The organism is Nocardia carnea (assembly GCF_029868325.1).
Lineage (GTDB): Bacteria > Actinomycetota > Actinomycetes > Mycobacteriales > Mycobacteriaceae > Nocardia > Nocardia carnea_C.
On sequence record NZ_JARWNW010000312.1, the window covers coordinates 1 to 56,770 of the forward strand.

Annotated in this window: 53 protein-coding genes (1 of these 53 cut by a window edge); 23 read left to right on the forward strand and 30 right to left on the reverse strand. The window is 68.8% G+C overall.

The features are described from left to right. Positions 1–870 (forward strand): metallophosphoesterase (locus QH196_RS30620; RefSeq protein ID WP_280419334.1); only part of this gene is annotated, 870 nt, incomplete at its 5' end. A 28-nt stretch (positions 871–898) separates the two neighbouring features. Here the strand turns inward: QH196_RS30620 and QH196_RS30625 are convergent. After that, on the reverse strand, positions 899–2,140 hold the full coding sequence (locus QH196_RS30625) for a phthiocerol/phthiodiolone dimycocerosyl transferase family protein (RefSeq protein ID WP_280419335.1): 1,242 nt from the start codon (positions 2,138–2,140) through the stop codon (positions 899–901). 148 nt (positions 2,141–2,288) lie between these two features. Here QH196_RS30625 and QH196_RS30630 point away from each other — a divergent pair, with 148 nt between their 5' ends. Next, the gene (locus QH196_RS30630) at positions 2,289–3,065 is read left to right on the forward strand and encodes a siderophore-interacting protein (protein ID WP_280419336.1); all 777 of its coding nucleotides are present in this window, start codon (positions 2,289–2,291) and stop codon (positions 3,063–3,065) included. Positions 3,066–3,077: 12 nt separating this feature from the next. Here the strand turns inward: QH196_RS30630 and QH196_RS30635 are convergent, their stop codons facing one another. Then, positions 3,078–3,854 carry a M50 family metallopeptidase gene (locus tag QH196_RS30635; protein ID WP_280419337.1) on the reverse strand — a complete coding sequence of 259 codons (777 nt, stop codon included), beginning with the start codon at positions 3,852–3,854 and terminating at the stop codon, positions 3,078–3,080. Between the two features lie 239 nt (positions 3,855–4,093). On the opposite strand from QH196_RS30635, the gene QH196_RS30640 reads away from it, so the two are divergent. Next, positions 4,094–4,558 (forward strand): hypothetical protein, encoded by a 465-nt coding sequence (locus QH196_RS30640; RefSeq protein ID WP_280419338.1) that lies wholly within the window; start codon positions 4,094–4,096, stop codon positions 4,556–4,558. Between the two features lie 5 nt (positions 4,559–4,563). On the opposite strand, the gene QH196_RS30645 is transcribed toward QH196_RS30640, so the two are convergent. Both QH196_RS30645 and QH196_RS30650 read right to left on the reverse strand, forming a co-directional pair. Beyond that, positions 4,564–5,781, reverse strand: a complete 1,218-nt coding sequence (locus QH196_RS30645) for a PucR family transcriptional regulator (RefSeq protein WP_280419339.1) — start codon at positions 5,779–5,781, stop codon at positions 4,564–4,566. A 163-nt stretch (positions 5,782–5,944) separates the two neighbouring features. Next, the gene (locus tag QH196_RS30650) at positions 5,945–6,466 is read right to left on the reverse strand and encodes a DUF3558 family protein (RefSeq protein WP_280419340.1); all 522 of its coding nucleotides are present in this window, start codon (positions 6,464–6,466) and stop codon (positions 5,945–5,947) included. Positions 6,467–6,693: 227 nt separating this feature from the next. Here QH196_RS30650 and QH196_RS30655 point away from each other — a divergent pair, with 227 nt between their 5' ends. Then, positions 6,694–8,106, forward strand: a complete 1,413-nt coding sequence (locus QH196_RS30655) for an MDR family MFS transporter (RefSeq protein WP_280419341.1) — start codon at positions 6,694–6,696, stop codon at positions 8,104–8,106. Positions 8,107–8,125: 19 nt separating this feature from the next. On the opposite strand, the gene QH196_RS30660 is transcribed toward QH196_RS30655, so the two are convergent. The 3 genes from QH196_RS30660 to QH196_RS30670 all read right to left on the reverse strand — a co-directional run bounded on the left by QH196_RS30660 (position 8,126) and on the right by QH196_RS30670 (position 12,558). Next, positions 8,126–9,109, reverse strand: coding sequence for a hypothetical protein (locus QH196_RS30660; RefSeq protein WP_280419342.1), 984 nt, complete (start codon positions 9,107–9,109; stop codon positions 8,126–8,128). A gap of 271 nt (positions 9,110–9,380) precedes the next feature. Then, positions 9,381–11,174 carry a hydroxysqualene dehydroxylase gene (locus QH196_RS30665; protein ID WP_280419343.1) on the reverse strand — a complete coding sequence of 598 codons (1,794 nt, stop codon included), beginning with the start codon at positions 11,172–11,174 and terminating at the stop codon, positions 9,381–9,383. Between the two features lie 13 nt (positions 11,175–11,187). Then, on the reverse strand, positions 11,188–12,558 hold the full coding sequence (locus QH196_RS30670; RefSeq protein WP_280419344.1) for an NAD(P)/FAD-dependent oxidoreductase: 1,371 nt from the start codon (positions 12,556–12,558) through the stop codon (positions 11,188–11,190). A gap of 246 nt (positions 12,559–12,804) precedes the next feature. Here QH196_RS30670 and QH196_RS30675 point away from each other — a divergent pair, with 246 nt between their 5' ends. Further along, on the forward strand, positions 12,805–13,455 hold the full coding sequence (locus QH196_RS30675) for a TetR/AcrR family transcriptional regulator (protein WP_280419345.1): 651 nt from the start codon (positions 12,805–12,807) through the stop codon (positions 13,453–13,455). Positions 13,456–13,468: 13 nt separating this feature from the next. On the opposite strand, the gene QH196_RS30680 is transcribed toward QH196_RS30675, so the two are convergent. Then, complete coding sequence (locus tag QH196_RS30680; RefSeq protein WP_280419346.1) at positions 13,469–14,026, reverse strand: TetR/AcrR family transcriptional regulator; 558 nt, start codon at positions 14,024–14,026, stop codon at positions 13,469–13,471. 90 nt (positions 14,027–14,116) lie between these two features. On the opposite strand from QH196_RS30680, the gene QH196_RS30685 reads away from it, so the two are divergent. The 6 genes from QH196_RS30685 to QH196_RS30710 all read left to right on the forward strand — a co-directional run bounded on the left by QH196_RS30685 (position 14,117) and on the right by QH196_RS30710 (position 17,932). Beyond that, positions 14,117–14,584, forward strand: coding sequence for a DUF4334 domain-containing protein (locus QH196_RS30685; protein WP_280419347.1), 468 nt, complete (start codon positions 14,117–14,119; stop codon positions 14,582–14,584). Positions 14,585–14,586: 2 nt separating this feature from the next. Next, complete coding sequence (locus QH196_RS30690; RefSeq protein ID WP_280419348.1) at positions 14,587–15,675, forward strand: NAD(P)-dependent alcohol dehydrogenase; 1,089 nt, start codon at positions 14,587–14,589, stop codon at positions 15,673–15,675. 177 nt (positions 15,676–15,852) lie between these two features. Beyond that, positions 15,853–16,101, forward strand: coding sequence for an acyl carrier protein (locus tag QH196_RS30695; RefSeq protein ID WP_280419385.1), 249 nt, complete (start codon positions 15,853–15,855; stop codon positions 16,099–16,101). A gap of 250 nt (positions 16,102–16,351) precedes the next feature. Then, positions 16,352–16,666 carry a hypothetical protein gene (locus QH196_RS30700; protein ID WP_062979654.1) on the forward strand — a complete coding sequence of 105 codons (315 nt, stop codon included), beginning with the start codon at positions 16,352–16,354 and terminating at the stop codon, positions 16,664–16,666. A 100-nt stretch (positions 16,667–16,766) separates the two neighbouring features. Further along, positions 16,767–17,222 carry a hypothetical protein gene (locus QH196_RS30705; RefSeq protein ID WP_280419349.1) on the forward strand — a complete coding sequence of 152 codons (456 nt, stop codon included), beginning with the start codon at positions 16,767–16,769 and terminating at the stop codon, positions 17,220–17,222. An 83-nt stretch (positions 17,223–17,305) separates the two neighbouring features. Next, positions 17,306–17,932: a DUF305 domain-containing protein gene (locus tag QH196_RS30710; RefSeq protein ID WP_280419350.1), complete on the forward strand. Its 627-nt coding sequence runs from the start codon at positions 17,306–17,308 to the stop codon at positions 17,930–17,932. Positions 17,933–18,186: 254 nt separating this feature from the next. On the opposite strand, the gene QH196_RS30715 is transcribed toward QH196_RS30710, so the two are convergent. From QH196_RS30715 to QH196_RS30740, 6 genes are all read right to left on the reverse strand, one after another. Beyond that, positions 18,187–18,741: a TetR/AcrR family transcriptional regulator gene (locus QH196_RS30715; RefSeq protein WP_280419351.1), complete on the reverse strand. Its 555-nt coding sequence runs from the start codon at positions 18,739–18,741 to the stop codon at positions 18,187–18,189. Next, positions 18,738–19,061, reverse strand: coding sequence for a DMT family transporter (locus tag QH196_RS30720; protein WP_195054032.1), 324 nt, complete (start codon positions 19,059–19,061; stop codon positions 18,738–18,740). The genes QH196_RS30715 and QH196_RS30720 overlap by 4 nt, the downstream gene beginning before the upstream one ends. Positions 19,062–19,599: 538 nt before the next feature. Continuing rightward, a complete protein-coding gene (locus QH196_RS30725) occupies positions 19,600–20,403 on the reverse strand; it encodes an SRPBCC family protein (RefSeq protein ID WP_280419352.1) in 804 nt (267 codons plus the stop codon). Positions 20,404–20,431: 28 nt separating this feature from the next. Beyond that, positions 20,432–20,932, reverse strand: coding sequence for a (2Fe-2S)-binding protein (locus tag QH196_RS30730; protein ID WP_280419353.1), 501 nt, complete (start codon positions 20,930–20,932; stop codon positions 20,432–20,434). Continuing rightward, the gene (locus QH196_RS30735) at positions 20,925–21,800 is read right to left on the reverse strand and encodes an FAD binding domain-containing protein (protein WP_280419354.1); all 876 of its coding nucleotides are present in this window, start codon (positions 21,798–21,800) and stop codon (positions 20,925–20,927) included. Before QH196_RS30735 ends, QH196_RS30730 begins: the two co-directional genes overlap by 8 nt. Then, on the reverse strand, positions 21,797–24,142 hold the full coding sequence (locus QH196_RS30740) for a xanthine dehydrogenase family protein molybdopterin-binding subunit (protein ID WP_280419355.1): 2,346 nt from the start codon (positions 24,140–24,142) through the stop codon (positions 21,797–21,799). Before QH196_RS30740 ends, QH196_RS30735 begins: the two co-directional genes overlap by 4 nt. Positions 24,143–24,449: 307 nt before the next feature. Between QH196_RS30740 and QH196_RS30745 the strand changes: the two genes are divergently transcribed. Next, positions 24,450–25,598, forward strand: a complete 1,149-nt coding sequence (locus QH196_RS30745; RefSeq protein WP_280419356.1) for an XdhC family protein — start codon at positions 24,450–24,452, stop codon at positions 25,596–25,598. Here the strand turns inward: QH196_RS30745 and QH196_RS30750 are convergent. The 4 genes from QH196_RS30750 to QH196_RS30765 form a co-directional block, all read right to left on the reverse strand. Continuing rightward, complete coding sequence (locus QH196_RS30750; RefSeq protein WP_280419357.1) at positions 25,529–26,095, reverse strand: nucleotidyltransferase family protein; 567 nt, start codon at positions 26,093–26,095, stop codon at positions 25,529–25,531. The genes QH196_RS30745 and QH196_RS30750 overlap by 70 nt on opposite strands. Before the next feature lie 12 nt (positions 26,096–26,107). Beyond that, on the reverse strand, positions 26,108–26,713 hold the full coding sequence (locus QH196_RS30755) for a QsdR family transcriptional regulator (RefSeq protein ID WP_280419358.1): 606 nt from the start codon (positions 26,711–26,713) through the stop codon (positions 26,108–26,110). A gap of 77 nt (positions 26,714–26,790) precedes the next feature. Beyond that, on the reverse strand, positions 26,791–27,591 hold the full coding sequence (locus tag QH196_RS30760) for an ABC transporter ATP-binding protein (RefSeq protein WP_280419359.1): 801 nt from the start codon (positions 27,589–27,591) through the stop codon (positions 26,791–26,793). Next, positions 27,588–28,259 (reverse strand): FadR/GntR family transcriptional regulator, encoded by a 672-nt coding sequence (locus QH196_RS30765; RefSeq protein ID WP_280419360.1) that lies wholly within the window; start codon positions 28,257–28,259, stop codon positions 27,588–27,590. The genes QH196_RS30760 and QH196_RS30765 overlap by 4 nt, the downstream gene beginning before the upstream one ends. A 175-nt stretch (positions 28,260–28,434) precedes the next feature. Here QH196_RS30765 and QH196_RS30770 point away from each other — a divergent pair, with 175 nt between their 5' ends. Beyond that, the gene (locus QH196_RS30770) at positions 28,435–30,198 is read left to right on the forward strand and encodes a 2-isopropylmalate synthase (protein ID WP_280419361.1); all 1,764 of its coding nucleotides are present in this window, start codon (positions 28,435–28,437) and stop codon (positions 30,196–30,198) included. A 53-nt stretch (positions 30,199–30,251) separates the two neighbouring features. Here QH196_RS30770 and QH196_RS30775 read toward each other — a convergent pair whose 3' ends face one another. The 5 genes from QH196_RS30775 to QH196_RS30795 all read right to left on the reverse strand — a co-directional run bounded on the left by QH196_RS30775 (position 30,252) and on the right by QH196_RS30795 (position 36,464). Beyond that, entirely contained in the window at positions 30,252–30,770 is a 519-nt protein-coding gene (locus QH196_RS30775; RefSeq protein ID WP_280419362.1) for a DinB family protein, read from the reverse strand. Between the two features lie 46 nt (positions 30,771–30,816). Beyond that, positions 30,817–32,613: an acyl-CoA dehydrogenase gene (locus QH196_RS30780; protein ID WP_280419363.1), complete on the reverse strand. Its 1,797-nt coding sequence runs from the start codon at positions 32,611–32,613 to the stop codon at positions 30,817–30,819. A gap of 136 nt (positions 32,614–32,749) precedes the next feature. Beyond that, positions 32,750–34,588 (reverse strand): adenylyl-sulfate kinase, encoded by a 1,839-nt coding sequence (gene cysC, locus QH196_RS30785; RefSeq protein WP_280419364.1) that lies wholly within the window; start codon positions 34,586–34,588, stop codon positions 32,750–32,752. Beyond that, on the reverse strand, positions 34,588–35,520 hold the full coding sequence (gene cysD, locus QH196_RS30790) for a sulfate adenylyltransferase subunit CysD (protein ID WP_280419365.1): 933 nt from the start codon (positions 35,518–35,520) through the stop codon (positions 34,588–34,590). The genes cysC and cysD overlap by 1 nt, the downstream gene beginning before the upstream one ends. Positions 35,521–35,552: 32 nt before the next feature. Next, entirely contained in the window at positions 35,553–36,464 is a 912-nt protein-coding gene (locus QH196_RS30795) for a helix-turn-helix domain-containing protein (protein WP_280419366.1), read from the reverse strand. Positions 36,465–36,545: 81 nt separating this feature from the next. On the opposite strand from QH196_RS30795, the gene QH196_RS30800 reads away from it, so the two are divergent. The 3 genes from QH196_RS30800 to QH196_RS30810 are packed head-to-tail and all read left to right on the forward strand — an operon-like array spanning position 36,546 to position 39,671. Next, positions 36,546–37,709, forward strand: a complete 1,164-nt coding sequence (locus QH196_RS30800) for a hypothetical protein (protein ID WP_280419386.1) — start codon at positions 36,546–36,548, stop codon at positions 37,707–37,709. After that, positions 37,709–38,485 (forward strand): SDR family oxidoreductase, encoded by a 777-nt coding sequence (locus tag QH196_RS30805; protein WP_280419367.1) that lies wholly within the window; start codon positions 37,709–37,711, stop codon positions 38,483–38,485. The genes QH196_RS30800 and QH196_RS30805 overlap by 1 nt, the downstream gene beginning before the upstream one ends. Before the next feature lie 13 nt (positions 38,486–38,498). Then, positions 38,499–39,671, forward strand: coding sequence for a sulfotransferase family protein (locus QH196_RS30810; protein WP_280419368.1), 1,173 nt, complete (start codon positions 38,499–38,501; stop codon positions 39,669–39,671). 520 nt (positions 39,672–40,191) lie between these two features. Here QH196_RS30810 and QH196_RS30815 read toward each other — a convergent pair. Continuing rightward, positions 40,192–40,860, reverse strand: a complete 669-nt coding sequence (locus tag QH196_RS30815) for a PaaI family thioesterase (RefSeq protein ID WP_280419369.1) — start codon at positions 40,858–40,860, stop codon at positions 40,192–40,194. Positions 40,861–41,082: 222 nt separating this feature from the next. On the opposite strand from QH196_RS30815, the gene QH196_RS30820 reads away from it, so the two are divergent. The 3 genes from QH196_RS30820 (at position 41,083) to QH196_RS30830 (ending at position 43,882) form a co-directional block, all read left to right on the forward strand. Further along, positions 41,083–41,535: a thioredoxin family protein gene (locus tag QH196_RS30820; protein ID WP_348538123.1), complete on the forward strand. Its 453-nt coding sequence runs from the start codon at positions 41,083–41,085 to the stop codon at positions 41,533–41,535. Next, the gene (locus tag QH196_RS30825; protein ID WP_280419370.1) at positions 41,532–42,962 is read left to right on the forward strand and encodes a serine/threonine-protein kinase; all 1,431 of its coding nucleotides are present in this window, start codon (positions 41,532–41,534) and stop codon (positions 42,960–42,962) included. Before QH196_RS30820 ends, QH196_RS30825 begins: the two co-directional genes overlap by 4 nt. Before the next feature lie 98 nt (positions 42,963–43,060). Continuing rightward, positions 43,061–43,882 carry an IclR family transcriptional regulator gene (locus QH196_RS30830; protein WP_280419371.1) on the forward strand — a complete coding sequence of 274 codons (822 nt, stop codon included), beginning with the start codon at positions 43,061–43,063 and terminating at the stop codon, positions 43,880–43,882. A gap of 220 nt (positions 43,883–44,102) precedes the next feature. Here the strand turns inward: QH196_RS30830 and QH196_RS30835 are convergent, their stop codons facing one another. The 3 genes from QH196_RS30835 to QH196_RS30845 all read right to left on the reverse strand — a co-directional run bounded on the left by QH196_RS30835 (position 44,103) and on the right by QH196_RS30845 (position 48,807). Then, entirely contained in the window at positions 44,103–45,800 is a 1,698-nt protein-coding gene (locus tag QH196_RS30835) for an FAD-binding dehydrogenase (RefSeq protein WP_280419372.1), read from the reverse strand. 69 nt (positions 45,801–45,869) lie between these two features. Beyond that, positions 45,870–46,553: a heme oxygenase (biliverdin-producing) gene (locus tag QH196_RS30840; RefSeq protein WP_280419373.1), complete on the reverse strand. Its 684-nt coding sequence runs from the start codon at positions 46,551–46,553 to the stop codon at positions 45,870–45,872. 139 nt (positions 46,554–46,692) lie between these two features. After that, a complete protein-coding gene (locus QH196_RS30845) occupies positions 46,693–48,807 on the reverse strand; it encodes a threonine/serine ThrE exporter family protein (protein ID WP_280419374.1) in 2,115 nt (704 codons plus the stop codon). Between the two features lie 348 nt (positions 48,808–49,155). Between QH196_RS30845 and QH196_RS30850 the strand changes: the two genes are divergently transcribed. Next, complete coding sequence (locus tag QH196_RS30850) at positions 49,156–51,087, forward strand: acyl-CoA dehydrogenase (RefSeq protein ID WP_280419375.1); 1,932 nt, start codon at positions 49,156–49,158, stop codon at positions 51,085–51,087. A 425-nt stretch (positions 51,088–51,512) separates the two neighbouring features. Here QH196_RS30850 and QH196_RS30855 read toward each other — a convergent pair whose 3' ends face one another. The 3 genes from QH196_RS30855 to QH196_RS30865 all read right to left on the reverse strand — a co-directional run bounded on the left by QH196_RS30855 (position 51,513) and on the right by QH196_RS30865 (position 54,830). Further along, positions 51,513–52,070, reverse strand: coding sequence for a phosphatase PAP2 family protein (locus QH196_RS30855; RefSeq protein ID WP_280419376.1), 558 nt, complete (start codon positions 52,068–52,070; stop codon positions 51,513–51,515). A 446-nt stretch (positions 52,071–52,516) separates the two neighbouring features. Then, positions 52,517–53,407, reverse strand: coding sequence for an NERD domain-containing protein (locus QH196_RS30860; protein ID WP_280419377.1), 891 nt, complete (start codon positions 53,405–53,407; stop codon positions 52,517–52,519). A gap of 64 nt (positions 53,408–53,471) precedes the next feature. Next, positions 53,472–54,830, reverse strand: a complete 1,359-nt coding sequence (locus QH196_RS30865; protein ID WP_432279579.1) for a DUF2252 domain-containing protein — start codon at positions 54,828–54,830, stop codon at positions 53,472–53,474. Between the two features lie 644 nt (positions 54,831–55,474). Between QH196_RS30865 and QH196_RS30870 the strand changes: the two genes are divergently transcribed. The 3 genes from QH196_RS30870 to odhI all read left to right on the forward strand — a co-directional run. After that, positions 55,475–56,095 (forward strand): CDP-alcohol phosphatidyltransferase family protein, encoded by a 621-nt coding sequence (locus QH196_RS30870; protein WP_280419387.1) that lies wholly within the window; start codon positions 55,475–55,477, stop codon positions 56,093–56,095. 42 nt (positions 56,096–56,137) lie between these two features. Continuing rightward, complete coding sequence (gcvH, locus tag QH196_RS30875; RefSeq protein ID WP_280419379.1) at positions 56,138–56,536, forward strand: glycine cleavage system protein GcvH; 399 nt, start codon at positions 56,138–56,140, stop codon at positions 56,534–56,536. Positions 56,537–56,686: 150 nt separating this feature from the next. Continuing rightward, positions 56,687–56,770: the beginning of an oxoglutarate dehydrogenase inhibitor Odhl gene (odhI, locus tag QH196_RS30880; RefSeq protein WP_030520553.1), read on the forward strand. The gene runs 402 nt beyond the window's last position; the window shows 84 of its 486 coding nt (coding positions 1–84); it begins with the start codon at positions 56,687–56,689; its stop codon lies beyond the right edge, outside the window.

Here is a 56,770-nt window from a genome sequence, read left to right on the forward strand (position 1 = left end):
CCGGGCGTCCCCCCGGCGCCGCCGGCGCCGGCGCGGGAGCCGCTGTCGCGGCGGATGCTGATCTCTCGGATGGCGGCGGGCGCGACGGTTCTGGCGGCGGGTGCCGTGGTGGCAACCGGCACCTACGGGGTGCTCGACGGGCCGATGGTGCGGCGGGTCACCGTACCGCTGGCCAAACTTCCCGCACAGGCGCACGGCCTGCGGATCGCGCTGGTCAGCGATCTGCATCTGGGTCCGGCGCTCGCCCGTGGCTTCTGCGAGCGGGTTGTCCGTACGGTGAACGACACCCGCCCCGACCTCATCGCCCTGGTGGGCGACCTGACGGACGGCAGCGTCGCCGATCTGCGCGCCGAAACCGAACCGCTGGCCGGATTCAGCGCCCGGTTCGGCACCTACTTCGTCCCGGGTAACCACGAGTACTACTCCGATGCCGACGCCTGGCTGGAACGGGTCCGGGAACTCGGGATGCGGGTCCTGCTCAACGAGCGGGTGAGCCTGCCCGATTTCGACCTCGCCGGCGTCGACGACCCCGCGGGCAGCACCGTCGGCCGCGGCCCCGATTTCGCGGCGGCGCTGGACGGGCGGGACAGCGAACGCGCCTGCGTCCTGCTCGCCCACCAGCCGGTGGTGGTGCACGATTCGGTGCGGTACGGCGTGGATCTGCAACTGTCCGGCCATACCCACGGCGGGCAGTTGTGGCCGGGTAACCTGATCGCGCGATTGGCCAACCCGACCGTGGCGGGGCTGGAGCTGTACGGTGCGACGGCGCTGTACGTCACCCGCGGCGCGGGAGCCTGGGGACCACCGGTCCGGGTCGCGGCACCGTCGGATATCACCGTGCTGGAGCTGGCGTCGCTGCAGGGAGTCTGAGCGCGTCGCGGAGGGGCGGATACCCGGGTCAGAGCCGGGTGAGCAGCGTACGCAGGCGTTCGATGCGTGGGCGCTGGACCGGGGCGAATTCCGGCGGATGGTGGATCTCGATACTGAGCCGGTCGTCGTAGGTGGTGACGATGCTGGTTCCGCCGCCGGGTTGCGGGGGCCGGCGGCCGGTGGGGTCGGGTTTGGCGATCATGGTGGTGCGGAAATCGTCGATCCGGACCGCGTGCCCGGACAGCCCGGGTAATCGGCCCCAGTTCGTGGTCATCACCGTGTCGAGCGGATTCGCCGACGGTGCCGCCAGGGTGTCGGGTAGCTGTAGCGGCGTCTGCTGGACGTAACCGGTGGCGAGACCCTCCCGTAATGCGCCGAAGACCCCGTGCGCGAGCGAGGTGAGCGTCTGCGGCCCGCCGGGCGCGGGGCGGTACGTCGCGAAACCCAGCACATTGGTGCCCTCGGCCGGCCCGATCGCCGGCCGGACCCGGCGCCGCAGATCCACCGAATACGAACACTGCAGGCCGGTCACCGGCAGCCGGCGGGCCTCGGCTTCGGTGAGCATTAGCGCCGCGGCCACCAGGCTGTGCACGGTCAGCCCGGTGCGGTGCCCGTAGGACACCAGCGCGCCGGTGTGCTCCCGGCTCAGCCGGCACCGAGTGGTGACCAGGGGCGGATAGTCGTGGTCGTTCGCGGCGAGCGCGTCCGCCGGCGGGAGCGGCGGTTCGCTACGGGGTGGCCCCGCCCGGCCGGGGACGGGGCGGCGGACGATCCCGCGGGACGCGAGCAGATCTTCGACCGGCTGCGGTTGCCGGACCGGCGGGAGGACCGGGGCCCGGCCGGTGGCGGCGGTGGAATAGCACTGCCACAGTCGTTCGTAGAGGTACAGCGCATGTGTTGCGTCGGCGATACTGTGGTGCACGAGCAGGGTGACGCTCGCGCCGGTCGCCGACCGCACCACGTGGACCGAGCCGAGTGCGCGCCGCTGGTCGGGCTCGGCCCCGGTGAGCAGGAGTTCCGGATCGCCGTCCGCCACGGTGAGCACGATCTCGGGCGGGCCGGAGGTGACCAGCGTATGCCCGAACGGTTCACTGGGCACCAGCTGCGCACCGAGCATGGGGTGGGCGGTGACCAGCGCCTCGTACGCGGCGGCCAGGGCGGAGGTGTCCACTCGGCCGGATACGCGCGCGCAGTATCCGACGAAAACCTCGCTGAACGCGAAGATCTGCTCACTGGGAGCCAGCGGTCGGATGACGGTAGCCGCGGTCATGGTGGTGCCTCTGTCCGGATGTTGGTGAGAGATTAACCCAAAAGGGCTTCCTTGCCTCATATTTCGGTCCGGACGAGACGGATGCTACACAGTGGCTGCGGCGAGGCTGGTACGTTGCTTAGGTATACCTAATTAGTGAGGAGGCCGGATGGCCAGGAAACGCACAACCATGACCGTGGCCCGGACCGAGCAGCTCAGCGCACATCTGGTCCGCGTATATCTGGGCGATCCCGGGTTCGACGATTTCACCGCGAACGAATTCACCGACGCCTATGTGAAGCTGCTGTTCGACCGGCCCGACGGCGAGGTGATGCGCACCTACACCGTCCGCTCGGTGGATACCGCGGCGCGTGAGATCGCCATCGATTTCGTGGTGCACGGGGACGAGGGGATCGCCGGACCGTGGGCGGCGACCGTCCGGCCCGGCGAGCAGATCACCTTCTTCGGACCGTCGGGGGCCTACGCGCCGCGTGCGGATGCCGATTGGCATCTGCTGGCCGGTGACGAGGCCGCGTTGCCCGCGATCTCCGCCGCGGTGGAAGCCCTGCCCGAGGACGCCCCCGCGAAGGTTTTCGTCGAGGTCGCCGACGCGTCCGACGAGATCGCGCTACCGTCCAAGGCGCTGGTCGATATCACCTGGGTGCATCGGGGCGGGGCGGCCCACGAGGTCGGCGACGACCGGGCCGGGGATAATTCCCCGCTGATCGCCGCGGTCCGCGGCGCACCGTGGCTGCCGGGGCAGGCGCAGGTGTTCATCCACGGTGAGGCGCAGGCAGTGATGCACAATCTGCGCCCCTATATCCGCCGGGTACGCGGGGTCTCCGCCGAGTTCGCCTCGATCTCCGGATATTGGCGGCGCGGCCGCACCGAGGAGGGCTTCCGGGTCTGGAAGAAGGAACTCGCCGAGACCGAGACCGCCGGATAACCCGGATCGCGGTCAGCCGGCCGGGCAGTCGGCGCCGCCGGGAATCGGCAGGCAGATCCCGGCCGTGGCCGAGAGCAGCAGCCCCGCGCCGGCAACCAGGGCGCCGAGGGCGATGGCGAGGAATACCGCCACCCATAGCAGGCCCGGTAGCCGGGTCAGCCGGGCCAGCTGGTCGGCATCGGTGGTGCCGTCGCGCATCCGGGAGCGGGTGCGCTGCAATTCCAGTACCGGACGGCTGCCGGCGAGCAGCAGCAGCCAGGTCGCGAGGTAGGCGAAACCGGCTTGCAGCGCATCGGAACCGAACCAGGACACCGCGAAAACCAATGCTCCCGTGGTCAGGACGGATACGACGCCGTACACGTTGCGGATCATCACCAGCATCACGGCCAGGGCGGCGATCGCGATCCACAGCATCAAGGTGATCCGCCCGGCACCGAGCAGGGCGGCGAAACCCAGCCCGACCAGCGGTGGCGCCGGATAACCGGCGAGCGCGGTCAGGATCATGCCGAACCCGTAGGGTTTTCCGCTGGAGACGGTGAGCCCGGAGGTATCGGAATGCAGCGTGATCGCATTGAGCCGCCGGCCGCTCAGCAGCGCGACCAATGCGTGCCCGCCCTCGTGCGCAATGGTGACGACATTGCGGGTCACCCGCCACAGCGGTCCGTAGCCGACGAGAATCAGGGCCGCCACCGCGGTCGCCAGTACCAGCCAGGACGGCGGGGCCGCCTGGGTCGTCGTGAGTCGCTCCGCGATGGAACTGCTGCGGTCTATCAGATCACCGGTATCCACCGCCGCACCATAACCGGGGAGGGCGCCGCGGCGCGCGGCGCCGGGAGTGCGGCCACCGCGGCCGGCGCGGGGGTGGGCGTTACCACGATCCCCGGATATCTGTTGATGGGACGTTTCACTATCTTTGGCCGACCGAGTTCCGAGGTGGACCGAAGTCGGGGCGTTGGGTCGTACCCGGAACCATGAATAACTATACGTTTGTCCATATCGGTAGTCGGTCGCCGGCGGAGGGAGCACGGATGTGCACGAGTGGACAGTACGACCCCGAACCGGAGGACTCCGCCGAAGTTTTCGACGTACCGGAACTCACCGAGCTGCTGCGGATCTGGTCCGTGCGTAGCGCGGGCGGCACGAACGCGCCGCGGCCAGTGGCGGATTTCGGGACGGCGTTCCGGGTGGGATTGGGCCTGGCGCTGGCGCTGCTCGACGATTCCGATCCCTCGGGCCGGCAGGTGCTGGCCCGGCTCGAGGTGGCGGCCGCACGCTGGGCCCGCGAGGAGGTTCCGCTCGAGGTGATTCAGCATGCCTTGCACGAAGGGGTCAAAAGCGGACTGGGACTGCGTGGTTCGCGGCTACCGTGCCGTTCGGACCCGGCCTCCGGCGGTGTCGACGGATCGTTCGTGGTGGATGTGCTCGATACGCTGACCGCCGCGGTATCGCGGGCCTATGTGGCGCAGGTGCGCAACGGTCAGGCCCCGGCCTGATGCGCTCACCTCGCCCGGTAGCTGCGCGCGACGAGCGCGGAGCGCAGATACCACAGGCCCGACGGCTGGGTCGGGTCGAAACCGGTCAGCTGCGCCACACGCTTGAGCCGGTAATCGATGGTGTTGGTGTGAATATGCATGAGCCGGGCCGTGCGCTGGCGATTGAGGTTGTTGGAGATATGGCGCTGCAGCGTCTCCAGCAACTCCGGATGATCGTCGAGCGGCTCGAGCAGCGAACCCAGATACTCCCGGCCCGGGCCGGGGCGGGTGAGCTGATATTCCAGGGCCATATCGTCGAACCGGTAGAGCCCGGGAACACATTCGAGCCGCTGCACCATATCCAGCAGCTCATGGGCCTGGTCGGCGGCCGCGGGAATATCCGCGGTGGGCGTTTCCACCATGGCGGCACTGACCGGCACCTGCGCCGCCCGCGACAGCTGCGGAATCAATTCGTCGAGCTGCTCTGCGCCGAGGGTTTCGGCCGGCAGCAGTACGGTGCCGCCATCCACACTCAGCAGCGACAACGCCGCGTCGGCGCATCGGGTAGCCAGTTCCGCCTGCACCCGGCGCAGTTTGCGACGGGCCACCACTTTACCGTCGAGCGCGGGAACGGATTCGTCGGGGTGGGCCGGAATCGCCACGGCCAGCACGATATACGCGGGGGCGATCTCGATACCGCATTCGCGGGCCATGGTCGAGGTGCTGTGCCCGCCCAGCAGTGCCGAGGTGAGCGTATGCACCGCCGTATGGTGTTCGTTGACCACCGAGCGCAGTTCCCGCACATAGGCCATCGAAATGCAGACCGTCATCTTGTCGAGCATTTCGACGACGAGTTTGGCGCCGTCGACGAGCGCGGAATAGTCGGTCACCGTCGCCTGCGATACCACCAGGTCCAGGCCGAGCCGGAACCCTTCGTGGACGGCGTGGTGGATGGTGTCGATCGGCACCCCCTCCCGTGCCCAGCCGGCGGCGGCGTTCTCGAGTCTTCGGGTCTTCTCCGGGATGTCCTGGCCGTCGAGCATGCTCACGGCCAGTTCCAGACAGGTACGGGTGATGGTGGTGACATCGCCGTAGATGGCGTCGCCCGGCAGGGTCCCGCACGGCACCACGTTCTCCACGAAATGGCCCACCATCCGGCGGGACAGTTTGCGGACATCCTGTAGCGGGGCGGACATGGGCTGTCCGGATAGCGTCAGCTGGGTTCTGGTCGTGTCGACGGTCATGCTGACTCCTTCTACCCCCGGGTGCTGAGACTGCGGCTACACAGTAACGAGCGCATGTCGAACCGGGTACCGCTTTGCGAACTGGACTGGACGACCGTAAAGGGGCACGCCGATCGCATTGTGACTGCTCACAGTGGTGCACGCTATGGTCGAAACCCGCTGATCAGGCCGGTAGGGCGGGCGCAAGGACACTTACCACCCGCTCCGCCCGGCCGCAGACTTCCGCGCCGGTTCCGGGGCCGGCACTGTCCAGCCGGACCCGGATCAGTCCGCCGCTCTCGGTCGGCAGGGCAACGGTGCAGGTCGCCGCGGAATCGGCGGTCCGCGGCTGTACTCGCTGCCCGGTCCGGCCCGCCACGGTGAGCTCCGTGCGGGTGGCGTCGGCGCCGCCCACGCCCTCCGGAGACCCGGCGGTGGTGAACAGCACCCGGACCACGGCCTCGCCGCTGCTCCACCCGCAACCCGCCCAGCCCGGCTCAGCGGCGACATCCCGGCGCTGCGATCCGGCCGGGAACCCGGCCTCGGCGAGGAGGCCGGCCGGCAGGTCGCACGGGTCCCACACCGCGGCCGGATCCGTGACCTCCGCGGTACCGCACGAGCCGGCGCCGAGTACGGCGGCAGTGAGAACGCACCACAGCATCCGAGGGCGAAAGAGGCTGCCCGGGGCAGCGGTCGAGTTCGTCATTCCGCGGATGCTAGCCGCGGGTTTCATTGCGGCACAGGACCTCTGTGTGCCCTCACAGGGGCCGGCGGGTGGCTGTTGCGTATCGGCACAAGCCGGTGGGGGCCGGTGCCGTGGGGGAACCGCTCTCCCACTATGTGGAAATTTGGACGCTCGACCGGCCGGCCCGGGAATAGCGTGACCGCACGGCCGTGTTGGCCGATCTGTTAGCCGAGGAAAGGGGTGCGCCGGTGGTGGCGGATACCGCAAAGGCCGGCGTAGGGCTTCGTTCCGACCGGGGCGCGATACTGGGCTCGCTGATGCTGGCCACCGGCCTGATCGCACTCGATTCGACGATTATCGCGACCGCGGTCCTCTCCATCACCGCAAGCCTCGGCGGTTTCGCCCAGTTCCCCTGGCTGTTCTCCATCTACCTGCTGGCCCAGGCGGTCACCGTCCCCATCTACGGCAAGGTCGCGGACGTGGTGGGCCGCAAACCGGTGATCCTGTTCGGTATCGCGGTATTCGCCCTCGGTTCGCTGCTCTGTGGCCTCGCCGGGAACATGATGTGGCTCATCGTGTTCCGCGGTATTCAGGGTATCGGCGCGGGCGCCATCCAGCCGATGACCATGACCATCGCCGGAGATATCTACACCCTGGCCGAACGCGCGAAGGCACAGGGATATATCGCCGGGGTCTGGGCCCTGTCCTCGGTGGCCGGACCGCTGCTGGGCGGCGTTTTCGCCGACTACCTCGGCTGGCGGTGGATCTTCCTGATCAATCTGCCGCTGTCGGCCTGGGCGGCTTGGATGCTGTCCCGCCATTTCACCGAGTCCGTACCGCGGCAGCGGACTCGTCTCGACTATCCCGGCGCGGTACTGCTGACCTCCGGGGCGGGAGCGGTAATCCTCGGTCTGCTGGAAGGCGGCCGCTCGTGGGCGTGGGATTCACCGGCCGGTATCGGGATCTTCGCCGGCGGCGCGGCCGCGCTGGTGGCGTTCGTTCTCGTGGAACGCCGGGCGGCGAACCCCATCCTGCCGCTGTGGCTGTTCACCCGGCGCGTGGTGGTGGCCAGCTCGGCGATCTCACTACTGGTCGGGGCGCTGCTGCTCGGCCTCACCTCCTACGTCCCGACCTTCACGCAGGGCGTACTCGGCGCGAGTGCGCTCGTCGGCGGTTTGACCGTGGGCGCGCTCACCCTCGGATGGCCCATCTCGGCATCCCAATCCGGCCGGGTGTACCTGCGGATCGGTTTCCGGCTCACCGCCGTCCTCGGCGGTGTACTCGCCACGATCGGTGCCGCCGCGACACTGTTCATCGACGCCGGATCGTCGATCGGCCAGATCGCGGCCACCTGTTTCCTGATCGGCCTCGGGATGGGCCTGGTGGCCAGCCCCACCCTGATCGCCGCCCAGACCGCCACCTCCTGGAACGAACGCGGCGTGGTGACCTCGGCAAACATGTTCGCCAGATCCATCGGCAGCGCGGTGGGGGTGGCCGTGTTCGGCGCGCTGGTCAACTCACGGATCGGGGATGCGGCCGTCCCCTCACCCGAGGCCCTGGCCGACGGAGTACACCTGGTTTTCGTGGCGGTGCTGGTGATGACGGTGGCCATCGTGGGTGCCGGCGCGCTCATGCCGGGCCGCTCCGGTTCCGGCCGGTAACGGCCCGGCGGCGCGGCGGCTAGGCCTCGCGGCCGAGAACCTCCACCCGTTCGCCGGCCTCGAACTCGATCACCTGGTGGACCCGGGATTCGCCGACCGGGCCGAGATCGGCGAGTATCACCTCACCGCGGCGGGTCAGCGATTCGACGATGGCGTCCACCGGGTTCCCGTCCGCCCCCGCGATGCGCAGCCGATCGCCGACCTCCAGGGCGTCCGCGCGGACACCGCTGGGAGCCGCCTGCGGGTTGTACACCCCGCAGTAGGTCCGGCCGGCGGTATCGCCGACGCCGCGATGGGCGATGGTCCACCACACCGGCGCGGAACTCTCACCGGCGGCCCGGCGGTGCCGGTACAGCACCCGGTCGCGACCGTCCTCGGCGGCGGCCCGGCTCTCGTGCACCGACACATGCCGCCGAATCGGCGCGCTGCGATGTTGTACGGTGCCCGCCGCACCGTCGACAACCAGGACCCAGCCACCGGACAGATCCTGGTCGCGGGCGGCGTTCACCCGTTTGGCCAGCGCCTGTCCCGGGGTGGCGCCGAGCCGGTCGGCCACCTCGGCCAGGCTCTCGGCCAGGCCCAGCGCGCGCAGGAATCCGGCCACCTCGATCTCCGCGGTGCCGAGCCGCTGTGCGAGTACCGGCATCGGCGTACGCTCGCGCCACGCCTGCCGGGTGAGATGCTCGTGTTCGGTGAGCCACAGCGCGGACGGGCCGTGGCGGTGGTTGTCGACCACTGTCGCCCACCAATCCCATTCCGGTTCGGCGGCCAGCCGATCCCGGATCCAGCCGGCGCGTTCGGCGGCGCGGACCCGTTCCTGCGGGGGGATGAAATTGCGCAGCGCGGCCCGCACGGCCGACGGGGTGCGGCCGAGATCGTCGGCTATCCCGGTCAGGTCCTTACCGGCTCGAAGTTCCGACACGATGGTCCGATACTCCGATTCACGCCACGAGGTGCCGTGCTGACGCGGCGGCAGCAGTCGTTGTTGTCCGAATTCACTCATCACAGAACCCCCGGTTCCGATGCGCCGGAGGCTATCCGCCGTGTTCGGTCGGCCGATCACGACTCACCCTCCGACTGTGTCCTACCTGCATGATTTTACTGCGGGGGTCCGACAGAAACGGCTCCGCGAAGCGTCGGTCGCCTCGCGGCGTCGGGGTTCATATCGGTTCGGCGGCAACAGAATAGGCGTCACCGGGCCCGGTCGTGTGTTGTCCCACCGGGAGTACACGGCCGGGTCCCGGTGTCACGCAGTGGGATCGCCGGGCGTGCCCTCAGATGTCCAGGATGTGGGGAAGTCCCGCTCGGAACCGGTCGGCATCGAGCTTCTTGGCCGCCTCGAACGCCGGCAGCTCGACCAACGGAAACACGGGGGCATGCGGTGCGGGATCATCGGCGGCGTCGATGATGGCATTGGCGGCGTTACGGCCGGATTCGTTGGCGCTCTCCATGGTTGCCAGGTCGATATGACTGCGCACATGGTCGCCGCCGAAGAACAGGTTCGGAATGGCGCAATGCGCGTACGGCCGGTGATCGTAGGAGCCGACGGTATTGACCAGCAAGGGGGTCTCGTTATGTGTGGTGCCGCCGGACCAGCTGATCCCCGGGTCCAGATGCCAGGAATGAATATCCTCGTCGCGCAACCAGCCCGTCCCGGTGTTCAGCCATACTTTCAACTGGGCCCAGACTTCGGCCGCGATCTCCGTGGCGGTGCACTGTTTGGCAGTCCGCTGGTACAGGATCCCCGGGGTATCCCAATCGGAGATATCCACCGAGAAGCATTCCTGCACCGAACCGTCGCCGTACCGGCCGGCGAAATCGCCGACCCACATCGGTGCCTGGCGCAGCGCGGTAAGCGCCCACGGTGAGCCCAGGGCGGCGATATGACCCTCCGGGATCTCGGTGGGGCGGCGCAGATAGAACTGGATCCCGACCATCCAATCGGTGAGCAGCTCCCGCATCCCGGCCAGGTGCGGATCGGCGTCCAGGATCCGGTCGTTCAGCAGCGGCACTGTTTTCTCCACCGGCATGGCGCAGAGGTAGTGATCCGCGACCACGGAGGTCGCCGTACCGTGTGCGTCGGTGACGGTGACCGAGTCGATCCGGCCGCCGGCACAGGACAGCCGGCTCGCTCGCTGCCCCATGACGAAGCGCACGCCGCGCGACCGCAGATAGGCCACCCACGGGTCGATCCACGCCGCGTTCGTGGGGCGGTTCAGGATTCGGTCCACACCGCCGGAGAACTGCGGGATCAGTCCGGTCCCGGCGAGTACCAGCGCCTCACCGATGGTGCCGATGGTGCGTGCCGAACTCAGATGCGGTTTGGCGGCCACCGTGATGCGGGTGAGCGCGTTGACCAGATAAGCCCGGTAGGCCGCGGATTTACCGTCGGCCTGCATGATCTGCTCCCAGGTCAGGTACTCCCATTGCCCGAACCGCCGTTCGGTACTCGAGGTGAACCACATGAGCATCTGCTTGCCGAAGAAGGCGAGTTCATGGGGCGGCAATTCCGGGATGAAACCGAATGCGCTGACGATACTGTTCTGCAGGTTCTGCGGCGTGAGCTGGTCGAGTCCGGCGATCTCCACGGGCGCGACGATCGGTGGCCGGTCGCGGAATCCGGCCACGGTGCCCGCGACGCGGATCAGGTTGTCCAGGACACCGTTCGGATTGCCGGGGAACGGGATCCGGCGCATGGTGTCGGGAATGTTCTGGTAGCAGCCCGGGAAGAACCGGAACCCGTGCTCACCGGGCAGATCGGCGCGTCCGCCGGTACCGGTGCCGGGAACGCCCATACTGCGGGCCTTTCCGCCCAGATAGGACGGTTCGTAGACGGTCACCCGGAAACCGCGCTCGGCGAGTTCGTGGGCGGCCGACAAACCGGCCATACCGCCGCCGAAGATCGCGACCTCTTTACCGCCGGTGCGTAGACCGGGGGTTCGGTGCCGGGCCGGGGCAGCGATGGCGGTCGCCTGCCCGGCGGCGAGTATCGCGGCGCCCGCGAGTGCTCCGCGTAGCGCGGTGCGGCGGTCGATCGATGCTGACTTCTTCGGCAGCTGATCCGGCATGGTGCTCTCCTGGTCAAACGGTTGATGTTCCGGTGACGGGTGGGGCGCCGCGCAGCGTGGTGCGCGACGTACGGAATTCGCGGGCGGTGGCGGCGATCTCCTGCGCGATATCGCGGACTACGGGTCCGGGGTCGCGGCGGTGCCGCCACAGGGCGCCGGCCGTGAGCCGGGCCATCCGGGCCGGTGTGTAGAGCTCGGCGGGACGCCTGGTGCGGGAGAAGATTCCGGTGGTGACGGCCGCCAGATCCGGATCGGTGGTCGCGGCGCGATACAGCTCGACCTCGAGCGGGCTCATGGCCGTACCGCGGGCGAGCCGGTTGGTCCAGTGGTAGATCTCGCGGCATTCGCGGACGCGGCGCTGTTCCCACGCGGCGACCGTGTGGTCCAGCCGCCCGGGATCGTCGAGCACCGGGGCCACCGCCTCGGCCAGGAGGCGGCCGTAGTGCAGGGCGTCGCGAATACCCTGAGCGGTCACCGGATCCTTGAAATGCCCGGAGTCGCCGGGTAACGCCCAGCCGGGCCCGCTCGACCGCCGGAAATAGGAAACGATCCCCGTGGCCGAGCGCACCCGTCCGACCCGTTCGCAGCCCCGGAGACGTTCGCGCAGCGGTGGGAGCCGGTCCAAGGCGGCGGCGTAGCGCCGTTCGGCATCGCCGGGACGGAGGCGGCCGGTGGCGGCGGGTGGCTGGACCAGACAGAGCAGCAGACCGTCGTCGCAGGGGAAGGCCGTGCCGAGATCGGCGCCCACCCGCCATTGCGCGGCGGTCGAGCGCCATTCGGTGGAGTTGTCGCGCCAGTACGCGAAATAGCAGTCGCGACCGCTGGGTTCGGCCTCGTACGGCACTTCTGCACCCGCCAGCCGCGCGACGGTACTGCGCCGGCCGTCCGCCCCGACCACCAGAGCGGCACGGAGTTCGACGGTCCGACCCTCGGGGCCGGCGTAGCGGACGCCGGTACACCGTGCACCGTCCCAGACCAGCTCGGTCACCCGGCAGTGCTGCCGTACCTCGGCCCCCGCACCGGCGGCCGTGCGGACGAGGGCGTGATCGAGGCCGGTGCGGCGGACACACAGCGTGTAGCCGATACCGTCCACCTCGGGAAACGGTGTCGCGATCCTATGTCCCGAGCCCGCCGCGAAAGCGTGGGTGAGTGCGGGAGCGCCGAGTTCGGCGACGGCGTCGAGCGCGCCCAGCCGGGACAGTTCGGCGACCCCCGCCGGCCACAACAGATGGGTCGACAGGGTATCCGACGGAAAACGGGCGCTGTCCAGGACGATGACCCGGCGTCCGGCCCGGGCCAGCGTGGCCGCGGTGGCAGAACCTGCGCAGCGAGCACCCACGACCACGACATCGGCTTGTTCGACCGTGGCGGGGGAGTCAGTCATACGAACCGCCTCGGTCATCGAGTCTCGGACACTATGTCCGATTGATGGTGCGGTGTGGTGGCGAGGTTGTCAACCATTCGGGCCGCACTGTCCCGCACAGTTTTCCGCAGAGGCACCGGGAGCCGGTGACGGTGATCCGAGCCGCTCCGGGGACCACGGCACGCCCCGGCCGGCGGGCACAATGGGCCGCATGGACCTTGCGAGCGGATACCCACACGAGTGGTCGAACGATACGGCGGTCCCCGGATGCCCTCGCTGACCCGCGCCCGGCGACCGGCCCGGAAACCGGACGACGATCGCCGCGCCGAATACGAGCAGCGGGTCCTGCGCGCGGTCGAGGATCTGCTCGCCGACGGCACTCCGTACACCGAGATCGCGGTGCAGAAGATCGCCGCGACCGCCGAAGTGGCACGCTCCACCTTCTACCGCTACTTCCCGGACAAGAGCCGATTGCTCATCCGGATGGCGGAATTGGCGACCAGCGATCTGTTCGCCGCCGCCGAACGCTGGTGGAGTGCCGAACACACCGATCGGGAAGCGGGCGTACGGGATGCGATGAGCGCCATGATCGCGGGCTTTCGCCGGCACCGGTACCTGCTCCTGGCCTTGAGCGAACTCGCCGCCTACGACCGCGACGTCGGCGCCTACTGGCGCGGCCGGGTCGCCGGTTTCGTCGACCTGGTACGCCGTCGCCTCGAGGCCGACCGCGCCGCGGGCCGGGTCGCGCCCGAATTGGATCCGGCCGCGACGGCGCTGGTGCTGGCGGCCATGGTGGAACGGTCCATCAGCACGGCGTTCGCGGTACGCACCGGCATTTCCGACGCGGAACTGGCACGGGCACTGGGCCGCTCGATCTGGCTGGTGGTCTACGGTGACGCCCCGGCCGGCCCGGCTTGACGTAGCGGGCCCGTCACTGCGCGGGTTCGACCAGCCGGCGTGCGGCCAGGACGACGGCGGCGCGCTGCTCGGCGACCCGGCGGGCCGGTTCTCGGCCGCTGTGCACCGCGGTACTGCGGGCCAGTTCGGTGAGCATGCGCAACAGGGTCGGCGCCGCGATATCGGTGGTGACCGACCCCGCGCGCTGCCCGCGCCTGATCTCGGCCAGTTTGGGTTCGACCGTGCGGCGCAGGACCTGTGCGATCCGCTCGTCGGCCGGTTCCAGATCCGCCCATGCCTGTAATCGCGCGTTCTCCGGGTGGGTGCGGAAATGGTCGAACAACCGTCCCACGTAGCCCGGGAGATCGTCGGCGCGCAGGGCGGTTTCGGCGGTGGTCTGCGCGGTCCACTGTTCGGTGACCGCGGCGTACAGTTCCGATTTACCCGGGAAGTAGGCGTACAGACGATCCTTGCTGGCCTGCGCGGCCGCGGCGATCCGGTTGATCCGGGCACCGGCGGTGCCGTATTCGGCGAATTCCGCCTTGGCGGCCGCGAGGATCCGCTCCCGGGTTGCCTGGCCTGCCGCACGCATACGAGGAATCGTAGCTTGCCGAACCATCTGGTTCGGAACTAAGGTCGTTGCCGAACCAGATGGTTCGCCGAACCGGTCGAGGGGACAGCTATGAGTGCGGACACGCCACGGTGGCAGCAGTTGCGGGAGCAGGCCGAAGGGGTCTCGGTCGCCGAACTCGACGATCTCTGGGCGCGGCTGCGGCCCGCGCGCGCCGAGGATATTCTCGGCGAATGGCGCGGTGACGCTTTCCAGACCGGCCATCCGCTGTGCCGGACACTGCCCAAGAGCCGCTGGTACGGCAAAACCTTCCATGCGCTCGACGACGCGAAACCGCTGATCTGCCGGGCCGAGGACGGCACACTGTTCTCCAATGTGGAACTCGGTGGCGGCGAGGCCACCCTGTGGAATATCGAATTCCGCGGCGAAGTCACCGCCACCATGGTCTACGACGGCCGCGCCGTTTTCGACCATTTCAAATGGCTCGACGACACCACCCTGATGGGCATCATGAACGGCCGCCCGGAACTCGTCCTGGCCGGTGGCGAATACTTCTACTTCCTGCTGGAACGGGTGTAGCGATGCGGACCACGGCGCTCCTGTCCCGGGACCCGGCCGCATCGTTCACCGCGGAAACGGTCGATCTCGATGGTCCCCGTGACGACGAGATCCTGGTGCGCATTCTCGCGTCGGGTATCTGCCATACCGACCTGGTCAACCGGGTGCTGGGTAAATCCGACCGGCCGGTGCTGCTGGGCCACGAGGGCGCCGGAATCGTGACCGCGGTCGGTGCGTCGGTGACCTCGGTGGCGCCCGGCGACCATGTGGTGCTCACCTTCCGGCACTGCGGGGCCTGCCCGAACTGCGCGGCCGGCCGGCCCGCCTACTGCCGGCACTCCACCGCCCTCAACCATTTCGGGCGCCGCGCCGATAAATCGCCGCGCGTCACCGTCGACGGTGCCCCGGTACGGGACGGCTTCTTCGGGCAATCCAGCTTCGCGGGGTACGCATTGGCCACCGCGGACAACACCGTCGTCGTCGATCCGGCGGCCGACCCGGCCGTCGTGGCCTCTTTCGGTTGCGGATTCCAGACCGGTGCGGGGGCGGTACTCAACGCCCTGCGACCGGAATCCGGGGCCTGGCTGGCGATCTACGGTGGGGGAGCGGTCGGTTCGGCTGCACTGCTCGCCGCCCGCACCGTCCCCGGTGTGCGGACCGTCGTGGTGGAAACCTCCGCGGCGCGGCGCGATCTGGCCACCGAACTGGGTGCCGATATCGTCCTGGATCCGGCCGGTGCTGCTACCGCGGACGTGGTCCGGGAGGTCACCGGCGGCGGCGCCACCCACGCCCTGGACACCACCGGGATTCCCGCCGTGCTGGCCGATGCGTTCGCGGCCCTCACCACCGGGGCGACGGTGGTCGCGGTGGGTCTCGGTGCCGGAGTGCCGCCGATCGATGTGCGCGATATGGTGCTGCAGGGCAAAACGATCCGCGGTTGTCTCGAAGGCGATGCGGACCCGGCCACCTTCATCCCGCATCTGCTCGACCTGTACGGCAAGGGAGAGCTGCCGGTGGACCGGCTGGTGACCCGCTTCCCGCACACCGAGATCGAGGCGGCGCTGGCCGCACAGCATGCGGGCTCGGTGATCAAACCGGTACTCACCTGGTGAGACGGTAGACGGTTCCCGGTCTCCGGACCACGACAGCCGGCGGACGAATTCCGTTCGCGTAACGGTCATCCGGTGGTCGTCTCGGTGCGAGATCCTGCATGCGGTCGGCCACCGGACGACCCCGCCCACCTCTCGACCGGCTCCGGGCGCCGGGAAAGGCCGGCCGCCGTGCCCGATATGCCGATCCGCGACTACATCGCCGAATTCCTGCGTACCCACTGCGATCTGGAACTCGACACCATCGCGCCCCAGGCGTCCCCGGCCGACCTGGGCCTGGATTCGCTCACGGTGTTGTCGATCATCGTGCTGGTCGAGAAGAACTACGGGATCGCACTGGCCGACCGGCAGGTGGCCTCCGCGCGGACCTTCGCCGAACTGATGGAGCTGTTCGGGGTGTCCGTGGCGCCTGTGACCCCGCTGTCGTGAAACCGCAACGCTTCGGTGACCAGGTGCGGCCCCCGGGCCGAATCGGATGCCGATCGGCTGCTGTTCCGAAGTGCTCCCCGCGTGTCGCATCGGCGACACGCCGCGATTTACGGCGCTGACCAGAAGAAATCGGCGAGTCTCTCCCCACGGAGGCCGCGATTGCGCTTCAATAACCGATCGGGTTCGGCTTTACGGAAACGGCATTCGTCCGCCACCGGATACACCGGCATCCGAGAGGGGCACGACCAGAATGAGCATGATCCTCACCGCACTGCACGACGGCCTTCCCGCGCTGCACGACAGCTATACGACACTGGCCCAAGTCGGCAATCCCACACCCGAAGCGCCGCCACTGTCGGACAAGATCACCCAGATGACCCGGTATCTGACCTGGTTCGTCCTGCTCTCCGGCGTCACCGCGATCATGTTCGGCGGCGGTAAGTTCGCCTGGGAGAAATGGAACGGCGGCGCGCTCACGGCCCCGAAACAGATCGCCGGCGCCATGATGGGCGGCGCGGTCGCCACCAGTGCGGGAACGATCATGAACGCCATCATGGGCGGCTGACGCACCCTCCGCAGGCTTGCGGGTACGCGGCGATATCGCGGGACCCGGACCGTCCGGCCCGTTCCGGCCGGGCGCCGGGCGGGTTGCTAGATTCGGGGTCGTGCACTCCGGCATCGCGGGAACACTCGTCCGGTGGTTGCTGCCGGCCTTCCTGGCAGTGGCCCTGCTGGGCATGCATCATCTCCCCGCCGCCGGCGAGCCCGCTGCCGCTCCCGCGCAGCACGAGCTGCTTCGGTCCGTCGAGCCGAAAGCCGTTCCATCGGCGCCGGCCGGTACCCGGCCCGGCCCGGCGCACTGCTGTACGGCGGCGCCGGTGCTCGCGCCGGAGCCCGCGCACGACAGTCCCGGCGATCACGGGGCGGGTCACGATCTGCTGCATCTGTGCCTGGCCGTCCTGACCGCGTTGGCCGGAATCGCCCTGGCATTGTTCGTCGTCGCCCGCGGCGTGACCGGGTATACCCCCGCCGCGGTGGTCCCGGCCGTTCCGCTCGTCTGGGCGCGACCCCCGCCACCGCTGGCTCGACGTTTGGCTTCTCTGGGTGTGTTGCGGCTGTGACGGACGCCCGCCGGACCCGGTGATCCGGGTCGCGGCGCTGTTGCGTCAGTCACGACAACCGACACTCAGGGAGAACCCAACTCATGAACAGAAAGCTGACCGCCTCCGCAATCGCCCTCCTCGCCTCCGCCGCGGTACTCACCGCCTGCGGTGACGACGGCGGCGAATCCGGCACACCGGCGACGACCGGTGCGATGACGACATCGGCGGCCGCGAGCCCGTCCGGTACCGCGCCGGCGGAAGGCGAGCACAACGAGGCCGATATCCGTTTCGCGCAGGAGATGATCCCGCACCATCGGCAAGCCGTGGAGATGGCGGCGCTGGTTCCTACGCATTCGACCGACCCCCGAGTGATCGACCTGGCCGCCCGCATCCAGCAGGCGCAGGATCCCGAGATCACCGCGATGACGGGGTGGCTGGAGGCGTGGGGCGCCCCGGTACCCGAGGGCACCGGCCATTCCGGCGGCCATCACGACGGTATGCCGGGCATGATGACCGATGAGCAGATGGCCGAACTCGAGGCGGCGCAGGGCGCCGAATTCGACCGGATGTGGCTGGAAATGATGATCGACCACCACGAAGGTGCGGTCCAGATGGCGCAGACCGAGCTGGCCGAGGGCAGTGACCCGCAGGCCAAGACCATGGCCCAGCAGATCATCGACGCCCAGCAGGCCGAAATCGGGGAGATGCAGGCGATCCTGGAAGGCTGACCGGGTGAGGTGGCCCGGCCGTGTTCCGCGCGGCCGGGTCACCTTCCCGTCTTCCCGGGGCCGTCGCAGGTCCCTCGGCGGTGCCGAATCGCCGGCCGGCCCTGCTGTCCGCTGCGGACCGCCGCTCGGATCCGGGCGGGGCAGCTCGAGGCCGGTTGGTGTCGTCCTCGGGAACGGCCGGCCGGTGGTATCGATATGTGGCGGGCTGGGGACGGTGTTCGTGGTCTCCGGGCCGCACGGGCGCTGTGTCCCGGTCAGCCGGCTGACGGCTTGTCTCCGAGGGCGGCGAGGGCAGCCAGGGGTGCGGTGAGCGCGGTCGTGTCGACCGGGGAATCGCTGGACAGGGCATGCAGCAGCACGCCGTCGAGATATATCGCGGTCGCCCGGGCCGCGGTGGGGCCGATATGCGGGGCGAGGATATCGACAAGTCCGTCGAACCAGACCTGGGCCAGCGGGCGTAGTTCGGGATGGCGGGTCGCGGCGAGATAGAGCTCGTTCACGGTGAGTATCTGCTCGGGGTGGTCGAGACAACCCGCGGTGAGCGCGGACAGGGTTGCGGGGAGGTCGGCGCCACCGGCCAGTTGCTCGGCCCACGCAGCCAGGGCGTCGCGGGTGGCCACGGCGGTTTCGGCCAGCGCTGCCTCGGTGAGATCGGCCAGGTCGGCGAAGTAGTAGGTTGTCGAGCCGACCGGCACTCCGGCTTCGGCCGCCACCAGGCGATGGGTGATTCCCGCGATTCCGTGGCGGGGGATCAGTGCGCGGGTGGCGTCGAGTATGCGGCGGCGCCGATGCGGATCCCGGGGTGTCAATGCGCGCCCGCCAGGTTGAGGGTGACCACGCCCGCGACCACCAGCGCCACCCCGGCGATTTTGGCAGGGCCGAGCGATTCGCCCAGGAACAATGCGCCGACGATGACGATCAAGGTCGTGCCCAGGCCCGACCACACCGCATAGGCGAAACCGACCTGCATTCCGCGCGCGATGGCCTGGGCCAGGAGAACGAAGGCGACGGTGTACGCGGCCAGCGACGCCACGGTCGGCCAGAGCCTGGTGAATCCCTCGGTGGCCTTGAGCAGGCTGGTTCCCACGATTTCGGCGACGATCGCCAGCCCGAGCATTACCAGCGCCATGACCGGTCCCTCCATATGTGTACGTTTGTCCATGGACAAACGTACATCGATGCATCGGCTCCCCGGGCCGCGAACCAGTACAGAGGCGGCACTCCGGGGCGAGATCGGTCGGGTGCGCCGGACGTCCGGGGTGCCTCCACCTGTCCGTGTGTGGACCGCGCCGAGCCTCGGGGGCGCCGGTCGCTTGCCTGGGCCGATGCTGGAGACAGGCAAGCGAAGGATGATTCCCGTGTGGGTCCGCGGCGGCGCACGGCCGGGCGCCGGACCGCGAAGTATTCCTGTCCGGACCGCGAAGTGCCCGTCCGGGCAGGGGTGTCTGGTGCGCACGGGGTCCACTGCAGTTGCGGATCCAGCGCCACCTCTGGCCCCCGAAGACGGGCAGCGATGCGGGCGAAGGCGAAGAGATCGGCATCAGTACCGGAAGGCCTCGCGCTGCTCTCGGTCGCCTCGCCGGCCCACGGAGACCCGTATCGCCGGGTCGGTGCGGATTATCGTACGGGCCGGGTGAAGGTGTCCGGTGTGGACTGTGCGGGCGCGTCTACTCGCAGCTCTCCCGGCGATTCCGGGACAGCAGGAACAGGATCACCAACGCTGCCGCACCCAACGCGAGCAGGAGTTGGCGGTTGGCGGACAAGCCGGCGGCCGCCATCAGATCGATGGGCTCGGCGGCAGGTCGCGCGGCGACAGGGGTGGGCCCGCCCGATCGGGGCGAGGCTGCCGACCCGGCAGAAGCGGACCCGGTGCCGGGGGCACGTGTGGATCCGGTGGCCCCGCCGGCCTCGGCCCCGCCGGCCTCGGCGCCGGCGGCCTGGGTGGGCGCAGCGCCGGCCTGCCCGGTGGCGTCGGTGGGGGTGGAGTTGCTTGCCACCTCGACTACCTCGTCGGTGCCCTCGCCCGCCGACGAGGTGATCTCCGCGGCGAGGTTGTCGGCGAACGTGCCGATCAGCGTGCCTGCCACATCGGCCAGGGCGCCCCGGCCGAACTGGGCCGGTTTACCGGTGATCGCCAGATCGGTATCGACGAAAACATCGGTGACCCCGTCCGATTCGACCAGCCGGCAGGTGATCACCGCTTTCGCGGTGCCGTTACCGCGGGTTTCGCGGCCGCCACCCTCCAGGACCGCGATTTTGGCGTCCGCGTCCTGGGACAGGATCTTGATGACGCCGTTGTAGGTGAGTCCCACCGGCCCGAGTTTCACCTTGATCTTGCCGTGGAAATCGTCGCCGTCCCGGGAGGTGAGGGTGGCACCCGGAACACAGGGCGCGAGCCGCTCGAGGTCGAGCAGAACGGGCCAGGCGTCGTCGGCGGGAACGGGGATCCGGAAAGTGTTCTCGAGTTTCATACGCGGTCCTTGGCTTCGGTGGGCCGGTTCAGGCCTGCGGGGTCGCGGGGGTTTCGGCGTCGATCGTGGTGGCGGCGTCCCGGACGGCCCGGATGATGCCCTGGTAGCCGGTGCACCGGCAGATGTTGCCGGATAGTGCCTCGCGGATCTCCTCGTCGTCGGGGTCGGGGTTCTCCGCGAGGAAGGCGGTGGCGGAGACGACGAATCCGGGTGTGCAGAAACCGCATTGCAGGCCGTGGTGGTCGCGGAACGCCTGCTGCACCGGGGAGAGCCGGCCGTCCGGTTCGGCCAGGCCTTCGACCGTGGTCACTTCGGCGCCGTCGGCCTGGACCGCGAAAACCAGGCAGGCGCGGACTGCCGCCCCGTCGAGCAGGACCGAACAAGCGCCGCAGACACCGTGCTCGCAGCCGAGGTGGGTTCCGGTGAGTCCGCAGGTTTCGCGCAGGTAGTCGGCCAGGGTGCGCCGGGGCGGGATCCGGTCCCGGCGCCGGGTCCCGTTGACCACGACCGAGATCTCGATATCAGTCATTGCTCGCCTCCTCTACCGCGCGGGTCCAGGCCCGCGCGACCATGACCGCCCCGATCCGGCGCCGGTAGCCGGCAGATCCGTGGATATCGGCGGGTACAGCGTTCAGTGCCGCGGTGGCCGACCGCCCGACCTCCGCCGGATCGATCTCGGCCGCGGGTCGCCCGAGTACCTCGGATTCGGTGGCGGTGGCCCGCAACGGGGTCGGGGCCAGGCCGAACAGTCCCACCGCGACCTGCTCGATCCGCGAGTCCGCATCCAGCCGGACCGCGATCGCCGCGCCGGCCATGGCGAAATCGCCGGCTCGCCGGGCGAATTCCTCGATCGCGAAGCCGGTGCGTCCCCGCCACACCGGGAAGGTGATCCCGGTGAGCAGTTCGTCGGGTTCCATGGCGGTGCTCCACATTCCGGTGAAGTAGTCCGCCGCCGCGATATCGCGGGTGCCGCGCGGGGACAGGGTGTGCATCCGCGCGTCGAGTGTCGATGCCACCACCGGATATTCGCCGGCGGCGTCGGCGTGGGCGATCGCACCGCCGAGGGTGCCGCGATTGCGGATCTGGAAGTGGCCGATCAGCGGGGTCGCCCGGTGCAGTAGTGGTAGATCGCGGCGGACCTCCGCGGACCGGCCCACCGCGGCGTGTGTGGTGCCGGCGCCGATCCACACCGAATCGTCGCGGGTTTCGATACCCCGGAGTTCGTCCAGGCGGCGCAGGTCGACCAGATGGTCGAAAACAGCGAGCCGCAGCGCCAGCATCGGCACCAGGCTCTGCCCGCCGGCGATGATCTTGGCATCGTCGCCGAGATCCGCCAGCAGGGCCACTGCCTCGGCCGCGGTGGTGGGGGCGTGGTAGTCGAAGGCCGCGGGTTTCATGCTGTCACCTCCGTGTTCCCGTTCGCGCGGGCTTCGTCGATCATGGCCACGATCCGGGCCGGGGAGAGGGGAAGCCGGTCGATCTGCACTCCGAACGGCGCCAGCGCGTCGGCGACGGCATTGAGCACCGCGGGGGTCGAGCCGATGGCGCCACCCTCGCCGACACCTTTGAACCCGCCCGGCCCGGAGCTCGGGGTTTCGACATGGCCGAGCTCGATCACCGGAACCTCGGCCGCGGTGGGCAGCAGATAGTCCAGGAAGGTGGTGGCGACCGGGTTCCCGTCGTCGTCGTAGGCCAGATGTTCGTATAGCGCGCCGCCGATACCCTGCACGGTGCCGCCGTAGATCTGGCCTTCCACCACATTCGGATTGATCATCGGCCCGACATCCTCGCTGACGACGAACCGCAGCAATTTCACCGCCCCGGTGTCGATATCGACCTCACAGGTGCAGACGTGGGTGGCGTTGGCCCAGATCATCATCTGATCGGCGCGGTGCCGCCCGGTGGCCTCGAGCCCGGGGACGACCCCCGCCGGGAGGAGTTCGGTCTGGAAGTAGGCGATCTGTGCGATCTCGGCCAGCGACAGCGATTTCTCGGTTCCCGCGACCCCCGCGCGGCCGTGCGCGAACTCCACATCCTCGACCGCGGCGCCGAGCTGATGTGCCGCGATGGCGATAATTCGTTCGCGCAGTATTGCCGCCGTCTGCGCGATGGCGCCGGCGGCCATGGAACCGGACCGGCTGCCGTTGGTGCCGCCACCCTGCGGCGCCACGGCGGTATCGCCCTGGACGGTCTGCACATCGCCGATATCCACGCCGAGCGCGTCGGCGGTGAGCTGGATCGCGGTGGTCTCCAGGCTGTTACCCGCCGACCCGCCCGAGAGGTAGACGTTCACCTTGCCGGTGGCCGAGATCCGGATGGTCGCACCCTCGGTGCTCAGGAACGGGGTGCTGCCGGTGGTCGGTTCCACATAGGTGCAGGTTCCGACGCCCAGGTAGCGTCCTTCGGTGCGGGCCCGGGCCTGTTCGGCGCGGAAGGCGTCGTAATCGAGGATCTGCAGCGCTTGTTCGAAGGTTTCCAGCGGCGAGGCGTCGGAGTAGGGCATACCGTTCGGGTTGGCGACCGGCATCTCCTTGTGGCTGAGCATATTCCGCCGTCGCAGCTCCACGGGATCGAGGCCGAGCCGGCGGGCAGCGGTATCCAGCAGCAGTTCGCGGGAGACCGATTCGAACTGCCACGGGCCGCGGTAGGCGACCCGGCCCACGGTGTTCGAGTAGTACGAGGCGGTGCTGAATCCGGCTTCCGGTACCCGATACGGGCCGGGGAACAGCATCCCGACGGCGATCGAGGAGGTGAGCGGCGAGGGGATCGGGTAGGCGCCGACGTTCTGCACATGCTCGATGGTGGCGGCCAGGATGCGGCCGTCGTCGTCGAAGGCCATGGCGACCTCGCCGTGTTCGTGGCGGGCGGCCCCGGCGGACATCAGGTTCTCCTGGCGGTCCTCGATCCATTTCACGGCGTGGCGCAGGGTGCGGGCGGCCAGCATCACGCAGGTGTCCTCCCGCTGCGGGGCCACTTTCTGGCCGAATCCGCCACCGGTATCGCGCACGATCACCCGGACCCGGTGCTCGTCGACACCGAGCAGCCGGGAACAGAAGCCGCGTACTTCGTGCGGCGACTGGGTGGAGGTCCAGAGGGTCATCTCCCCGGTGGGCGCGGTCCATTCCGCGACGATGCCGCGCGTTTCCAGCGGGACCGGTGCGTAGGCCTGCTGGTGCACGGTCTGGCGCACCACATGCGGGGCCGCGTCGAAGACCGGGGCGAGATCGGCGGGGGTCCGCCCGGCCAGACCGCCCGCGGAGTTGCCCGGATGTCCGGCGTGGACGAGTTCGGTGGCGGAACCGGCGGTTTCGTAGTCGACCACGGGCTCGAGTGGGTCGTAGTCGACAATCACGAGTTCGGCGGCGTCCTCGGCGATATAGCGGTCGGCGGCCACCACCATGACCACCGGGTCGCCGACGAAACGCACCTCGTCCTCGGCCAGTGGCGGCCGAGACACCTCGGGGAAGCCCGGAGTGTCCAGGGCGTAGGAGATCTCGGTGACCAGCGGGTTGAGTTCGGCGGCCGTGTAGACGGCCACGACACCGTCCAGCGCGGCGGCCTCGGTGGTGTCGATCGCCGTGATCCGGGCCCTGGGCAGCGGGCTGCGCACGAAACAGGCGTGGACCATACCGGGCCGGGTGATGTCGTCGACGAAGGTGCCGGCGCCGGTGAGCAGGCGCAGATCCTCGATCCGCGGAACGCGTGCGCCGACGGCCGTCGTTTTCTCGGTTGTGCTCATGATCGGCTCCGTCGCGTCGGGGTAGGGGGTGTGGCGCTGCGGAACAGCAGCCTGGTTCGACCCATCCGGTGCGTTCCTCCGTTCGCGGGATATCGCGGGCACCGGCGTGCGGACGCCGGGGACCGCTGTGCGGTGCCCGATTCGGCCGGTTCGGCACACCGGTGCTGAGCACCTGTTTAGCATCGGCCTCTCCGCACTGTCAATACAGGATATGCCGGATGTAAGAATTGCAATGTCGATTTAGGAAAGTGCTATTCTCGCATGTGGTCCGAGGTTTCCGGCTACCGCTGCGGCGAGGAGGTGGCGTATGCGCGAGTTGGCCGCGCAGCTTGCCGGGTGGCATGCCGAGGGGGTCGAGTACGCCGTGGCGACGGTGGTGGATATCCGCGGAAGCGCACCACTGCCGCTAGGGGCGAGTATGGCGGTGGACGCCGCCGGTGCGGTCCGGGGAAGTCTGTCCGGTGGATGCGTCGAGGGTGCCGTCTACGACCTGTGCACCACGGTGCTCGCCTCGGGAGTGCCTGCCCGGCAGAGCTTCGGGTACAGCGATTCCGACGCGTTCGCTGTCGGCCTCACCTGCGGCGGTGAGCTCGAGGTGTTCGTCCAGCGGGTCACCGCGGCCGAGCGGCCGGTCCTGGACGCGGCATTGACCGCACCCGGTGCCGCCGCGCTGGTCCGCGATCTCGCCACCGGTGAGATGGTGGCCGTCACCGCGGATTCGGCGATCGGCTCGGCGGGCCGGCCGGCGGATTCGACGGTCGCCCTCGCCCGCGCCATGGTGCTCCAGGGTGCCCGCGGAATTCGGGCGATCGGATGCGGGGCCTCGGCCCGGGAGCTGTTCGTCGAATCCTTTGCCGCACCACCGCGGATGATCGTCTTCGGCGCGAATGTGTTCGCCGGCGCGCTCGCCCGGATGGGGCGGCTGCTGGGATATCACGTCACGATCTGCGACGCCCGGCCGGTTTTCGCCGATCGGGCCGGGTATCCGGATGCCGACGCCGTGGTCACCGAGTGGCCGGACCGCTATCTGCGCACCACCGAGGTGGATCCGCGGACCGTGGTGTGCGTGCTCACCCACGACCCGAAATTCGATATCCCGGTGCTGGTCGAAGCGCTCCGGCTGCCGGTCGCCTATGTGGGCGCGATGGGGTCGCGCCGGGCCGATACCGAGCGCCGCGCCCGGCTGCGCGAGGCCGGTGTCACCGCGGCCGAACTCGCCCGGCTGCATTCCCCGATCGGGCTCGAATTGGGGGGCCGCACCCCGGAGGAGACGGCGGTCGCGATCGGCGCGGAGATCGTCGCGCACCGGCACGGCGGTTCGGCGCGGTCGCTGTCGGCCACCACCAGGCCGATCCATGCGGAGGTTGCGGCGGATCGATCCGCGGATCAGCGGATCAGGTCCTGCGGGGTGTCGGCATCGTCGGGTGAGCCGGTGTCGTCGCACGGGACATACTGAACCAGCTCGCGGTTGGCGGCCAGGAAGGTGCGTGCGCCGATATCGCCGACCGCGGTCGCCGCCACCGCCGGGAAGTATTCCGACCCCAGGAGCACCGGGTGCCCGGAGCGGTCGCCGTATGTCGCCACGGCCAGGCGTGCCCCGCTGCCGAGCAGCCTGCGTACGGCATCGGGCCCCAGCCACGGCATATCGACCGGCACCACCACCGCCGCGCTCTCGTGGACTGCGCGCAAACCCGTCACCAGTGACGACCCCATACCGTCGGCCCAGTCGAGGTTGTGCACCACCGTGGCATTATCGACTCGCAGTGCCACCGCACCCGACACCACGACCACCCGCGTGCAACCACCGTCGCGCAGCAGCCTGACGGCGCGGTCCACCAGCCGTTCGCCCTCGAACAGCACCTCGGCCTTCGGCCGGCCGAACCGGCGGCCGGCACCGGCGGCGAGCACAACCCCCGCGGCTTCCGTTCGCGGGTGGATGCTGCCGCTACTCATGGCGCCGGTGGCCTAGTCTCGCGGCAGATCGATGCCCAGCAGCGCGGCCTGCACCTGGTGCAAGCGGTCGACATCGCCACGGAGACCGGTCACGTTGTCGTGGTAGAGGAATGCCTCACCCAGACGCACCAGGGAGTAGGCGAGCAGCGGGCGTTCCAGTTGCGGTGCGTAGCCGTCCTGTTCCTCGGCGCGGGTGATGAGCTTTTCCACCGCGGTCAGCACACGCGGCTGGACCGGGCCGTCGCTGGAGGTCAGGATGCGCAGCCCGGCCAGGGGTTCGTTCTCGAAATAGCGCCGGAACGGCTCGTTACCGGCCATCCAGCGGTTGACCCGGTCGAGCACCGCCAGGATGCGCCGGGCGCCCGTATCTTTACGCCGGGCGTCCGCACGTTCGATGAGCGATTCGAATTCCCCGGAAAGGACCGCGCCCAGGACGCCGTCGCGAGAGCCGAACCAGCGGTAGATCGAGGCGCGGCTCAATTTGAGCTGGGCCGCGATCGCCTGGACGTCGACCCGTTCTCCCGCCAGAAAGGCCTGCCGGGCCAGGGCGACGACTTCTTCGCGAGTGGCCGAGGCGGGACGGCCGGGGGGTCGGGAAGTGCGGCTGGCTGTGGTCACGCCCGTTACGATACACACAATGTCTCGTGTATCTAAAGGGGGAATTCCGGCGAGCGCCCGAGCTCCGAGTGTAGGGCTCAGGCCACCGGCTGGGTCAGCGGGGATCGGGCGGACCAGCGGCCGCCCTGACGGCCGACCAGGACGGGATGATCGAATGCCTCGGAAATGTTTGCCGTGGTGATGGTTTCGTCGGCCGCACCCGCGGCGACCGTACGCCCCTCGGTGATCAACAGTGCATGAGACGTGCTCGTCGGCAGTTCCTCCAGGTGATGGGTCACCAGGACGGACGCGAGATCGGGCAATGTCCGGTCGAGGGTGTCGATGGTGTGCAGCAGTTGTTCCCGCGCAGCCACATCGAGGCCGGTCGTCGGTTCGTCGAGCAGTAGCAGCCGCGGGGCGGTGATCAATGCACGGGCGATGAGGGTCCGGCCACGTTCGCCCTGGGAGAGCGCAGGCCAGGCACGTTCGGCCTTGGCGGCCATCCCTACCGCGTCGAGCGCATCGGTCGCGGCACCGATTTCCGCTCGATCCGGCGTCCAGCGCATCGGGGTGTCGACCGTACCGGTGAGCCCGGTGAGGACCACTTCGCGCACCGTCAGCGGCGACCGCAGCGGATGACGCGGATTCACATGCCCGATGGAGCGCCGCAGTTTCTGCAGCTCCACCCGCCCCAGTCGTTCCCCGAGGACACGAACCGTGCCGCTGGTGGGATGGGTGAGCGCACCGCAGAAGCCCAGCAATGTGCTCTTACCTGCCCCGTTCGGGCCGAGCAGTGCCCAGTGCTCACCCGCGCGGACGCTCAGCGAAATACCGTCGATGATCGGATTGCCGTCGCGCCGGAAGGTGACGTCGGTCAGCTCCAGAACGGTGGTGCTCACGCGAAAATCTCCTTGATGGTCTGTAGGTGAGCGCGGCTGTACGTGGCCGCGGCCGCGGGATCGCGGGCGGCGATCGCTTCGGCGAGCCGTTCGTGGGCGGCGTGATCCTCGTCCGGGGCCGGCATCGGGCGCAGCTGCAGCATATCGATCATCGCGGCTCTGGAACGGGGGAGGAAGGTGTCGAAGAGCTGGGTCAGGATGTCGTTGTGGGCGGCGACGATCACGGCGCGGTGGAACGCCGTATCGGCATCGACCAGCTCGGCGATCGTGCGGCCCTCGGTGGCTCGTACCGACAGCGCCCGCCGGATGGCCCGCAGATCGGCCGGTGTGCGCCGCCCGGCGGCCAGCGCGGCGGCCTCGGCCTCGATGGCGATCCGGGCCTCGAGAACCGCGGCGATGGTGGCTCGGCGCAGCACGATATCCCAGTCCTCGGGGATATCGAGCGACGTCACGAAGACGCCCGCACCCTGCCGGCTGGCGAGGACGCCTTTGCCGGCGAGGACGCGTACGGCCTCGCGCAGTGTCGAACGGCCCACCCCGAGCTGCGCGGCGAGTGTCGTCTCGCCGGGCAGCTTATGCCCGAGCGGCCATTCGCCGGCGCGGATACGCGCGAGCAGTAGATCGGCCGCCTGCTCGGCCAAGGGGTGGCGTCGCACCTGGGTAACCATCCGAACCTCGCTACTTGTCTGAGGAGTTGTGTACAGTCTGCCATATGTCGCAGCAGCTTCTCCTCGGCCGCCACGGCGGGGCCTGAACGATCGGCCACCCCGCCGTGGGGTCTTGTCGTCGGCCGATCACCGTTTATGTGCGGCCGAACGAACAGGAAGGCTCGGGCGAATCCCGATGACCACGCAGACATACCCGACCATCGACACTCCCGCCGGCGCGATCCCGGAGACCGCGCCGGACTGGTTCCGGCAGCGGCGCTCGCAGATGCCGTCGCACCGGTACCGCGATATCCACGATCGGGTACAGGTTCCCGAACAGGAGCGGCGCTGGCCGAGCGCCCGGATCCGGCAGGCCCCGCTGTGGGTTCCGGTGGATCTGCGCGACGGTAACCAGGCCCTGGCCGAACCGATGGACCCCGACCGCAAACGCCGGTTCTTCACACTCCTCGTCGCCATGGGGTACAAGGAGATCGAGGTCGGCTATCCGTCGGCCTCCCAGGCCGATTTCGATTTCGTGCGGGTACTGGCCGATACCGGTATCGCGCCGCCGGACGTCACCGTGGTGGTCTTCACTCCCGCGCGGCGGGACCTGATCGCCCGCACGGTGGAATCGGTCCGCGGACTCGCCAACGAGGTGGTGATCCACCTGTACACCGCGACGGCGCCGGTCTGGCGGGATACCGTGCTGGGTAAGGACTCCCGCGAAGTTCACGACCTGATACTGGCAGGCGCCCGCGATGTGCTCGAACTCGCCGGCGATCTGCCCCGGGTACGTTTCCAGTTCTCCCCGGAGGTGTTCAACCAGACCGAACCCGGCTACGTCCTGGATATCTGTGACAGCGTCACGGACCTGTGGCAGGCGAGCCCGCAGCGCCCGGTCACCCTGAACCTGCCGGCCACGGTGGAGATCGCGACTCCGAATGTGTACGCCGACCAGATCGAATACATGCATCGCAATCTTGCCCGCCGCGACAGCGTCGTGCTGTCGGTGCATCCGCACAACGACCGCGGAACCGGGGTGGCCTGCGCCGAACTCGCGGTACTGGCCGGTGCGCAACGGGTGGAGGGCTGTGTATTCGGCAACGGTGAACGCACCGGCAATGTCGATATCGCCACGCTGGCCTTGAATCTGCATGCCCAGGGTGTGGATCCGATGATCGATTTCTCCGATATCGACGAGATCCGGCGCACTGTCGAATACTGCACTCGACTGCCGGTCCACCCGCGGCATCCCTATGTCGGGGATCTGGTGCATACGGCCTTCTCCGGTACCCACCAGGATGCCATCAAGAAGGGGTTCGCCGAGCATCGGGAGCGGGCCGCGCGCACGGCTCGCCCCGAACGCGAGATCGAATGGCGGGTGCCGTACCTGCCGATCGATCCGGCCGATATCGGGCGCGGTTACGACGCTGTGGTCCGGGTGAACTCGCAGTCCGGAAAGGGCGGAATCGCCTATCTGCTCGACGTCGAACACGGTTTGGACCTGCCCCGGCGGTTGCAGATCGATTTCGCGCGGCAGGTACAGCAGCATACCGACGGTTCCGGGGCGGAGGTGAGCGCGGCCGAACTGCGTGCGCTGTTCGATGCGATCTATCTGGATACGCCGGAACCGCCGGAGGTCCGGCTGAAGGGCCTGCGCGTGGCCGGTCCCGAGGATTCCCCGGTGATCACCGTGGGGCTCGTGGTCGACGGCCGGCCACACCGGAGTACTCATGAGGAGAACGACCAGGTCTCCGCGGTGGTGTCGGCACTCGGGCAGGCGGGCCGTCCGATCGAGGTGCTGAGCCTGTCCGGGCATCCTGTCGCCGGACACGCGATCGCCTACCTCGAGTATCGGCGGGCAGGCAGGATCGGATGGTCGTGTGCCCGAGCCGATTCGGCGGCCGCGGCCGCGGTGGCGGCGGCGGTCCGGGCGGCCGGGATCGCCGACCCCGGGTGAGCCGGTACGGGATCCGGTCGTCGTGGTGGCGCGGGTAGCCCGGTCGTCCGCGGTCAGTCCCCGGTGCGGCCGTCGATCTGCTCGCGCAGCAGATCCGCGTGACCGTTGTGCCGGGCGTACTCCTCGATGAGGTGCAGGTACACCCAGCGGAGGCTGTACTCGGTACCGGCGGGATGACGGCAGCGGTGGTCGAGCGGGAGTTCGGCCACCGCGGCGTCGGCCAGCTCGGTCTCCCGCCGGTACACGGCGAAATCGGCGGCGGGGTCGGCCGTACCGATATTGTCGAAGTCGCCGTTCGGGTCCGTATCGGCGCAGTAGAGGTACGCGAGCCGCTGTCCGGCCGCGGTAATTCGTAACCAGCCGCGCTCCACCTCGGACATATGGCGCACCAAACCGTGCAACGACAGCGCCGAAGGCGCTACCGCGCATTGTTTCAGCTGCGCGGTACCGAGGCCGGAGCATTTACCGAGCAGGGTCTGCCGGTGGAAGTCCAGCCAGGACTGCAGCATCGGTCGTTCCGGGCCGGTGGGTTCGGTCTCGATCCGGTCGATTGCAGGTGCGATCCAGGTCATCCCACCGAACCTATCGGCACCCGGAGGCACCTGTCGCCCGGTTTTGTCAGAACCAGTTCTCGGCCATATCGACGGTGGTGGTGTCCAGCTCGGCCAGCAGATCCAGCTGGGGTCCGGTGCGGGGGAGTTCGTGGCGGAAGAAATAGCGGGCCGCGTGCCGTTTACCGTCGTAGAAATCGCCGGTGCGGCCGTGGGCGGCGCGCATCTGATCCAGCCAGATCCACGCGACTACGTGGTGGCCGAAGGCCTCCAGATAGACGGAACTGTTGGCCAGTGCGACCTCGATATCCCCGGTGGCGAACAGGCTGCCGGTGACCGCGATCAGGCGGGACCAGGATGTGTCCAGCCGGTCGGCGAGTTCGGCGGGCTCACCGCCGAGTTCCCGGGCGGCCGCGAGGGTGGCCCGGATGCGGCCGTCGAGTTCGTGCAGGCTCGCCCCGCCCTGCTGGGTGACCTTGCGGCCCAGCAGATCCAGGCCCTGGATACCGTGCGTGCCCTCGTGGATGGGGTTGAGGCGGTTATCGCGATAGTGCTGTTCGACGTTGTATTCGCGGGTGTAGCCGTATCCGCCGAGAACCTGGATGGCGAGGTCGTTGGCGGTCAGGCACCACTGCGAGGGCCAGCTCTTGGCGATCGGGGTGAGGATATCCAGCAGCAGTGTGCGGGCGCGGCGTTCCTCGCCGGATTCGGCGGTGTGCTGTTCGTCGATGAGGCGGGCGCAGTACAGCACCAGGGCCAGCCCGCCCTCGGCGTAACTCTTCTGCGCCAGCAGCATCCGTTTCACATCGGCGTGCTCGATGATCGGGCGCTGCGGGGCGGCCGGATCGGCGGCGCCTTTGGTGCGGCCCTGGGGGCGGGTGCGGGCGTAGTCGAGGGATTCGAGATAGCCGGTGTAGCCGAGGGCGGCGGCTACCAGCCCCACCCCGCTGCGCGCCTCGTTCATCATATGGAACATGTATTTCAGGCCCTGGTGCGGTTCGCCCACCAGATAGCCGATCGCGCCCGCGGCCCCCTGCGGTGTCCAGCGGCCCTCGCCGAAGTTGAGGACCGTGTTGACCGTGCCGCGGAAACCCATCTTGTGGTTGAGCCCGGCCAATGCCACATCGTTGCGTTCCCCGAGCGAACCGTCCTCGTGCACCAGGAACCGCGGTACCACGAACAGCGAAATTCCCTTGGTGCCCGCCGGGCCGCCCGGGATCTTCGCCAGCACCAGATGCACGATATTGTCGCCGAGTTCGTGATCGCCGCCCGAGATCCACATCTTGGTGCCGAACAAGCGGTAGGTGCCGTCGTCACCGGGTTCGGCGCGGGTGACGATATCCGCGAGCGAGGACCCGGCCTGTGGTTCCGACAGGCACATCGTGCCGAAGAAACGTCCCTCGAGCATCGGCGGTACGAACCGCCGCACCAGGCCGGGGGCGGCGTGCGCGGCGAGCAGGTTGGCATTGCCGATGGTCAGCAGGGGATAGGCGCTGGTGCCCGGGTTGGCGGCGTGGAACCAGGCGAAACCCGCCTGGGCGACCGCGGCGGGGAGCTGCGCACCGCCCAGTTCGGCGTCCATGCTCGCCCCGACCATCCCGGCCTCGGCGAACGCGGCCAGCGCCTGCCCGACCTCGGGGATGAGGGTGACCTTGTCCCCGTCGAAGGTGGGTTCGCGGGTGTCGTTCAGCTTGTTGTGGGTGGCGAAATATTTGGTGGCCAGCTGCTCGCTCAGGTCGAGGACGGCATCGAAGGTCTCCCTCGAATGCTCGGCATACCGGGGCCGCCGGGTGAGGCTCTCGACATCGAGCCATTCGTAGAGCAGGAACTCCAGGTCACGCCGGGACAGCAGAGTAGACCGCATAACCACCCTTTCGGTACAAGTTGCGGTCAGAGTATCAAATGTGGCCGGGTGGCGTGGTCGCGAACCGGGCCCGCGCCGCTCGCCCGAATCCAGTATCACCCGCACCCACCCGGGCCCGCCCGGGATACTGTCCGTATCAGGCGTCGTCGTCCCTGGAAAGCAATGCCAGGATCGCGTCGGCCATCGCGGCGGGGTCGCCGTCCTCCGGCCGCAGCACCAGTGCTGGGGTCGCGGGCGGTTCATAGGGATCGTCGATACCGGTGAACCCGCGGATTTCCCCGGTCCTGGCCTTGGCGTACAGGCCTTTGGGGTCGCGGGCCTCGCAGATGTCCAGCGGGGTGTCCACGAAGATCTCCAGGAACGGGATACCGGCAGCATTGTGAACCGCCCGGGCCCTTTCGCGGTCGGTTCGGTAGGGGCTGATGAGCGAGACGATGGCGACCGTCCCCGATTCGGCGAACAGCCGCGCGACCTCACCCACGCGGCGGATGTTCTCGGTCCGGTCCGCGGCCGAGAAACCCAGATCGGAATTGAGACCGTGCCGCAGATTGTCGCCGTCGAGCAGAAACGCCGGCCGCCCCGCCGCGACGAGGCGGCGTTCGAGCTCCACCGCCACCGATGATTTCCCGGAACCGGACAGTCCGGTGAGCCAGACCGTGCGGCCGCGGGTGGGCCGTTCCGCACGACCGACCGCGCTCGAATGCCACACCACCCGGGACGCGGGCAGGCTGGGCCCGGTGATCATTCCGGCGCCGACGGTATCGCCGGTGGTGTCGTCGATCAGCAGGAAGCTGCCGGTGGTGCGGTTACGGCGATACGGGTCGAACTGCAGCGCCTGCCGGGTCCGCAGCTGCACGCGACCGATCTGATTGAGTGCCAATGCGTTCGCGTTCTCGTCGCGATGCAGGGTGTTCACATCGAGCCGGTAGTCCAGGGAGCGGATCTCCGCCGCGACGCTGCGGGTGGTGTGCCGCAATGTGTACGAGGCACCGGGGCGCAGTTCGGCGTCCTCGCTGAACCAGCAGACCATGGTGTCCAGATCGCGGCTGGTCTGCGGCCGGTTGGCCGGGCGGCACAGCATATCCCCGCGGCCGATATCGAGCTGATCGGCCAGCGCGACCGTCACCGCCTGCGGCGGGAAGGCCTCGGTGAGCGGGGCGCCGCCCGGTCCCCAGATCCCGGTCACCGTAGTGGACAGCCCCGAGGGCAGGACGGTGATCTCGTCACCCGGTGACCACACACCGCTGGCGATGGTGCCCGCGTATCCGCGGAAATCCGGTGTATGGCTGCGGATCACGTACTGCACCGGCAGCCGGGCGTCGATGAGGTTGCGGTCGGAGGCGATATGCACCTCTTCGAGATGATGCAGCAGCGGGGTGCCCTCGTACCAGTCCATGGTGGCGCTGCGGTGCACGATGTTGTCGCCGTGCAGGGCCGACATCGGGATGAAGGTCAGGTCGGCGATCTCGAGCCGGGACGCGAACCCCGCGAATTCCTCCCGGATCTCGGTGAAGCGCTCGGCCGACCAGTCCACCAGATCCATCTTGTTCACGCACAGCACCAGATGTGGTACACCGAGCAGCGAGGCCAGGAAGGCGTGCCGGCGGGTCTGTTCCACCACGCCGTGCCGGGCATCCACCAGGATCAGCGCCAGATCCGCGGTCGAGGCGCCGGTCACCATGTTCCGGGTGTACTGCACATGTCCCGGAGTGTCGGCGATGATGAACTTGCGGCGCGGGGTGGCGAAATAGCGGTGCGCGACATCGATGGTGATGCCCTGTTCCCGTTCCGCGCGTAACCCGTCGGTGAGCAGTGCCAGGTTCGGATAGTCCTCGCCGCGATCGCGGCTGGTGCGTTCCACCGCGTCGAGCTGATCGGTGAACAAGGTTTTGGAATCGAACAGCAGCCGGCCGATGAGGGTCGATTTCCCGTCGTCGACACTGCCCGCCGTGGCCAGGCGCAGCAGGGAGCCCATCAGAAGTAACCCTCTCGTTTGCGATCTTCCATACCGGCCTCGGAGATCCGGTCGTCGGCGCGGGTGGCGCCGCGTTCGGTGACCCGGGCGGCGGCGACCTCGGCCACCACCTCGGCCGGTGTGGCCGCGGTGGATTCCACGCAGCCGGTGCAGGTGGCATCACCCACGGTGCGGAACCGCACCAGCGCCTCCCGCGGTTCCTCACCGTCGAGCAGGGTCAGGAACCGGGTGTGCGCCAGCAGCATCCCGTCGCGCTGGACCACCGGCCGGCGATGGGCGTAGTACAGCGGCGGCAACTCGATACCTTCGGCCGCGATATAGCTCCAGATATCCAGCTCGGTCCAGTTGGACAGCGGGAAGACCCGGATATGTTCGCCCGGACGGTGTTTGCCGTTGTAGAGATTCCACAGCTCCGGGCGCTGCCGGCGTGGATCCCATTGCCCGTATTCGTCGCGGAAACTGAAGACACGCTCCTTGGCGCGGGCCTTCTCCTCGTCGCGGCGCGCGCCGCCGAATACGGCGTCGAACCGGCCTTCGCGCACACTGCGCAGCAGCGTGGTGGTCTGCAGCCGGTTGCGGCTGCCGCGCGGGCCGGTGTCCTCGGTGACCCGTCCGGCGTCGATATCGTCCTGGACCCGGCCCACGAGCAGGCGTAACCCGTATTTCGTGACGGCTTCGTCGCGGTAGGCGATCACCTCGTCGAAGTTGTGCCCGGTATCGATATGCAGGATCGGGAACGGTACCGGTGCCGGCCAGAACGCCTTGGTGGCCAGGTGCAGCATCACCACCGAATCCTTGCCGCCGGAGAACAGGAGAACGGGACGTTCGAAGGTTGCGGCCACCTCCCGCAGGATGTGGACCGATTCGGCCTCGAGTGCGGCCTGATGCGAGAGCTCGTAGGTGCCCGCTGCCGACTTCGTGTGCTGGCTCACGCCTAAAAACTAGAACAAGTTTCTATGAACGGTCAATGGTGTTGCGGCCGGTGCCCGCCCGCCGCCGCGGTGACCGCATCGGCCGCGGCCACCAGTGCGGCGCCGCGGCGGGCGATCTCGGCGCCGGTGATCGAGGTGCCCACGTACATGGTGAGCACCAGTTGCTGGCGGCCGTCGGCGTCGTAGGTCGGCGCGGCCAGCAGGCTCACCGGATGCTCCTTCCGCGGCCGCAGATCGGCGCCCAGATACACCCGCTCGCCGAGTGTGGTCACCAGTTCCGCGACGGCGGTGCGCAGCTCATCGGGCATTTCGTGGCCACCGACGCCGGCCAGCATGGAATACAGCTGCCGGCCCGCGCCGGTCATGCTCTCCACCAGGTAGCCGCGCTCCCGGCACTCCGCGACGAGGCGGCGCAGCCGGGTCTCGTCCTGGTTCAGCGGGACCGTCGGCGGGGTCGCCAGCCAGGCGTCGAAGGCGGCGTCGGTATCCCACAGCACGTACATGAGGCCGACCGGCGGCGCGAAACGGTAGGTCGCCCCGACTCGCACCATGGCCGGGCCCGCACTGTCCAGGACGCTGATCCGTTCACCGGCCACGGCGGACGCAGTGCAGGTGGTGCCGTATTTCGCGCTGAGGCGTGCCAGTTCCGGGTGGGCGAGGCCGGCGATGGCGAAACTGTCCTGGGCGACCCGGCCCGCGGCGATCAGTGCGGGGCCGGGGCCGTAGTCGCGGGTGCGCGGATCGCGGGTGAGGTAGCCGGCGGCGGTGAGTTCGGTGAGGATGCCCAGGCAGGTGGGTTTGGCCAGGTCCAGGTCGCGCGCTATTTCCGACAGTCCGGCCCGGCGGCCCCGTCGTGCGGTGAGGTAGTCGATCACCTGGATCACGCGCAGCGTGGGTGCGGATCGCCGACCCACCTCGCGCACCTCCGCCGAGCCCGCTGCCATTGACCACTCCTAGAACAGGTTCTAATCTCTTTGACATCAGAATGTACCAGGGTGGTACATATATGGAACACCGGGAGTATCGTGCTCACTCAGCCGTTCGCGGACGCGATCGCCGCCGCCGAGGAAATCATCAAGGGCGCCCCCCATATCCGCACCGAACAGGATCTGGCCGAGGGCTACGACTACCTGGGTGCAAGTATCCGGGCCGCCATCCAGATGTCGTGGGCCTTCGAGCGGGACCACCCGTACTTCGTGACCTCCACCGGTCCCTACACGAAGATGGGCCTGGACAACCCGGACACCCTCTACTGGCACGCCAACCTGCGCCCCGACGCCGAATACGTGGTCACCGGCACCCGGGGCACCACCCGCGACCTCAGCTTCCAAGTGCTCAACGGCAATTACTCGCCGACCGAGGTGCCCGGCGGGGAAACCGCCTTCGACGACCGCTCCATCGATATCGCGGCCGACGGCACCTATGAACTGACGGTGGGACCCGGCGCCGGCGGCCGCAACCATATCCAGCTCGCCGCCGATTCGACCATGCTCGCGGTGCGCGAGGTCTACGGCGACTGGGCGAACGAGAAGGCCGGTACCGTCCGGATCCGCCGGGTCGACACCGCCGGTACGGCGCCACCGGCGGTCACCACCGATCTGATGGCCAAACGGTACGAAGTCGCCGGCAAGATGCTGGTCTCCCGGCTGAAAACCTTCCTCGCCTTCCCCGAGTGGTTCTATCTGAACCTGCCGGTCAACACCATGACCGAACCGCGGCGCACCCCCGGCGGGCTGTCCACGCAGTTCTCCTCGGTCGGACACTACGACCTCACCGACGACCAGGTCATGATCCTGACCGTGCCGAAATCCGACGCCCCCTATCAGGGGTTCCAGCTCGGAAGCATGTGGTACCTGTCGCTGGACTACATCAACCATCAGACCAGCCTCAACGCCGACCAGGCGAAGGTGGACCCGGACGGCATGATCCGGCTGGTGATCAGCGAACGCGACCCCGGCCTGGTCAACTGGATCGAACGCACCGGTCACGACCGCGCCTACCTGCAGTTCCGCTGGCAGCGCCTGTCCCGGGAACTGAAACCCGAAGACGGGCCGACGGTGGAACTGGTGTCCTTCGACGAACTGCCGGACCGGCTGCCCTACTACCAGGAAGCCCGGATCACCCCGCAGGACTGGAAGGTGCGTATCGCCGCCCGGCAGGCCGCGGTGGCGGAAAGGATGCTGGGCTGATGCTCTTGCGGGACAAAGTGGTGGTCGTCTCGGGAATCGGCCCCGGGCTCGGCCAGGCCATCGCGGTGCAGAGTGCGAAGGCCGGCGCGAAGGTGGTGCTCGCCTCGCGTACCGAGAAACGGCTGCGTAAGGTTGCCGCCGAAATCGAGGAACTGGGCGGTCGCGCACTGGTGGTGCCCACCGATATCACCGACGACGCCGCGGCGCAGGAACTCGTGCGCGCCACCGAGGAGGAATTCGGGCGGGTCGACGCACTGGTGAACAACGCCTTCGCCATGCCGCCCATGGCCGACCTCGCCGATGTGGCGATCGATGATCTGCGCGCCAGTTTCGAAACCAACGTCTTCGCCGCCCTGCGCCTGACCCGCCTGTTCGCGCCGGCGCTCGCCGAACGCAACGGGTCGGTGGTGATGATCAACTCGGCCGTCCTGCGGCACTCCCGGCAACCCTACGGCCCGTACAAGATGGCCAAGACCACGCTGCTGGCGCTGGCGCAGAGCCTGGCCACCGAACTGGGACCGCGCGGTATCCGGGTGAATTCGGTGGCGCCGGGCTGGATCTGGGCCGACACCCTCAAATGGTATTTCGACTACCTGGCCAAGGAACGCGGGATCACGGCCGACGAGGTCTACACGGAAACCGCGGCCGATATCGATCTGCGCCGGCTGCCCGAACCCGACGAGATCGCCGATGCCGTCCTCTTCTTCGCCTCCGAGATGTCCCGGGCGATCACCGGGACCTGTCTGGACGTGAACTGCGGCGAATTCCACCACTGAGGAGAAAACAGAAATGATCGGCAGGGAAGACGTCGGCACGATCGACGATCTGCACGCCTCCGCCACCAAGGTGATCGGCCTGGACGATTTCGGCGCCGACGACTACCGCACCGGACTGTCGGTGCTGCTGGAATCGTTCGAACGCGACGCCGAACTCACCCCGTTCGGCAACAAGGTCAACCGGGCGTTCCTGCGCGGCGCCCTCATCGCCCGGGCGCTGAGCGAAGCCGGCTGGAAACAGTATCCGCAGCATGCCGAGGTAGGAATCGAACGCCCGATCTTCGTCACCGGGCTACCGCGCTCGGGGACGACGGCCGTGCACCGCCTGCTCACCGCCGACCCCGGCCATCAGGGCCTGGAGATGTGGCTGACCGAGATGCCGCAGCCGCGTCCGCCGCGCGAGACCTGGGAGCAGAACCCGGTGTTCCAGCAGCTCCAGGCTGCCTACGAGAAACATCACGTGGAGCATCCGGAATTCATGGGCGTGCACCATATCTCGGCCGACCAGGTGGAGGAGTGCTGGCAACTGCTGCGGCAGTCGGCGATGTCGATCTCCTACGAATGCCTGGCCTACCTGCCGCGCTACTCCGAATGGCTACGCGACCAGGACTGGACCACGGCCTACCAACGCCACCGCCGCAATCTGCAGCTGATCGGGCTCAACGATCCGGATCGCCGGTGGGTGCTGAAGAACCCGAGCCACCTGTTCGCGCTCGACGCCCTGCTCGCCGTATACCCCGACGCACTGATCATCCAGATGCACCGGCAGCCGCGCACCATCGTGGCGTCGGTGTGCAGCCTGAACGAGCAGGCCACGGACGGCTGGTCGGAGAAGTTCCGCGGTCCGGTGGTGGGGGAGGCGCAGCTGGAGCTGTGGTCCCGCGGCGCACGGACCTTCCTCGCCGATCGCGCGAAGTACCCTGCCGCGCAGTTCTGCGATGTGTACTACGAGGATTTCGTCACCGATCCGATCGCCACCGTCGAGCGCGTCTATGACCACTTCGGGATCGAATTCACCGAGGCGGCACGCACCCGGATGGCCGGCCTGCACAGCGAATCCACTTCGGGCGCGGCCCGTCCCGCGCACAAGTACTCACTGGCCGATTTCGGTCTCACCGCCGAGCAGGTCGACGAAGCGTTCGCTCCGTACCTCGCCGAGCACTATCCGGGCGGTAACCGTAAGTAGCCGCGCACCGAAAACCGGCGGTTATTGCTGCGCCACCAGATAGCGGTCCCAGATCTGCGTTTTGCGGTTGGGGGCCGTCGCCGTCGGCGTCGTACTGGGATTCGTCGAACCGAACCCAGTACACCAGTTCCCCGGGCCGGGCACTCGACAGGGTGACCGGCGCCGGCGGTTCGGGTGAATAGTCGACGCTCCCGAAGAACTCCGCACGCCACGGACCCGCCCACTCGGGGTCGTGGATCACCTTGACGCGGGTCCCCGCCGGAAGGGCGGTACCGGACGGGTCGGTTGCCCCGGTCATCGGCTTGCGACCGCGGGTCCTTCAACCGGACATCGGTCACGACATCGCCGTATTCCGCATTCTCCTCGACCGAGTTCATCGCCCCGGCCTCCTCCCGGCTGCCGGGTGCCGTGCGGCCGGTGGACGCCTTCGGCTTGTTCTGCAGATCGTCGGGTTTTCCGATGGTCCACCGGTGGAGTACCTGGCCACGGAGGTGTGGGGCTGCCTCTGCGCAGCCGAGTTTCAGGGCTGGCCGGGTTTCAGCACGATGAACAGGCCGTGGGCTTCGGCGCAGAGCAGGTCACCGTCGTGCAGGGTGGCCTTGATCCACACCTTGCGGCCCTCCCGGCGTTCACCCCAGGCACGTAGTTGCAGTTCCTTGTTCAGCGGTGTGATCGCCCGGTAGTCGACGGTGAGCGAGGCCGTCCGGGTGACCGACCCGGAATACAGGGAACCGGCCAGCCCCATCAGATCGTCGAAACCCAGTGAGACGTACCCGCCGTGTGCCGCCGCGTTCCCGCCGAGATGGAAGGTGCGGTAGGTGATCCGGGCCTCGACGCCGTCCGGTTTCGCGCGATCCACCCAGTAGGGCGGCAGGGTCACATTGCCCCGGGACGGCAGATCGAACCGGGTCCAGCCGGGCGCGTCCCATTCCTCGTGCACGTGGGCGCCGAGCCGGTCGTTGAGTTTCTCCAGGATCCCGGTCGCTTCCTGCACCAGATCGTCGGGCGGTACCGCCAGCCGCGCCCGGTCCATGAGCGTCCGGACCTGTTCGACGAAATCACCGTAATGGGGTCCGCCGCGGCTGGTGTCCACCGACCGGATCTGATTCATCAGCTCCGACATCGGCCGGAATCCGCCTTCGTGATGCTCCGCGCTGGGGAGTGCGTTCCCGGCCTCGTCTTCGCTCATGAGAACACGTTATCGTTCGGGTCCGGGGGCGCGGCCGGGCGGGGCACTCTCGCGCGCCCGCGCACCGGCCGTCCCGGCGCTGCTCGCGCCGCGTAGGCTGCCCGGCAACGGCTGTCCGGCGGTACCTTTTCGCCCGGCGGCCGGTGCCTGTTCGTGGGAGGATTTCCGGACGGGGTGATACGCACGCGGGGCGGTCGGCTCGGGCCGCCGGGAGGACGACAGATGCCGACGACGCCACTGACCCAGCAAAACTTCCAGACGGTCGTGGCCACCAACCATATTGTGCTGGTGGATTTCTGGGCTACCTGGTGTGGTTGGTGCACCCGCTTCGCGCCGGTCTACGAGGCCTCCTCCGAAACGCATCGCGATATCGTGCACGCCACGGTCGAGGCCGAGGCCGAACCCGCGCTGGCGGCGGCGGGGCAGGTCGACCGCTACCCGTGGATCATGGGCTTCCGCGAGGGCCTGCTGGTGTATTCGAAGGCCGGATTCCTGCCCGCCGAGCAGCTCGAGGAACTGGTCCAGCAGATCCGGTGGATGGATATGGCGGCCTTCCGGCGCGAACACGGACAGCCGTCCCGCGAGCCGGCGGCGCCCGCGGAACCCGCGACCGGCCGGGCCGGGCCCGCACCAGGGCCACAGTCCTACGGCTGGCCCGGTCTGCGGCCGGCGTGAACGGCGCACTCGAACCGGGCGCGGTATTCGCCGGCTACCGCATCGAACGGCTCCTCGGCACGGGCGGTATGGGCCAGGTCTATCTGGCCCGCGACCGCGACCTACCGCGTCCGGTCGCCCTGAAACTGCTGAACCCGACGGCCGGCGACGGGCGGGAGGTCCGGGCCCGGTTCCTGCGCGAGGCCGATACCGTGGCGCGGCTCGCCCACCCGAATATCGTCGCCGTCTACGCCCGCGGGGAAGAACAGAACCGCCTCTGGATGGCGATGCAGTACATCGAGGGCACCGATGTCGCGGCGGTTCTGCGCGACGGGCCCGTCCGGCCCGACCACGCGGTACGGATCACCGAGGAAACCGCGCGGGCCCTCGACCACGCACATACCGCCGGGATCCTGCACCGCGATGTGAAACCCGCGAACATCCTGCTGGCCTGGGGCGAGCACCAGCGGGTGTACCTCTCCGATTTCGGTATCGCCAAGGCACTCGACCGTTCCGACGGGCTCACCCGCACCGGTGAGCTGTACGCGAGTTTCCACTACGCCGCGCCCGAATACTTCGAGATGCGGCCCGATATCGACCGCCGCGCCGACGTGTACTCGCTGGGCTGCACGCTGTACTACCTGCTGACCGGCCGGTTACCGTACCCGGCGACCACCACCGGCGCGCTGATCAACGCCCATCTCAATGCCCCGGTGCCGCGGCCGTCGGAGGCCGATCCGCGGGTGCCGCGCGGATTCGACGGCGTGATCGCCAAGGCCATGGCAAAGAACCCCTACGAGCGGTTCGCGAGCTGCGGTGAACTGGCGCTGGCCGCACACCGGGCGCTCACCGAGCCCGCGGTCACCATGCCGGCGCCCCTGCTCGTACCGCCGGTCGCGCAGTCCGCGCCGCCTCCGCCGGCCCGGTCGCCGCGCCGCCGCAGGCGGATACTGACAGCGCTCGCCGCCGCGGTCGCGCTGGCGGTATTCGGTACGGCCGCCTGGTTCACCGGTATATGGCGCACCGGGTCCGCTGGCTCGGACGGCCCACCGGCACCGCCCGCGAATGCGAAAGCCGCTGCCGAACAGGCCGCCTGCGCGTACACGACCCTGGTCGGCACGTACGACTACGCGGACCCGGCGGGCTGGGAACAGCAAGTGCAGGCCGGCGCCACCGGGCAGTGGAAGGGCCAGGCCGAAACCGTCCTGCCGATGGCCCGGGTCCTGATCTCCGCCGATCCCGAGCGGTCCCGGGTCGAGAAGGCCACCTGCACGGCGACGATGAGCGCCGGCGATACCCGCGCCGAGGTCCAGGTGCAGCTCACCACCCTCAACGCCGAACCCGGCGCCGCCGAGACACCACGGGAACTGTCGGTATCCACCGTGATGGAACTCGTCGACGGCCGATGGCTGTGCAGCGTGTTCAACGCGCCGTTCATGCCGGGATGATGTGCTGTGAGGGTTTGCACACCGCCGGAACGGGGCATCGTCGATAGCGTCCGGTTCGCTACGCATAAGCTGGCCGGGCTGCACGATGGAGGTAAGTCTTGACGGTCGAGGTACTGGCCGACCCGGAACCGGGCGGGGCGTGGCAGGGCGGGCAACAGCCGGTCCGGCCGGCTCCACCGGTATCGATGATCGAGCGGATGACATTGATCCTGGACGCGTTCGCGCCCGCCACACCGGTACTCACGCTGCAAGACCTGGTGGAGCGCACCGGTCTGCCCCGGTCCACGGTGCACCGCATCCTGGACCAGATGATCCGCTTACGCTGGCTGGCGCATTCGCCCGGCGGCTACCGCCTTGGCCTGCGGACCCTGGAACTGGGCGGACTGGCGGCCGGGCACAACGAACTGCGCGCGGTGATCGGCCCGCTACTGCACGAACTGTGCCAGCGGACCGCCTCGGTGGGACATCTCGGCGTCCTGGACGGCCGCGACGTGGTGTACCTGGACAAAACCGGTGGCCGCAACAGTGCCACGGTCCCCACCCGGGTCGGCGGGCGGTTGCCGGCGCACAGCACCGCCCTCGGTAAAGCGTTACTGGCCGGCCTGGACCCCGGTGTCGTGGAAACATCGCTGCGCGAACAGCTTCCCCGGCTCACCGCACGCACGATCGGTGACCGGCTGGAACTGCACCGGGAACTGGCCCGGATCCGCAGCCGCCAGGGAGTCGCGGTGGACAACGAGGAAGCGGTCACCGGAATCGGCTGCGTAGCAGTACCCGTCCGACGCCGCGGTGTCGCGGTGGCCGCGCTGTCCCTGTCCACCCGGATCGGCGCCGGCCGCCCCATCGTCGACACCGCTCTACAGGCCCGGCAACTCGGTGCGCTGGCGGCCGAAGCAGGCCGCCTGCTCTCCCGCGACTGAAGCCGCGGTAGCCGTGCGGAACAGTCGCCGCCCGCGCGTACTCATGGCACGTGGGCACCCAACGGCGGTTTCTCCGCGGCCGTTCGACGCGGCCGGCCGCAGGACGCTCAGCCGGTCCGCGCGACGGCTGGGAACTCTTCGATGAGGCGCACGCAGCATTGACGGCAGCTCGACGATCCGAAGAGGCCCCGGGCCGAAATGGTTCGTGGTGACGGCCGGGTCACGATTTTGTCAGCGACCGCGCGAGCGCACGGCCCGCGGCGCGGCCGGAGAAAATGCAGCCGCCGAGGAACGTCCCTTCCAGCGCATTGTAGCCGTGCAGGCCGCCGCCGCCGAACCCGGCGACCTCACCCGCGGCGTACAACCCGGGGAAGGGGGTGCCGTCGGAGCGCATCACCCGGGAGTCCAGATCGGTTTGCAGGCCGCCCAGCGTTTTGCGGGTGAGGACATTCAGCCGGACCGCGATGAGCGGCCCCGCCGCCGGATCGAGGATCCGGTGCGGTTTCGCGACGCGGGCGGTCTTGTCGCCGAAGTAGGTGCGCGCGTTGTGGATCGCGCTCATCTGGGCGTCTTTGGTGAACTTGTTGGTGATCTCCCGGTCGCGTGCGACGATCTGGCGTTCCATATCCGCATAGTCGAGTTGCGGGCCACGGGCGATCCCGTTCATACCGTCCACCAGTTCGCGGAGGGTATCGGCGACCACGAAATCGACGCCGTGTTCCTTGAACGCCTCTACGGGGGCGGGCGCGCCCTTGGTGAACCTGCTGCGTACGGTGGTGAGCCGGTCTTTGCTGGTGATATCGGGGTTCTGCTCCGACCCCGAGAGCGCGAACTCCTTCTCGATGATCGCCTGGGTCAGTACGAACCACGAATAGTCGTGGCCGGTCGACAGAATGGCCTTCATCGTGGTGTTGGTATCGAAACCGGGGAAACACGGCGCGGGCAGTCGTTTACCGTTCGCGTCGAACCACAGCGACGATGGCCCGGGAATGATGCGGATCGCATGGTCGGGCCAGATCGGGTCCCAGTTGTTGATGCCCTCGGTGTAGTGCCACATGCGGTCCCGGTTCACCAGGGCGGCGCCCGCGGATTCGGCGATACCGAGCATCCGGCCGTCCACATGTGCGGGCACCCCGGAGATCATGGTGCGCGGCGCGGGGCCCAGCCGGTCGACCGGCCAGTTGCGCCGGATGAGATCGTGATTGTGACCGATACCGCCGGTGGTGACCACGACCGCGCCGGACCGGAATTCGAAATCGTCCACCACGGTGCGCGATGTGGCGACCCCGCGGGGTAGCTCCGTGGGTTCCAGCACACTGCCACGGACTCCGGTGACCGCGCCGTCGTCGACGAGCAGGTCGTCGACGCGATGCCGGAACGCGAACCGCACCAGGCCGTTGCGCTCGGCTTCCAGGACCGGGTTCAGGAAGATCTCGAGGATCCCGGGCCCCGTGCCCCAGGAGATATGGAACCGCGGCACCGAATTGCCGTGGCCGTCGGCGAGGGCTCCGCCCCGTTCGGCCCAGCCGACCAGCGGCGTGACCCGCAGGCCGAGGTCGTAGAGGTAGTCGCGTTTCTCGGTGGCCGCGAACTGCACGTAGGCCTGCGCCCACTGCCGGGCCCAGTGGTCCTCGTCGTCCCGGTCGAATCCGGCCGAACCCAGCCAGTCCTGCAGGGCCAGTTCATACGAGTCGTGGATGCCGAGCCGGCGCTGTTCCGGGCTGTCGACGAAGAACAGCCCGCCCAGCGACCAGAACGCCTGCCCGCCCAGATTGTTGCGGTTCTCCTGGTCGACGACGAGAACGCGATGCCCGGCCCTGGTCAGTTCGTAAGTGGCGACGAGACCGGCCAATCCGGCACCGACGACGATCACGGGATATTCGCCGGATACCCGGTCACCGGGAGAGGTTTCGGACACGGTTCACCCTTCGCTCACGGTAGTTACCGGCGGGAAACTTATCAGACCCGCGGGATCGCCGACGGGGGTTCAGCCGGGCTGCCTGGCCGCGAATTCCCCGGCCAGTTCGGTGAACACCGCGCGGTTCAGGACGAAGGCCTGTTTCCCCTCGTCCAGAATGCGGCGCTGTTCGAGTTCGTCGGCGCCGATACGGTCGAGCAGGGCGCGGTATTCCCGTTTGAACGCCGCCGGATTACCGATGCCGTCGAAAACGTAGAAGCGCACGCCATCCCCGCGATGCGGCAGATTCCAGAGCTTCTCGGCATGTCCGCGGATCACCTGCCCGCCGGACAGATCGCCCAGATACCGCGTGTAGTGATGGGCGATATAGCCGCCCGGCCAGGTGCGGGCGCATTCCTCGATCCGCGCGGCGTAGGCGGCGGTGGCGGGGAGCGGGTCCAGCAGTTCGCGCCAGCCGGGCCCGGCCAGATGCGCCAGATCGCGTTCCAGCTCCGCTGTACGCGCGAGTTCCGGTTTGATGAACGGGCCCGCCACCGGGTCGTCCGCGAGGGCGGCGGTGTGCTCCTCCAGCGCCCGGTAGATGAACCAGAGCTGCACGGTGTAGTGGCGGTAGGACTCGATGCCGAGTACGCCGGCGAGCATCTCGGCGATGAAGGTGGAATTCTCCGCCTCCTCGTGTTCGCGCGCGGTGGCCTCCCGGATCCGGGTGGAGAAGGGGGCGGCCGGGTCGGCGGTTTCGGTGGTCTCCGGCATACAACAAACCCTTCCTGCGAACACGGCGGCCGATCGCCGCACCGTTACCCGGCCGCGGGCGGCGTGGCATGTCACCACGCCGCCGCCGACAGCCGGCAACCCGACGATACCGGGCGCACATCACCTGTGGGGATGTCCCTCAGCCGGCGTCGGAACGCCGGGATGCCGGTAGCGGCTCGGTCGGGACCGGGCCGGATTCGCCCGCACCCACACCGACCGGCTCGGCCGTGGCACCGACGCCGACCGGCTCGGGCGGGGTGAACGGTATCGCTGCGGTGGGCAGCATATCCTCGGCCATGCCCAGTGCGGCAGTGGGCAGGGACAGCAGATCCGCGGGCAGAACCGGCATCTCACGCATCTCCGGTGCGGCGGCCGTGCCCGGGGCATCGGACAGGTCGCGCGGCTGCGCCGAGACGGCCGAACTCAACGGTGCCGGGTCCAGGTCGCGGGTCCACACGTGGTGGTCCACACCGGATACCGTGGCCCGTCCCCGCGGGGACGCTACCGGCGTCTGCGGTGCGGTCGGCCGCGGTACAGGCGGTGTGGTGGGCCGCGGGGCCTGCGCTGCTGCCGGAAGAGGTGCCTGCGGCAGTTGTCCCGCGACCGGGAACCCCACCGGCATATCCGGTGATGCCATCACCGCGGCGGGCGCGGCGCCGAGCACCGGGCCGTGCGCGTGGCCCAGCGGCGTGGCCCGCCGCTTGCCCAGGTTCACCGAGTACAGGCGTTTGGCCAGGTTCACCGACGGCAGCCGCTTGCGGGTGACCACGACCACCGGGCGCCGCAGGGCGCCGAACTTGCGCAGGATCGGCGGGCGGCGCACGGTCCGGTCGAACCATTCACCGAGGGTCACCCCACCGGCCAGCGCGCAGCCGATACCGAACGCGGCCAGCAGCTGATCCGCGCCGCGGGTGATCTCGTCGTTGAGCATGCCGTACAGGCCGCGGTAGATGCTGAGGCCCGGCAGCAGCGGGGTGATGCCGGCCAGCGCTACGACCAGCGGCGGCGTCAGTGCCCGCCGGGCGAGCAGACCACCGACCATACCGATTACCACGGCCGCCGCCCCTGCGGCGAGCACCGGCCCGAAGCCGGCCGCCATCACCAGCAGGTAGCAGATGGTGCCCATGGCACCGCTGCCGGCGGCCGCGGCCAACGCCCGTTTCTCCGCGTAGCAGGCGAGGCAGAAGGCCAGCGCTGCGGTGGCTCCCGCCAAGACCTGAACGGGCAGGTTGGTCAGCGCGTGGCCGGGACCGAGATCCAAGGGCACCGTCGCGTCGAACATCTCGCCTACCCGCAGGGTGAGTGCGATACCGGCAATGATGCCGCCGGTCATCATCAGCAGTTCGAGCATCCGCGCGCCTGCGGTGATCGGCGCCCCGGTGATCGCGTCCTGTACCGAGCCCACCAGGCTCAGCCCACTGAGCAGCACCGTGATCCCGGCCGCGATGATCAGCGTCGGGCTCACCGAGATACCCAGCGGTTCGGCGACGGCGGCAAGCACCACCGCCGGTGTGGCCGCGATGGCGCCGCCCACCAGATGCTGGAAGAAGAACGGCAGCCCGTACCGGTTCAATGCACGGTTGGTCCGGTCGATCAGGGCGGTGGTGATGAAGCTCAGTGCGACGATGAGGATCCCGCCGCCGAGCAGCAGTGAGATCGCCGCGGCCATCAGCGACCAGCCGAAGGTTGCCGTCCACCGCTTGTAGGGGTGCGGTGCCGAGGTGATGGCGTCGAGGGCGGCGCGTGCCTCGTGCGGCGGCACGATTTCGCGCCGGATCCGGCGGGTGAGCCGGTCCACCGCGGCCAACCGGGTGAAGTCCAGTGAGCGGTACTGCACCACCCGCATCGAACTGACCGGCGGCAGCCGCCGGCCGCGATGCACCGAGATACGGATGGCGTTGTAGGTGACCTCGACATCGCACTCCGACAGACCGTAGGTGGCGACGATGAAGCGCACCGTGGTCTCGGTATCGGTGACGGCGGAGCCGGAAGCCAGCACCACTTCGCCCATCCGGATCGCCAGATCCATCACCTCGGCCACCGTGGCGTCGTCGGTGAGGTCGATCGGCTGCAGCGGGGCGGGTGCGGAGACGATCGTATCGGCGGTGGCGGGGCGGTCGGCGACCAGTTTCTTGATGGCACCGGTGATCACAGGCAAACGCAGGGGAGTACGCCGATGTTCGGCATAACCCGACGGGTCCGGAGAGATCTGTGGTGGGGAGGTCGCTCCTTCCAGGAATCCTTGCGCAGCCATAGCCGCGAAGGTAGTGGCCGAAGGGGGCTCTTATCCACCGGAAAATAGGTCGGATGAATGTGATCTTCGTTACGTACCGGTTTATTTGAGGTTTGGAATGGAAAAAGGGACGTGTTTGCCCAGCTGAGCGAGTTCTCAACTGTGCGTCGGCCGCCGCCGCGATCGCGTTACGCACACCGTGCCGATACGCCCGGTGCATAGCTTCCGGTCGCGGTGCGGACTTCGGCCGGCCTCGCCCGGCGTTGCCGGCATACCCGCTCACACCTCAACCATGTACTCCGCCGGCACCGCGATCGTGTGCGGTTTGTCGCCGGGCTTCGCCCCACCACGGCCATTAGGGTCGAAGGCATGAGCACCGGCAGCACTGCGACAGCACAACAGTTACGGCAGGCACTGGACGGGCCGTGGAGCGAAGTCCGGGAGGAAGCCCGCACCCAGCTCGCGGACGGGCGGTTCGCCGGTGACCCCGACCTGGATATCCCCGCGGCCCGCGCCCGGGTACTGGACCAGATGCGCGAGATCGCGAAACTCGGCCTCGCCGATCGCGGGTTCCGGCGCGAGCACGGGGGCACCGGTGAGCCCGGCGCCGCCGTGGTCGGATTGGAAATGCTCGCCTATGCCGACCTCTCGCTCTGGGTGAAGTCCGGTGTGCAGTGGGGTCTGTTCGGCGGGGCCGTGGAGAACCTGGGCACCGAACGGCATACCGAATACATCCGGCAACTGATCACGCTGGACCTGCTCGGCTGTTTCGCCATGACCGAATCCGGGCACGGCAGCGATGTCGCGAATCTGGAAACCACCGCCACCTACGATCCGGCCACCGAAGAGTTCGTGATCCACACCCCGACCCCTTCGGCGCGCAAGGACTACATCGGCGGCGCCGCCGAACACGCCCGGATGGCAGCCGTGTTCGCGCAGTTGCGGACACCGGCGGGCGACCACGGGGTGCACTGCCTGCTGGTCCCGATCCGGGACGAACAGGGCAACGATCTGCCCGGCGTCACCACCTCCGACTGCGGTCGCAAAGGTGGCCTTCCGGGTGTGGACAACGGCCGCATCGTTTTCGACCATGTGCGGATCCCGCGGGAGAACCTGCTCAACCGCTACGGCGAAGTCGCCCCGGACGGCACCTACAGCTCCGATATCGACAACCCCAGCCGGCGTTTCTTCACCACCCTCGGCACTCTGGTGCGTGGCCGGGTGAGTGTCGGCGGCGCAGCGGCCGCCGGGGCACGGGTGGCCTTGAGTATCGCGCTGCGCTACGCATTGAAACGCCGCCAGTTCGGCAACCCCGACGACGGCGGCGAAACCCTGCTGCTGGACTACCGGATGCATCAGCGCCGGCTGCTGCCGCTGCTGGCCCGCTCCTACGCACTGGCCTTCGCGCAGAACGATCTGGTCCGCCGGATGCATCTGGTGCAGACCGGCCAGGACATCGACCCGCATTCGCAGCGCGCCCTCGAGAAACGGGCCGCGGGTCTGAAGGTGGCACAGACCCGGCATGCGACCCGCGCCATCCAGGAATGCCGGGAGGCCTGCGGCGGTGCCGGCTATCTCACCGAGAACCGCCTGGTCACGCTGAAGGCCGATACCGATGTGTTCACGACCTTCGAGGGTGACAATGTGGTGCTCACCCAGCTGGTCGCCAAGGAGATCCTCACCGCCTACGCCGACGAGGTGCGCGATCTGGACGCCCTCGGCTGGGTCCGCTTCGCCGCGACCATGGCCGGCGATGTGGTGCGCAAACGCTCCGGTGTGCGCCAGCTGATCCAGACGCTGCGCGATCGCAGCGGCGAAACCGTCGACGAGGGCGATCTCGGCAAACGCGCCACCCAGCTGCAGCTGTTCGCCGACCGCGAGGACTACCTCACCCGCACCGCCGCCCACCGGCTGCGGGCCCGGGCCGAGGAGACCGGTCCCTTCGAGGCGTTCAACAACGCGCAGGACCATATCCTGGCCGCCGGATCCGCCCATATCGAACGGCTGGTCCTCGAGGCGTTCATCGAGGGGATCGCCGATATCGAGGACGAAGAGGCTCGCGCGCTCGCCGAAACCGTCTGCGATCTGTACGTATACACCGTGTTGGAGGAGAACTCGGCCTGGTTCATCATGCACCGTTTCATGTCGGTGGAACGAGCGAAGGCCGTACGGCGCGGGGTGAACGAACTGGTCGACCGCCTCCGCCCGGACGCTCTCACACTGGTGGAAGCACTCGGTGTGCCGGAAGCGATGCTGGATGCCGCGATGCTGGACGACGCCAGCGTCTACGAACGGCAGTAGCGGGCCGGGACCGGCGGTAGAGGTCCCACCGACTGCGCGGTGGTGCGGCCGCGCCGGCACCATCGCCGGACGGGTCCGGGCCGTCTCACACTCGCCCGCTCGCGATCCGGGCGGGGCCGCGCCTGGATCGGCCTGGATACGACCGTGGTCGGCTCACCCCGGCCGTTCATGGGGAGCGGAACCGATGCGTTGGGGATGCGAGGCTCGGAGCCCCGAGGGCAGGTGGCGCGACTGGGCAGCGAAGCCGAATCGGTGCGGCACGCCCTCACTCACCGCGGGTCCTGAAGGTTCGTCGCCTACTGCCCGGCGTGCGGGTGCTGCACCTGTTCTCGATTCGAGGTGAGGCGGCGCGCGACAGCGCGAGCGAGGCCCGGCCACCGGTCGCTGTGTCATGGGTGGGCCGGGGGCGGCGCCCGCCGCGCGGGTCAGCGCGGGCGCGGCCCGAACGTGCGGCGGATCCAGACCGAGACCCAATAGAGGGCGATGGTCAGCGAAATCCCCGCGGCGGCCCCGCCGATGATATCGGTGGCGTGGTGGTAGTCGAGCGCGATCATGCCGGCCGCGCCCGCACACCAGGCGGCGGTGGCGAGCGCGACGATCACCGCCCGGGCCCGCGCGGAGCGCAGCAGCAGGACCAATGCCGTGATCACCGATACGAGATGTACGGTGTGGCCGCTCGGATACGCGAGATAGTCGTGCAGCGGCCGCCCCCACCAGGGTTTCAGCGCCCAGGTGTTGACGGCCACCGCGACCTCCGGCGCCAGGACCACGGTCGCCGTCTCCCACCACCGGCGTTGCCAGGCGAACCACACGGCGCTGCCGCAGAGCAATGCGAGTACGACTCCGGTGTTGGTCGCCAGCGCGAGGACCTCGGCCACCCACGGCCGCGGATCCAGCCGGGGATCCACGCGCGCCCCGACAGCCAGATCGAAGCTGGTCGCCCCACCACCCGGCGGGAAAGACCACGGTAACGCCGCGGCCACCGCTGCCGCGGTCGCCGCGATCGTTCCCGTGATTGCGGGACCGGCGGCCTCCGGGACCGGGACGGCACCCGGATACGGGTGCGCCGGTCGGTTCCCGCGGGCGGGTGAGAGATATGCCGGTGGATCCGGTCGGTGCCCGGCCGGGCGGTGATTGTCTCCGGTAGGCCGGTCCGCGGGACACGGGTTCGGCGCGCCGGGTGCGGTGCTCACGAGCCGACCCTATCCATGGCAGGCGGTCACGAGGTAATCCGGCGGTTCGGCGGAAGCGATGCCGGGCCGCACGGTCTTGGCCTTATCGCCCGGATTCATCCGAGGCGCAGGCGACCGTGGCGCGCATAATGCGAACGTCCGCCGATCGCGCCGGCCCGGACGGCGCCGGTACGCCACACGAACCACACAACGCGCGGCCGAACCCGTGCGCCGTCGGCTCGGCCGGCGGGACCTGCTCAGCCGGGGCCATAGGTTATGAAGGCCGTGATCACGAACCACACGAACCAGGCAACGGCGACGAAGATGCCGAGCGCGTAGACCGCGCGCATGACCGCCCGCCCGAAATCGATATCACCGGCTTCCCGGGGGTACAGTCGCCACGGGCTGAACCAGGGCGCCCGGAACCGCCGCCCGCCGGCCATGCGTTCGAGTTCGGCGAGATCCTCGGCGTACTGTTCGGCATCCGCCTGGGCCGGACTGCCGTGCCACAGCGTGACATCGACCGGGCCCAGGAAGCCCTCCTCGATCAGTAGCTGGGGAGCCGGCAGGTACGCCAGGATGCCCAGGCCGCGGAAGGCGGTCGCCACATCGTTGGCGGTCCAGCGGTGTGATTCCCGCTGGGCGAGGACACCGAAGTAGTGGCGGAGCTGTTCGGCGTCGTCGCCGACGATCACATCGAAACTCGGGTCGTGCACCTTCTGGTCGATCTGCACCGGGACCCGCTGGAACGGCACGATCAGGGCCACACCGTGGACCATGCGCTGCCCCAGCCCGCGGGCGGCCAGCCAGCTCTGCAGGGCGAAGGTGTGTTCGCGGGACCGCTCCAGCAGCGACCGGTCGTCGGCGGCCTCCAGCTGGGCCCGCACGCCGTTGAGCGTCGACCTGCCGGTGAGCGGTACATGCAACGTGCCGCCGTGATCACTGCGCAAACCGGCCACGTCGATGACGACGCAGCTCGTCGGCGTCCACACCACGGCGTCGAAATGGTAGGTGGCGCCGTCGTACAGGAGGTCGCAGTTGACCGTGGCGACTCCGTGCGGACTGTCGGCCGTGCCCCAGCCGCTGAGCCAATCGATCAGGGACCGCTCGGCAAAACTGTCGGTGCTGTCCTGAACCTGCACGAGCATGGTGACCGCCCTTCGCGTCCGAACCGAGACTCCTGCGGCGCCGAGCGCGGCGCACCTCTCGAAACTACCGGTCCGGCTCCTCCGCCGGAAGTTTCCCGGCCCGAACCGCGGCGGCGAGTTCGGCGTGATCGGCTTCCGTGCGGTCGGCGTAGCGGACCGCGAAATCGGCCACGGCGCCGTCGAAGTCGGCTTCTTCGCCGAGATAGCCGCTGATCAACCGGGGGTCGAGGGAGCGGGCGTGGGCGCGCGCCAGCAGGGCGCCGGCCAGCCGCCCGTAATCGTCGAGATCGTGCGGTTCGAGTTCTTCCGGCGCTATTCCGCCCTTGAGGTTGCGGAACTGGCGGACGATGAACGGCAGTTCCCGGATGCCACCGCCGGGCTGCGGAATCGCCATGGTGGTCCAGCCGAGAAGGATATCGGTTTCGGTCTGAACCAGCCTGGCGCCCTGGACGATTCGCTTGCCCTCGTGTTTCGGTGCGGGGATCCCGAGTACCGGTGCCAAAGCCGAGGGGGCGGCCTGTTTGAGTTGCAATACCAGTACTTCGCCCGAATTACCGTGCAGCAGAGCGACATAGCTGTGCATGCCGACGCTGCCGGTGCCGACGATCCGGAACGCGATATCGGCGACCGCGAACCGTCCCAGCAACCCCTGCCGCGATTCGCGCAGGCTCGACCCGTACCGTTCCAGCGCATCGATGGCCGCGTCCTCCACCTCCGGTGTCACGGTGGTGAGGATCGGCGGATCACTGACAAAACGGTGGCTTTCTATACCCGTTTCGTGGTCGTCGATATGTGTCCACTTGCGGACGACCTTCTCGCTGGTGTTCTTACGCGCCTTCTTGGCGGCCTTCTTGAAATTGTCCAGCAGATCGTCGGCTTCGACGCGATCCAGAATCGATTCGTCGGCCAATGCCGACCACGAGGTCAGGAACGGCCGTTGCGCCAGCGCCGTGGCGGTGCGCCGGTAGCTGCGCGCGGCATCGGCTGCGGCGGTACGACATTCGTCCTCGTCCGCGCCGCCGACTCGCCCGGCCAGGACCAGGCTGGCCGCCAGGCGTTCCAGATCCCATTCCCACGGCCCGGGCACGGTTTCGTCGAAATCATTGATATCCATGACGATTTCGCCCCGCGACGTGCCGTAAAGGCCGAAATTGCCCGCGTGTGCGTCACCGCAGAGCTGGGCGTGGAACCCGGTATCCGGGCTGCCCGCCAGATCGAGGGCCATCAAACCGGCCGCGCCCCGGTAGAACGCGAACGGCGAAGCCAGCATCCGGCCGATCCGCAACGGAATCAGATGTTCGAGCCGGCCCTTGTTGGTGGCTTCGGCGAATTCGACGATCGACGGCCGCCCCTCGGTGCGGATCGCGCGATCGCGTGCGGTGGGCGACACCTGGTCGCGCATCGCACGGCCACGGGCCAGCATGTCCTCGGCGGGGATATACGAGCGCAAGGGGATACGACTGTTCGACACCGGGTAACCGTACCCACGGTGACCGCGGTCCGCGCCGGCATCGCAACGAGGTTTCGGGTATGCCCTGCCCGCCCCGTCCTCCCCGCGGCGCAGAGTTCGGTCGCAGGCGCCGGCCGATACAGGCTTCCCGGCGGGGATTCAGGTCCCTATCTCGCCATGATGCCCGGTCGGGCCGCCGTCGCGGCCGGTCGCTGTGAGCCTCGGCGGCGGTTCGTCCGGAGCCGCCGGGCCCTGTCGTGACTCGGTGGCACAGTCCGCCGGGGGCGCCTGCCGGGCCGGCAGGCCCGGCGCACTACTGCAGGGCGGAGAACCTGGATGTTGCCGGGGAGCCGCGCCCGGCATGTGTTCGCGCGCGGCAATCGGGCCGAAGAGGCCACCCGGAACGAAACGGTGCACCGGCCGACATGATCTTTCTCTCACTCATACCGGCGGTGCCGGGTGTTCGATGCTCGTTACTTCTCCGCGGACCGTGCGGGGGGTCGTGCTGGCATCGGCGGGGGTCGTGCGGTAAGCACTGCCATGTGACGAGTGATTCGGGAACCGGCGGATCCGAGACCGCGGCCGCGGACCGGCGATCCGGTGGTGCCCTCGCTGCGGTGCTGTCGGATCGGCTGCTCACCGTTCCCAATGTGCTCAGCCTGCTGCGGTTGATCGGCGTTCCGCTCTTCCTCTGGTTGCTGCTGGTGGAGCGGGCCGACGGCTGGGCGTTCACCCTGCTGATCCTCAGCGGCCTGACCGATTTCCTGGACGGCAAACTGGCCCGGCTGCTCGACCAGTCGTCGCGGCTGGGTGCCCTGCTGGACCCGTTCGTCGACCGGCTCTACCTGGTGACCACGCTCGCCGCATTCGTTGCCCGCGGCCTCCTTCCCTGGTGGGTGGCAGCGTTGCTGATCGGCCGCGATCTGGTGCTCGCGCTCACCCTCCCGGTGTACCGGCGCCGCGGCCTCGACCCGCCCGAGGTCATCTATCTGGGTAAGGCCGCCACGTTCGCGTTGATGTCGGCGTTGCCCTGGTTGCTGGCCGGAGAGCTGGACTGGGCAGGCGACGGTTTCGGCCGGGCCTTCGGTGGGGCACTGCTCATCTGGGGTACCGCGGTCTATGTGTGGACCGGCTTGTTGTACCTCGGCCGCGCGATCGCCGTCGCACGTACCGTGCCCCGCCCCGGTGGCACACCCGGGCGGGATACCGGCGCGGCGGACCCCGGCGGGCTCGCATAGAGTTGCTGCATCGTGCACGACGACACGAGGAAAGGACACCACGTGAATCCGGCTCCGGAGGACCTGCGCTACACCGCCGAACACGAATGGGTGCGTCGGATCGAGCCCACCCGGGTCCGGGTGGGAATCACCGATTACGCGCAGTCGCAACTCGGTGACGTCGTGTTCGTTCAGTTGCCCGAAACCGGTGCCGTCGTTGCCGCCGGGGACGGTATCGGCGAGGTCGAATCGACCAAGAGCGTTTCCGACATCTACGCTCCCCTGAGCGCGAAAGTCGTTGCGGTGAACCAGGAACTGGAGGCGAAGCCGGAAACGCTGAACACCGATCCCTACGGTGGCGGGTGGTTGTTCGAACTCGAGGTGGACAGTGCCTCGGCACTGGACTCGAGTCTCGGTGAACTACTCGATGCCGCAGGTTATCAAGGAGTTATCGGGGGCTGATCCAGCCTTCCCGGTTCTACCTGCACGGGCACGGCCCGGCAGGGTACGGTCAATGCCAACGGATGTGCCGCCCGGAGTCGGGGCCGCCGAGCCACGTCGCACCGCGGCATCTGCCTGCATGGTTTATGAGGTTCGAGGAGGAGAGAAACGGTGAGCGAGAACAAAGACCCGGGTTACGGGGAGACCGCGGCCGAGACGACGTCGGTCTTCCGCGCGGATTTCCTGAACGAGGTC

What these genes read in the sequence shown, in the direction of transcription:
- QH196_RS30625 (WP_280419335.1), bottom strand. Translation starts at nt 2,140, where the DNA reads ATGACCGCGGCTACCGTCATCCGACCGCTGGCTCCCAGTGAGCAGATC.
- QH196_RS30630 (WP_280419336.1), top strand. Translation starts at nt 2,289, where the DNA reads ATGGCCAGGAAACGCACAACCATGACCGTGGCCCGGACCGAGCAGCTC.
- QH196_RS30640 (WP_280419338.1), top strand. Translation starts at nt 4,094, where the DNA reads ATGTGCACGAGTGGACAGTACGACCCCGAACCGGAGGACTCCGCCGAA.
- QH196_RS30645 (WP_280419339.1), bottom strand. Translation starts at nt 5,781, where the DNA reads ATGACCGTCGACACGACCAGAACCCAGCTGACGCTATCCGGACAGCCC.
- QH196_RS30650 (WP_280419340.1), bottom strand. Translation starts at nt 6,466, where the DNA reads ATGACGAACTCGACCGCTGCCCCGGGCAGCCTCTTTCGCCCTCGGATG.
- QH196_RS30660 (WP_280419342.1), bottom strand. Translation starts at nt 9,109, where the DNA reads ATGAGTGAATTCGGACAACAACGACTGCTGCCGCCGCGTCAGCACGGC.
- QH196_RS30665 (WP_280419343.1), bottom strand. Translation starts at nt 11,174, where the DNA reads ATGCCGGATCAGCTGCCGAAGAAGTCAGCATCGATCGACCGCCGCACC.
- QH196_RS30670 (WP_280419344.1), bottom strand. Translation starts at nt 12,558, where the DNA reads ATGACTGACTCCCCCGCCACGGTCGAACAAGCCGATGTCGTGGTCGTG.
- QH196_RS30675 (WP_280419345.1), top strand. Translation starts at nt 12,805, where the DNA reads ATGCCCTCGCTGACCCGCGCCCGGCGACCGGCCCGGAAACCGGACGAC.
- QH196_RS30680 (WP_280419346.1), bottom strand. Translation starts at nt 14,026, where the DNA reads ATGCGTGCGGCAGGCCAGGCAACCCGGGAGCGGATCCTCGCGGCCGCC.
- QH196_RS30685 (WP_280419347.1), top strand. Translation starts at nt 14,117, where the DNA reads ATGAGTGCGGACACGCCACGGTGGCAGCAGTTGCGGGAGCAGGCCGAA.
- QH196_RS30690 (WP_280419348.1), top strand. Translation starts at nt 14,587, where the DNA reads ATGCGGACCACGGCGCTCCTGTCCCGGGACCCGGCCGCATCGTTCACC.
- QH196_RS30695 (WP_280419385.1), top strand. Translation starts at nt 15,853, where the DNA reads ATGCCGATCCGCGACTACATCGCCGAATTCCTGCGTACCCACTGCGAT.
- QH196_RS30700 (WP_062979654.1), top strand. Translation starts at nt 16,352, where the DNA reads ATGAGCATGATCCTCACCGCACTGCACGACGGCCTTCCCGCGCTGCAC.
- QH196_RS30710 (WP_280419350.1), top strand. Translation starts at nt 17,306, where the DNA reads ATGAACAGAAAGCTGACCGCCTCCGCAATCGCCCTCCTCGCCTCCGCC.
- QH196_RS30720 (WP_195054032.1), bottom strand. Translation starts at nt 19,061, where the DNA reads ATGGCGCTGGTAATGCTCGGGCTGGCGATCGTCGCCGAAATCGTGGGA.
- QH196_RS30725 (WP_280419352.1), bottom strand. Translation starts at nt 20,403, where the DNA reads ATGAAACTCGAGAACACTTTCCGGATCCCCGTTCCCGCCGACGACGCC.
- QH196_RS30730 (WP_280419353.1), bottom strand. Translation starts at nt 20,932, where the DNA reads ATGACTGATATCGAGATCTCGGTCGTGGTCAACGGGACCCGGCGCCGG.
- QH196_RS30735 (WP_280419354.1), bottom strand. Translation starts at nt 21,800, where the DNA reads ATGAAACCCGCGGCCTTCGACTACCACGCCCCCACCACCGCGGCCGAG.
- QH196_RS30740 (WP_280419355.1), bottom strand. Translation starts at nt 24,142, where the DNA reads ATGAGCACAACCGAGAAAACGACGGCCGTCGGCGCACGCGTTCCGCGG.
- QH196_RS30745 (WP_280419356.1), top strand. Translation starts at nt 24,450, where the DNA reads ATGCGCGAGTTGGCCGCGCAGCTTGCCGGGTGGCATGCCGAGGGGGTC.
- QH196_RS30750 (WP_280419357.1), bottom strand. Translation starts at nt 26,095, where the DNA reads ATGAGTAGCGGCAGCATCCACCCGCGAACGGAAGCCGCGGGGGTTGTG.
- QH196_RS30765 (WP_280419360.1), bottom strand. Translation starts at nt 28,259, where the DNA reads ATGGTTACCCAGGTGCGACGCCACCCCTTGGCCGAGCAGGCGGCCGAT.
- QH196_RS30770 (WP_280419361.1), top strand. Translation starts at nt 28,435, where the DNA reads ATGACCACGCAGACATACCCGACCATCGACACTCCCGCCGGCGCGATC.
- QH196_RS30775 (WP_280419362.1), bottom strand. Translation starts at nt 30,770, where the DNA reads ATGACCTGGATCGCACCTGCAATCGACCGGATCGAGACCGAACCCACC.
- QH196_RS30780 (WP_280419363.1), bottom strand. Translation starts at nt 32,613, where the DNA reads ATGCGGTCTACTCTGCTGTCCCGGCGTGACCTGGAGTTCCTGCTCTAC.
- cysC (WP_280419364.1), bottom strand. Translation starts at nt 34,588, where the DNA reads ATGGGCTCCCTGCTGCGCCTGGCCACGGCGGGCAGTGTCGACGACGGG.
- QH196_RS30795 (WP_280419366.1), bottom strand. Translation starts at nt 36,464, where the DNA reads ATGGCAGCGGGCTCGGCGGAGGTGCGCGAGGTGGGTCGGCGATCCGCA.
- QH196_RS30805 (WP_280419367.1), top strand. Translation starts at nt 37,709, where the DNA reads ATGCTCTTGCGGGACAAAGTGGTGGTCGTCTCGGGAATCGGCCCCGGG.
- QH196_RS30810 (WP_280419368.1), top strand. Translation starts at nt 38,499, where the DNA reads ATGATCGGCAGGGAAGACGTCGGCACGATCGACGATCTGCACGCCTCC.
- QH196_RS30815 (WP_280419369.1), bottom strand. Translation starts at nt 40,860, where the DNA reads ATGAGCGAAGACGAGGCCGGGAACGCACTCCCCAGCGCGGAGCATCAC.
- QH196_RS30820 (WP_348538123.1), top strand. Translation starts at nt 41,083, where the DNA reads ATGCCGACGACGCCACTGACCCAGCAAAACTTCCAGACGGTCGTGGCC.
- QH196_RS30840 (WP_280419373.1), bottom strand. Translation starts at nt 46,553, where the DNA reads ATGCCGGAGACCACCGAAACCGCCGACCCGGCCGCCCCCTTCTCCACC.
- QH196_RS30845 (WP_280419374.1), bottom strand. Translation starts at nt 48,807, where the DNA reads ATGGCTGCGCAAGGATTCCTGGAAGGAGCGACCTCCCCACCACAGATC.
- QH196_RS30850 (WP_280419375.1), top strand. Translation starts at nt 49,156, where the DNA reads ATGAGCACCGGCAGCACTGCGACAGCACAACAGTTACGGCAGGCACTG.
- QH196_RS30860 (WP_280419377.1), bottom strand. Translation starts at nt 53,407, where the DNA reads ATGCTCGTGCAGGTTCAGGACAGCACCGACAGTTTTGCCGAGCGGTCC.
- QH196_RS30865 (WP_432279579.1), bottom strand. Translation starts at nt 54,830, where the DNA reads ATGCTGGCCCGTGGCCGTGCGATGCGCGACCAGGTGTCGCCCACCGCA.